This window comes from Shewanella sp. SM69, assembly GCF_025653985.1.
Classification (GTDB): Bacteria; Pseudomonadota; Gammaproteobacteria; order Enterobacterales; family Shewanellaceae; genus Shewanella; species Shewanella oncorhynchi.
The window spans coordinates 1-56884 of record NZ_JAKKRV010000015.1 but is presented as its reverse complement, the minus strand read 5'-3'; the positions used below and the strand labels follow the sequence as shown (position 1 = coordinate 56884).

Below are 56884 nucleotides of genomic sequence, written 5' to 3'. Positions count from 1 at the left end.
TCACGATTGATATGAAATATTAATCGTACTGCCACTCAATCGAGATGATTAGAGGTAGCTACAGCAATATTCGGCAATGGCAGTATTGCGGATTTTAAAGCTAACATTCGCAGCCAGCTCAAATTGAGTGCCTTCGCTAAATTCTTGCCAAGTCGTTGTTTCTGGAAGTAACACCTCAAAACGGCCGCTAGTCACTTCCATTATTTCGCCTTGGGAGGTTGAGAACTCATATTCCCCTGGTAATACAACACCTAAGGTTTGCTTGCTGCCATCGGCAAAAAATACGCTACGGCTAGCCACTTTGCCATCAAAGTAGATGTTGGCTTTTTTAGATACTGACATTTGCTCGAGTAAACTCATTATTAATCCTCTATAAATTGGCTTGAGATGAATTTATATGCATATTTAATAAATTTCAATGCATCATTTGTCGCATGGATGTGCGCATTCAATATAAGTTGATGCTAACGTTCGGTTTATTGCTTATTTCCCACTATATCATTTTGTTTGAAATGGTCGGCATGGCGTGGTTGTCATTTAAAGTTATTAATCATTTTTCTACTTAAAAATAATGAGTTGTTGGAATTTTAGTGAACTTTTGATGAAAATAGTCGGCACCGCTTTGTTTAGCTGAGATTCTTCTCCTATAGTTTTAAGGCAGGTTTAATTCTGCAAAGATTGAAGGAATGGAATTCGACGCGCGACAAGGAGTCTCACCATGGGTTTTACTCGTAAAATTCAGCTTATCAGTTTATTGATTGTCCTATTACCCCTCATATTTGCCACCGCAATAGTGACTTACATTGCTCGCGATGAATTGTTTGCCGAGGCTCAGTCTCGTTTAGTGGCTGTGCGTGAGATCAAGCAACGGCAGATTGTTGGCATGTTTCAGGACTTTTCCGATAACCTGCAGGCCGTCAGCGCCGTAATTGCCAGCCAAAAAAGCCTCGATACTCTTACTGACATAGATCAAACCTTGCAGTCATTAAATAAATCCCTCGGTTTTTATGACCTATTTATTATTAGTGACGACGGCACCGTTTTATATACAGTGGCGAAGGAGTCTGATTTCGGCACCAATTTGCGTACTGGACCCTTCCATGATTCGGGATTAGCACAGTTATTCAATAAGGCATTGGGATCGGCGGGCACAGTATTACTACAAGATTTCTCCGCATACGCGCCTTCAAACGGTCAACCGGCGGCATTTATTGGCCAGTCGATTCAGTTTAATCAACAAAGATTGGTGGTGGCGGCTCAAGTATCAATCGATCGCATCAACAGAGTTATGCAAATTCGTGAGGGTATGGGGCAAAGTGGTGAAACTTATCTTATTGGCCCAAATAATCGTATGCGTTCTGATTCCTTTCTCGACCCCATTAATCGCACTGTTACGGCTTCATTTGCGGGAACGGTAGCTCAGAATGGTGTTGATACGCTGGCGGTAAAGGAGGCGCTGGCTGGTAAATCGGGTGTGATGCAAGTGAATGATTATAACAATAATCCCGTTTTATCCGCTTATTCTCCTGTCGTTGAGCTCGGTTTACGTTGGGGTTTGATGGCTGAAATTGATGTGAGTGAAATAGCAGCTCCCGCCTACCGTATGATGTTTATCGGCTTATCTGTTTGTGCAGCAGCCTTAGTGTTGGCGTTCGCTGCCGCTAAGTTAGTTACAGGGTTTGTATTAAAGCCGCTCGGCGGTGAGCCTGAGGACATGTGTAACTTGACCAGTATGATCGCCTCTGGCGATTTAACTCATAATTTACCGCATGTTCAAACGGATAATCACCTGATGAGTTGGTTGGCGCGGATGCAAACTAAGCTCAAAGAAATCATCAGTCAGCTGGTGGGCGTTGGGCATGAACTTGAATCAGCCGCCGAACAAAATTCTGCCGCCATGACACAAGCCGATTGCAGTATTCAGATGCAGGCCAAAGAAACCGATATGTTGGCTACTGCAGTTGAAGAAATGAGTTATGCCGCAGCTGAAATCAGCACGAATACGATGAGATCCTCCGATGAAGTGTCCGCCTGTACCCATTCGAGTGAAATTCTTTCGCAAAACTTGGCCAGTACTCGTAAAAGCTTAAAAGTGACCTTGAGTAGTTTTGCAACTATTCATCAACAGGTGGGCAGTCTTGAGGCGGATAGTCAGAAAATCGGCTCAGTATTGGCTGTGATAAATGCGATTGCGGAACAAACTAATCTCTTGTCTCTTAATGCGGCGATTGAAGCAGCGAGAGCTGGCGAGCATGGTCGTGGATTTGCTGTGGTTGCCGATGAGGTGCGTCAGTTAGCAGTGAAGGTTCAATTAGCAACTCAGGATATTGGGCAAGTGTTAAAAGGTATTCAGCAACAGTCAGGTGTGCTGGCGTTGCATAGTGTGACTTGTTCCACTGAAGCCTCTAAAACCGCAGAAGATGCGGATGGAATGCAGACCGCGGTGGATGATATTGCTTTGCGCTTAGAAACCTTAAAGGCATTAATGATTCAAACTGCAACCGCTGCGGAAGAACAAACAACGGTTTCGGCGACGATTGCGCAGGGGATTGCTGGCTTAAGCGTGGCGGCGGAGGAAAATAGTGCGGCTATCAGCCAAGTGGCAGCGAGTACGCGGAGTCTGTTGGGGTTAGCAAATCAGCTTGGTTTAACAACGGCACAGTTTAAGGTGTAGATATTTTTCGCTGCATTTACAGTGTTCTCACCTTAGTTGGTGCTGTAAATGTGACTGAGCTGGATGTTACACATCCGCCAGAAATGGATTTCTGGCGGATATTTTTATCAGGACTTCAGTTGGTTATCCCATGAGTGAGCATTAACGTTTACGCCAAATTGTCATTTCTGAGATGGAATGTTGGAATTTACGTTTAGTCTCGCGGATCACGAAGGGAATTTCCTTCACTGCGACCAGCTCAAATTGGCCGATCAAGGTTTCGGTCAAACCATCTAAGGTGGTGAAGTTCTCTCCTTTGACTTTAACGCCACCTAACCATTTATCCTTGGGCGTATAATCTTCAAGCCAAGTGTATGGCGAGGCAATCACAAGGTATCCACCTTGATTAATCCGCTGGGCAATACTGGTTAAAAAGTGCTTAGGCTCGTTTAACCTGTCGATAAGATTTGAGGCATAAACCAAATCATAATCTGTGTAGATGGGCTTTAAATTACAGGCATCACCTTGCATAAAGTTGACCTTTTTAGCCTCAAGTTCATATCCCAGTTTCGCGAGACTCGCGCTCTTAAATTCCTGTAAGTCGCCTTCGGTACGTATGGTGTAACGTTTTTCACCTTGTTCTGTCAGCGCATAGGCCTGTTGAATAAAGCGCGCCGAGAAGTCGATACCATCAACATGATCAAACACTTTTGCCAGTTCGAAACTCGCGCGACCAACGGAGCAGCCGATATCAAGGGCTTTAGCTGTATGAGTCAATTGAATTTCACTCAGCGCTTGCTGCACACCATTGACGCAGAAGTTAGCAACTCCGAAATATTCGGCGCCATAGTGGAATTCAAGGTATTGGGAAATCAGTTCATCCGTTTCGTACACATTGACCTCGGCCATTTGAGCTGGATTTTGGGTGGATTCCACATAGCGAAAGCCCGCGTGTTGATAAAAATGTCGACGAAACGCATAGCGTGATGAAGCTATTGCCTCATTACCCGTAGAGATCCACGAGCCGCCTTTGATGAGATTATGTTTGCCATCGAAGGTTGGGGTGGAGAAATCATCGTAAAGTGGGTGTACGGCGAAGCCGTCAAAACCGTCGATTGCGGTTTCTGTCCATTGCCAAACATTACCGACAATATCGAAAAAGCCATTATGTTCGAAGCGATTCACTGGGCAAGAAGAGGCGTAATAAGCCAAAGCAATATTGCCCGGCACTTCATGCCAATCGGGCGCATCGGCGGGCACATTCTCGCGTAAGATGTACCACTCAGCTTCAGTTAATAGACGTATATTGCTTTGCTTTTGTTCGGCTTTCCAATTACAGAAGGCCTTAGCTTCGAGCTGATTCACTTCAACAGGCCAGTTTAATGGCAGCGGGATTTCTTCCGCTAAGTTACGTTGCCACCATTTATCTTGTCTTAAGCGCCAAAAACGCGGCATTTGTGCTTGGGTATAGGCAAGCCAAGCTTGGCCTTCTTCATTCCAAAATTGGGGTGAGCGATAGCCGCCAGCTTCGACGAATGCTAGATACTCTTGATTCGAGACTAAGAATTTAGCAGCCTTAAAGTCGTTAACGTTAAATATTTTATGGCCGTATTCATTGTCCCAGCCGTAGGTTTGGTCTTGTTCTGTTTTGCCTAAGGTCACTTTTTGCCCTTTTACAGCCAATAAACTGTTGGCCTCGGCAGGGGCGGTGTCTTGGCACGCAGGCCAGAGGTGGTTGGGCGCGACATATTCCAGCGGCAGTTGGCGGATGATCACCGATGAGGTTTCTAAATGAATACGCTCATGTTCAATGCCCATCAAAATGATCCAAGCTGGACTATTTTGAGTGATAGGTAACGCTAGAGGCATTTCATCGATAACACGATTGATGACAGCATTAACTTGTTGGCGATAGCTTCGCACCTCTGCCACATCCGGCCACGGATAATGTTGTTCGTTCAAATCATCCCAAGACATCTCATCGACACCAATGGCGAACATGGATTCGAAGTTGTCGTTTACCCGTTCATCGAGAAATTTACCGAGTTTGAGTTTGTTGATATAGAAAGTGGCCGTATGGCCAAAGTAAAAGATTAACGGATGGCGTAGCGGCTCGGCTTTGAGGTAATAGGCGCTATCTTCTTGGATCAAATCATACAGAGACTCGTATAAAGCCCATGTCTGATTAAAGTATTGCTTAAGCTCTTGACGCTTTCCGGCCTCAGTTTCACCGATGAGCTTAAGGGTTTGAGGGGGTTGCGTTATGGGCTTATCCATAGACAAGTAAACTCCGTATTTATCGGCCTGCGGTGCAAGCATGGGAAGATTAATCTATCGTGTGTGACTCTATACGCGATTACTGAGCTCAGGATCACTTTGTCAGCTTAATGTGTCGGTTTGAGGCAAAGTGTTTTACAAACTAACAGAAAGACCAATTGAGTCCAACATCAGTGCTGGAGCTTAAAGCATCTCAGGTATGACCCTTTGGTTTGGGATTATCTTACAAAGAAAGTGATGCGCTCAATTTAGTGATGCTACTCCTTACAGGAATTAAAATTATTTTATCCCTGAAGAGTATTTTCTCTGTCGGGGTTAAGGCAGAATGATCCCGTCCGTAAAATTATTATGCAGGATATAACGGGATGACAATTAACGCATTATGGATACCCGCCTGGTATGAGCTTGATCCGTCGATCGTAGTGGGTGTGACTGAGGAGTTTGTTTTTCACAAGACTGCCGCAAACGAGGCGTTAAAGTTTTACAGCGGTGCAAAGGAAAACGATGCCGTTAAGGCAACCGGAACTATTTCGGCCATTAAGCACAATGTCTTGGGGGACATTGAAAGTGTCGATGCGCAGGGGCTCGATTATACGCTTGTGTTGCAAGATGGACGGCGTTTGTTAGTCAACGCAGAAGAAAACCCTGGCTTGGTTTATGAGTGGGTTGATGACAGTTGGCAGCCTTCAGATATGGTCATTACAGATTGGACATTAGCAGTACAATTTGCGTCTTTATCACCATTGACGCCAATAAAGTAATTGAAGGTTTATCGTGAGTAACTAGATGGCAAAGTGCAGTTAGCGCTCGGGATCCGAGGTTGACTGCACTTTTACTTGTTCAGCAAGTTGTTGGTATTCTTGTTTGATTTCTGCAATATAAACATCGTGAAAATTCAATTCATTAAATTCATCTATACAGAGCTGATAACGGCGTAGCTGCTCAGATTTTTCTTCGGCGGTATCCCATATTTCCATTAGCATAGCGTTTGATTCCATTCATAAATTTAATATATGTATCCAGCATGCATTTTAACTATGTCTACTGATAATTAATCGAGTCGGCTTCAAAATGGTTACGCTTCATTTTGTCCTGAGACGTTATCTTTTCTATAAATCTATTTTAAACAAAGTGTTAGAGTTAACATCTATGTTATACCGTATGAGTGTATAACTGTTTTCCTCGTCTTCTTCGGGACAAATGCTTACATCAAGGCGCTGCCATATCCTTATAGTGTTTCTATCTCGATGATTGGATTGTGCCTGTGAGCATTTTGCTCTAGATTGATATTTCTTTGTTTTTATCTTCTGGCCTTGATGCTTTTTTGCCCTTTGGAGCCGTGTAATGGCTAATATTCTGTTAGTTGCCAATCTCAACTGTGATCGAATCTTACTGCTTGATAAACCTTTAAAAACGGGTGGACGTTTCCATTATCAAGATGGCGGCCAAAGGCTCGGCGGCGGTGGGGCAAATACCGGATTAGGTTTAGTCTGGGCAGGGCATAGCGTCGCGTTGGTGAGTCAAGTGGGCCGTGATGACATGGGGGATTGGCTCATTGCAGAAGCCAGTACGCAAGGTCTCGATTGTCGTTTAGTGCAGCGCCGCGCCGGCAATACATGCGAAATGCTGCTTGTAATGACGCCAGATGGCGAGCGCACCATTATTCGGCCACAAAGACCCATATTTGAATTATCTGTACCGCCGAAATGGCAGTCATGGGATGCGTTGTATTTTAATACTTCCGCTGAAGGCTCTGTCAGCTGGGCAAAAACAGCTTTAGAACATTGTCTTGTGGTCGCGCAATTAGCCAAGGACGACAGACAGAGACCTTGTCATATTTTATTGGCCTCCATGAGTGATATTCAGGGGCGTTGTGATGGCGCATCTTGGGAATATGGCAAAAGTATTGGCGGCGATTGTCTGCGTTACTTTATTGTCACCGATGGTATCAATGGGGCTAAGGTTTACACGCACGATCAAGTGCAGCATGTTGCCGCTATCCCTGCCACAGTTGTTGATACCACTGGCGCGGGTGATGCCTATGCGTCAGGGTTGATCCACAGTCTCTGCATCGGCCAGTCGATTACTGAGGCCATGGCAGAAGGGGCGATTTGGGCGGCATTTGCGGTGGCAACTGATAGTTCTATTCCGGGTGAGGCACTAAAACAGTATTTAGAGGCGAAGCAAATCGCATGAAAATCTGCGGGCGAGCAGTTTGAGTCATCTTTTTGTCATACGTCCTTGCTAGAGTATGTCTTGTGGCGCATAGCTTGTCCCTTAACGTTTTCTTGTACTTTTCTCCCATTTATTGGTTAGTATGTTTTTGCCTCGTTTCCCCAACGAGGCATTTTTTTTGCTCAAAATAAAGTTATTCCATCGTAGAACGCCAATACGACAGAAATCTTGTGCGGCCATGGCACAATTGCGTTAACATTTATTCAACTAAAATAGTTATCGTTAAATTAAAATAATAAGCCACTCAAGGTGTTCTGTAGTCTTTGGAGTTGAGAATGGGCAATAACGCTTGGAATGATAAAAATAAATTTATTTGGCTTCTGTCTGTTTTGCTTTTGGTCGCCTTTTTAGTGACCAGCGGTATCAGTTACAAAGTGGCCCATGATTCACTGAGCCAGCAAATAGAGAGCAATACCTTACCGCTCACAAGTGACAATATTTATTCAGAAATTCAACAGGATTTGTTACGACCCATCTTTATTTCATCCTTGATGGCGCAGGATACCTTTGTTCGGGATTGGACCTTAAGTCATGAGCAAGAGCCCGAAAAACTCATTCGTTACCTTAAGGAAATCCAAGAAAAATACGGTACAGTCACTAGCTTTTTTGTGTCTGAGAAAAGTCGAAATTATTACCATTCCACGGGCATTTTAAAACAAATCCAAGATGTAGAGCCTGATGATGCTTGGTATTTTCGAGTGCGCTCTTTACCCGAATCTGAACATTATGAGGTCAATATTGATGCCGATACGGCAGATCGCAGTAAGACAACCGTATTTGTGAATTATAAGGTTTTTGATTTTGAAGGAAAATTTATTGGTGTTACCGGTGTGGGGTTGGCGGTTGAAAAGGTTAAAGCCTTAATTGAGTTATATCAAAAGCGTTATAACCGCCGAGTGTTCTTTACCGACCGGCAAGGTAATGTCACTTTGCATGGCGATCAATATGACGGTACGGATTCGCTGCAAACGAACGTAGGGCTTGATAATTTGGCTACACGTATTTTAACCAGCCCAAGTGCCGCCTTCAGCTATCAGAAAAACGGGAAAACGGTTTATCTCAATAGTCGCTTAGTTCCTGAGTTTAAGTGGTATTTGATTGTTGAGCAGGAGGATGCGCCACAAGAGCGGGAGCTGTTAAATACGTTTTGGGGTAATTTGGCGTTAAGTCTAATGGTGACTCTAGGTATTTTATTCATCTCAAACATGACCTTAGGTCGTTATCAGCGCAAACTAGAAATTATGGCGTCTACCGATAAGCTCACTGGCGCCGCTAACCGTCAGGTGTTTGATGAGTACTTTAGGCAGGCGTTAGATAAAGCTAAGCTGACACAATCGCCTATTTCAATACTCTTGTTGGATATCGACCACTTTAAAAAAGTGAACGACAGTTATGGGCATGGGATTGGTGACTTAGTATTAAAAACTATGACTAATATGCTGCGTGGTTTACTACAACAACAGGATATTTTATGTCGCTGGGGCGGTGAGGAGTTTTTAATTTTACTCCCTGAGATGGATTTATCCCGAGCGGCAGAACTGGCAGAACAGATCCGTGACCTCATTTCCCAGCGGGAAATTAAAGTGAATGGATTGCACATTTCTATTACTGCAAGTATTGGTGTTGCTGAGCATCAAGTGCAAGAGCCTGCGGAGGACCTTATCAAACGTGCCGATCTGGCCTTGTATCAGGCAAAAGAAGCGGGCCGAAATCAAGTGGTGTTAAATCATTCATAGACTCTACTCGGTTCTTCTTGGCAGCAATGTTTAGCCTACCTTTGTGGGTTATGGCGCGGGTTGATTGTGTTATTGGCGTATCGCGGTTTACACTCTGACAGTAATGCGCGATAGGTCATTGATTTGGAGTTGCAGATGTCAAAGTTGTTGATTAATAAGTTGTCTGGATTGTACTTAGGAACCCATCTTCAAGAGATGCCCGGAGTTGCTACGGGGATTGATGGTAAGCAAGCGGCTCAACAACTGTTAGTGCATATCGACCATGTTGAAGGGGACGTGCAGGCCGATCCAAAACACCATGGCGGCCTTGATCGCGTGCTACATCATTTCCCCCGCGAGCACTACGGCCAATATCGTCGTTGGGACTTAATCACCCAGCTCGAAGATGCGCCCAGCATGGGAGAGAACATTAGCACAGTTGGACTGAACGAAACTCAAGTCAATATTGGCGATATCTTGCAAATTGGCGCAGTAAAAGTGCAAGTGACTCAGCCGCGTTCACCTTGTTTTAAATTGAATCTGCAATTTGGTCACAGAGAATTCGCCCTCGCCATGCAGCAAAGCCAATTATGTGGTTGGTTTTATAGAATCTTAACCCCAGGGATTATTCAGTTAAACGATAAGATTGAATTAGTTGAGCGTCGTACTGATATCAGTGTTGCCGAGGCCATGTCACTCTATTTCTCGCCAACGTTTAATGCCAGTGCCTATGATCGTTTAGCTTCCTGCGAGGGATTAGCGCTGAGTTGGGTTAATAGCCTACAACGCCGCTTAGCATTACAGACAGTAGAAGATTGGCAAATGCGTTTATATGGGCCGAGTGGAAAATAAGGCTTTATATTCAAAATGATAAAACAGGGATGACCTATGATTGAACCCGTTACAAAAAGTGATAAAGATTTTGGCTTACTGGTATACGCCTCAAGTTTTATTGGATACTTAGTGCCGTTGGGCTCTATTCTTGGTCCTTTGATTATTTGGCTGATGAAGCGTGAAGAGTCCGCATTTGTCGATCAATGTGGCCGTAGTTGTTTGAACTTTAAATTGAGCCTGTTGATTTATGTGATCATCAGTGGCGTATTAGCTTTGGTCGGAATAGGTTTCATCTTTTTAGCCATACTCGGCATATTCGATCTGGTGTGTACTGTGCTGGCGATTATTAAGGCCAGCGAAGGTAAAGTGTATCGCTATCCATTAACGATTAAATTTATTGCTATGGATTAATTGTCTCTGCGAGTTAAAGAAAAACGCCTTAGATGGAAACATCTAAGGCGTTTTTTATGGCGTAAGTTTTAAGGTCTTACACCTTAAACTTGGCCACTAAGGTATCTAAGCGGTGTGACAGTTGATTCAAGGCTAAACTCGCCTGTGCCGCCGCTTGTGCAGTATTGGCAGTACGTTGAGTAATGTCATTGATTTCAGTGACGTTACGGTTGATGTCCTCCACCACTGTGGATTGTTCTTCCGTTGCCGCAGCAACTTGGATATTCATGTCGCTGATAAGACCAATGCGATCGCTAATGCCAATTAACGATTTGCTGGCTTCATCGACGGCCACAACGCCTTCGTGGGAGCGGGTACGACTCTGGGCCATCGCATTAACCGCGCGGCTGGCTTCCGATTGCAGCTTGTCGATCATGCCTTGCACTTCATTGGTCGATGCTGCTGTGCGTGAGGCTAAGTTACGCACTTCATCGGCTACGACAGCAAATCCGCGTCCAGCTTCGCCGGCACGTGCAGCTTCAATGGCCGCGTTAAGTGCTAACAAGTTAGTCTGCTCAGAGATTGCGCGGATCACATCTAAAATACCACCGATGGATTTAGTGTGGGTCGCGAGGGACTCAATCACTTCACCCACTTGGCCAACGTCTTTTGACAATTGGTTAATGGTATCGCGGGCACGGGTTACCACAACTTGGCCGCTGCTGGCTTCAGTATCTGCATCTCTGGCGGCAACCGCAGCTTGGGCGGCATTACTGGCAATTTCGTTAACCGTCGCGCCCATTTCATTAATGGCCGTTACCACCATCATAGTGCGATCTTTCTGCTCGTGGCTGTCTTCTAAGGTTTGCTGTGCCTGATTCGACACATCCTTAGCCGAGAAACCAAGCTGTTCGCTGGTTTGTGCCACTTCGATGACAGATTCCTGTATCTTGCTGATAAAGCTGTTAAATCCCTTGGCGAGTTGCGCAATTTCATCTTCACCATTGACAGGTAGACGTTGGCGTAAGTCACCTTCACCTTCGCCTATGTCGTGGAACATGGCGGCAACTTGTGCAATAGGACGACTCACAGAACCTGCCACCACGATGGCGAGTACAATAAAGCCCGCTGCAATGATTAGCGTCCAGATTAAGATCTGATAAGCCGCTTCGGTTAATAGTGCGAATACTTCGGCCTCTGGCACCTGTGCGACTAAGTACCAATCCATAGATGCGATATAACTACTGGCAACCAGCATGTTTTCGCCATTGATTTTGGTATTGATCAGATTGAAATCACTGCGGTTTAATAATGAGCTTGAACTCGCATCCTTGTATAAGTTGCTTAGGCTGCTCTTACCAATTTGGCTCGTATCTGGGTGGAGTTTTACCTCACCTTTAGCATCCACTAAGTAGACTAAACCAGTTTCTTCAATCTTAAACGAGCTCAGCAAACGCACCATGTCATCGAGTGATTTAGCGAGCCCGACTAAGCCGCGACCATTGGGTTGTTGGTAGTTGATGAAGAGTTTGACTTCGCCGTTGGCCTCAGTAAATACGTTCAACATACGTTCTTGGCCACTGTCTCGGTAACCAAAAAACCAGCCGTCCTGCGCAGGAGTGAGCACGCGCAAAAACCCATCCTGAGTGTAGTAGGCGGCAGTTTGTCTGTCGGCGTAGGAAGCTTGCGCTAGCTTATACTGACGAGTGATGTCTTTGAGTTGTGCTACGACTTGGGTTTCTTGGGCCTGTGGTCTACCGTCTTCGAGCCATTGCAGTAACATGCGGCTACTGGCCAATTGTTCTGCAGCATTCATTAAAGTGGAAATGTCGAGATCGATCTTATTGCGAATTTGCATCATTAAGCTCGGTAATTCCGAACCTAACATCCTTTGTTGTACGACATTTTTCGCGCTACGTTGGCTTAATACGCCGACGAGTATGGTCGACAACAGTACTGCAAATGTCACTGTTAACAGAATTTTCTGCTTAATGGTGAGGTTATTAAATATCATAAATATCAATATGCCTGTGTTGGACTATTTTGAGTTATCGGTCAACGCACTCTTGTACGGTAAAAGATTATCGGACAGAAATGTTAAAAGTTAACCTTAGTCTAGGCCGATTGCCGAATAAAACAGCGTATAGAACACTTATTTGGCCTAACCTGTTGGTCTTGCTGTAGATCTAATTATGTAGAGTATAGATGGAAATGAGATGGTGATTGAAAACGAACTCTTTTTTGTGTGGCAATTGTGGCCAATGTCGCGAGTAAGGGCAAGCAAAAAAAGTGAACTATTCGTGTAAAAGGTGAAAAAAAGGCGCTCCACTGAGCGCCATTATTTACATTTATCATCCAAATGTTACATGTTGGGGTAGTTTGGACCACCACCGCCTTCCGGTGTAACCCAAGTGATGTTTTGGCTCGGATCTTTAATGTCGCAGGTTTTGCAATGAATGCAGTTTTGCGCATTGATTACAAACTTGGGTTGACCCGCCTCTTCGACGATTTCATACACGCCGGCTGGGCAGTAACGCTGTGCTGGCTCATTAAACTGAGTCAAGTTAATGCCCAGTGGAATACTGCTGTCCTTGAGACGTAAATGGCAGGGCTGATCTTCCTCATGATAAGTGCTCGACAGATACACTGAGGACAGTTTATCGAAGCTAAGCTTGCCATCGGGTTTTGGATAATCAATCTTGCTGTAAGCGCTCACAGGTGCCATTTGCGCATAGTCTGGGTGCTCATCACGCAGTGTGATAGGGAACTTTCCGCCAAACCAGTTTTGATCTATATAGTTGAATGCGCCGCCTAGATAGGTACCAAATTTGTGCATTGCTGGACCAAAGTTGCGGGATTTATGCAATTCTTCGTATAGCCAGCTTTCTTCAAGGTGGGTTTGGTAACAGTCGAGATCTTTACCGCCTTCAACCCCAGCCATCATGGCTTTACCTAAGGTTTCTGCTGCAACAATCCCGCTCTTCATCGCAGTGTGAGTGCCTTTGATTTTAGCAAAATTTAAAGTCCCTGCATTACAACCTATGATCAGTCCGCCGGGGAAGCTCATTTTAGGAAGCGAGTTCAAGCCGCCTTTAGTGATAGCACGGGCGCCGTAACTGAGACGTTCGCCGCCGGTTAAATACTTTGCAATCACAGGATGGGTTTTATAGCGCTGGAATTCGTCAAATGGGCTCAGATGCGGATTTTTGTAGTTCAAATCAATAATAAGGCCGACCGCAATCTGGTTATCTTCCATGTGATAAAGGAAGCCGCCACCCGATGCGCCCTCGGTTAATGGCCAGCCACCTGTGTGAACGACTTTGCCTTGTTCGTGTTGCTCGGCGGGGACTTTCCAAATTTCTTTGAAGCCTAAACCGTAATGCTGTGGTGTTTTACCATTATCTAAATGGTATTTTTCGATAAGTTGCTTGCCTAAGTGGCCGCGGCAACCCTCGGAGAAAACGGTATATTTAGCATGCAACTCCATGCCTGGCATAAAGCTGTCTTTGGGTTCGCCATCGGCACCCACTCCCATATCGCCAATCAAAATACCTTTAACGCTGTTATCGGCGTTAAATAGCAGTTCACTGGCGGCAAAGCCGGGGAATATTTCGACACCGAGTTCTTCTGCGCGATTGGCAAGCCAGCGGGACAGATTACCGACGCTGATAATAAAATTGCCGTCGTTGTGCATGGTTTTTGGCACAAAGGCATTGGGCATCACTCGGCCGTCGGTGGCGGAGCTGAGTAGGTAGATTTCGTCGTGGGTGACAGCGGTTTTTATTGGAGCATCTTTTTCGCGCCAGTCGCTGAATAGCTCGTCTAGCACTTTTGTCTCGAACACTGCGCCTGACAGAATATGCGCGCCCACTTCTGAGCCTTTTTCTACCACACAGACGGTAATTTCTTTACCTGAATCCTGTGATATTTGCATTAATCGACATGCCGTGGCCAAGCCAGCTGGACCAGCACCGACGATAACAACATCGAATTCCATTGATTCGCGTTCCATCAGTTCACCTCTTCCTTCACGTTTCCCCGATTTTTATCGAGTGTTGTAGTTTGTAAACGGGCGTTTTATTGCTTGCACCACCTTACCTGAAAATAAGATAAGGTCACAGTGGATTAAGCTGCTGTTTAGTCTAATTCAATACAAATCTTTAGGTGAGGACTGTCACAGATTATTCACGCTAGCGTGATCTAGGTTAATAAATACCTGTTTAGGGGTATAGCTAGTGAGTACTTTCGGCCTATAATCACCGACGACGGTTCTCCGAGCTTGCCTGCCTAAGTCGAAAGATATGGAGGTGTAGCCGTGGTAATAATGCCACCGGGGTGGGATAAGAAATGCTCTCACCTCCCACACTTGGAAAGGTGATCATGTCTCAATTACAAGACAGCTTTGGTCGAAAATTTCACTATTTACGGATGTCAGTCACTGACGTTTGTAACTTCAAATGCAGTTACTGCCTCCCTGATGGTTATCATCCAGAAGGTAAACCAAAATTCTTATCTCTCAATGAGATAGAAAACTTGGTCTCCGCATTTAGCCAAGTCGGCACCCAAAAAATCCGCATTACAGGCGGTGAACCTACCCTGCGTAAAGACTTTACCGACATCATTCGTGTCGTCGCTGATAACCCGCGCATTCATACTATTGCGACGACGACTAATGGATATCGACTCGAAAAGCATGCCAAAGAATGGTTCGATGCTGGCTTGCGTCGTATCAATGTGTCCGTGGATAGTTTAGATCCCAAAATGTTTTACCAGATCACCGGCGAAAATAAGTTTGATGAAGTGATGCGGGGGATTGATGCCGCCTTGTCGGCAGGTTTCGAGCGAGTAAAAATCAACGCCGTACTGCTTAAAGGTTTAAACGATAAAGATTTGCCACGTTTTTTACACTGGATTAAACACACGCCAATCGACCTGCGTTTTATTGAGCTGATGGAAACGGGTCTTGGTCGTGAGTATTTTGAAGCACATCATCTAGCGGGCGCTGACATCAAAGCGCAGTTACTGGCAGATGGCTGGCAATTAGATACGCCAAGCGCCTCCGATGGTCCAGCCCAAAATTTCAGCCGCAGCGATTATCAGGGCCGTATCGGCTTGATCATGCCCTATGCCAATAATTTTTGTGCTACCTGTAACCGTTTACGGGTATCTGCTAAGGGTAAATTGCACTTGTGCCTCTTTACGGAATCCGGTGTCGATTTACGTGATCTGCTACAGCATTCTAACCAGCAAGCGGAATTAATTGAGCGTCTGCACGGTCAATTAGCCCAGAAGAAAGAAACCCATTACTTGCATCAAGGCATCACAGGTGTCACTCAGCATCTTGCCTCTATTGGCGGCTAGACCTGATTTTAGGTCAGTTGCCATAGCCAATTTAGCGCGAGTATAAGCTCAATTTCCCTTGTACCCTGTTTTGACCTCAATTAAAGGATCGCTCCGATGAGCAATGTATTTACCCATATTAATGCCGATGGCAATGCCCATATGGTCGATGTAACTGAAAAAGCCGTTACCGAGCGCGAAGCCCGTGCAGAAGCTTTTATCGAGATGGCGAGCACGACACTCGAGATGATCATGAGTGGTAGCCACCACAAGGGTGATGTGTTTGCGACCGCGCGTATTGCGGGCATTCAAGCTGCGAAAAAAACCTCAGACCTTATCCCTCTCTGCCATCCGCTAATGCTAACGAAAGTTGAAGTTGATTTAGAGGCACAACCTGAACATAACCGCGTGCGTATTACTAGCCTGTGCAAGTTATCCGGCAAAACGGGCGTAGAGATGGAAGCGTTAACTGCGGCTTCAGTGGCGGCGTTAACTATCTATGACATGTGCAAGGCCGTGCAAAAAGATATGGTGATCTCCCAAGTCCGTCTGTTGGAAAAGCGTGGCGGCAAGTCGGGACATTTTAAGGTTTAGCGGATCAAAAACGAGAGAAGACTATGATTAACGTGTTGTTTTTTGCTCAAGTTCGAGAATTGTTGGGCACAGCTAAATTAAGTCTAGAGGCGAGCGAGCAGACACAAACTGCCGAAGCATTACGGGCAACGCTGGCGGCAACCGACGACAAATGGGCTAAAGTATTAACCTCTGACAAATTGCTGGTGGCGGTAAATCAGACCATTAGCCAATGGGATACACCTGTAAACGATGGTGATGAAGTCGCCTTTTTCCCACCGGTTACAGGAGGTTAATATGCGTTTATTAGCCGCAGTTCGAGTGCAAGAGGTCGATTTTAGTGTTTCTGACGAATATCGCCTGCTAGCTCAAGATGATAGCGATGGTGCCGTAGTCACTTTTGTCGGCAAAGTGCGTGATTTTAACGATGGTGCCGCGGTGACAGACCTAACCTTAGAGCACTATCCTGGCATGACCGAAGCCGTGCTAGAACAAATCGTTGCCGAGGCGCGTAGCCGTTGGCCGCTCAATAAAGTGACGGTTATTCACCGTGTCGGTACTATGGCTCTGGGTGAGCAGATTGTGTTTATCGGCGTAACCAGCGCCCATCGCAAGGCCGCTTTTGCTGCTTGTGAATTCTTAATCGACTTTTTAAAAACCAAAGCGCCATTCTGGAAATTAGAAGCGGGCGAGCAAGGTAAAAGTTGGGTTGAAGCGAAAGATGCCGATGAACAAGCGGCTAAGCTATGGCAACACAAAGACTAGTCGCGTGGCAGAGATACTCGTAGTCGCAACGCAGCTTGCCAGTTTAAGTCCCGCGCGAATATTGCACTAAGGTGACCCAATGCAGAGTTTGACCCGTTTCTTCCATACCTGTGTTTTTGCATTACTCTGGTGCTTGGCGGTCGCGCCATCTAGCAGTCGAGCGGCGGATAATACAGCGATTCCCGCAATTGCCGCTGCCTCAGATTTACGTTTTGCCCTCGATGATATTAGCCAAAAATTTACCAATGAAACTGGGCTAAAAGTAAAAATATCCTATGGGTCATCGGGCAATTTTGCTACTCAAATCCAAAACGGTGCGCCCTATGAATTATTTTTATCTGCGGATGAAAAATATATTCAGCAATTGCATAGTGCTGGCGTTGCCCGCGATGCCGGCGTTCTTTATGCCCAAGGGCAACTCGCTATTGTTGTACCTAAAACAGGTCGTTTGTCCGTTGATCCTGAACTTAAGGGGTTAGCCGACGCACTCGCTGCAGGAAAAATTACCCGTTTTGCTATTGCTAATCCTGATCACGCTCCCTATGGCGAAAAGGCCAAAGAAGCATTGCAGTTTGTGCAGTTGTGGGATGCGATTCAACCTAAATTGATCCTCGGGGAAAATGTGTCCCAAGCAGGGCAGTTTGCGATTAGTGGTTCAACCCAGGGCGGGATTATTGCGCTCTCTTTAGCTATGTCTCCTACTTTTGCCAAACATAGCGATTACGCCATAGTGCCAGCAAAAATGCATAGTCCACTGTTTCAGCGTATGGCATTAATGGCCAAGGCGGGTGAAACAGCTCAGCATTTTTACGATTATTTAAGAGCCGATAGTGCTCGTCGTGTTTTGGCCGATTATGGTTTTTCATTGCCAGAGCAACCATGATGGATTGGCAGGCACTTTGGTTATCGGTCAAGCTGAGTGGCATCACAGTTTTAGTGTTGATTCCTTTAGCTATTTTGGCTGGACGGGCATTAGCCTATCGTCAATTTGTCGGCAAATCTTGGGTCGAGGCGCTGATCATGGTGCCCTTAGTATTGCCGCCAACTGTGATTGGTTATTACTTGCTGGTGGGGCTTGGCAGTCAAAGTTGGCTCGGACAATGGATTGAGCAAGTCATGGGTCAGCAACTCGTGTTTCACTTTTCAGGTCTGGTTATCGCCTCCGTTTTAGTCAATATTCCCTTCGCTGTGCAGCCGATACAACGCGCCTTTGAAACTGTACCTAATGATGTTCGCGACGCAGCCGCTTGTTGCGGCATGAGTCGACTTAAAATTCTACTTAAAATTGAATTGCCTATGGTGTGGCCGGGTGTGCTAACGGCATTAGTTCTGTGCTTCTCCCATGTGCTTGGGGAGTTTGGCGTTGTGCTGATGATGGGCGGCAATATTGCTGGCGAGACCAAGACGATTTCGATTGCAATTTATGACAGTGTGCAATCATTCGATTTTAATGCCGCTGGCACTATGTCATTAGTCTTATTGCTGTTTGCCGTGACGGCGTTAGCACTAACAACCAGTCTATCGCGGCGTTTAGGAGGTCAGCGTGGCGCAAATCATCGCTGATCTGCAGTGTCAGATCCAAAATCATAAACACATTAAACTCAACGCCGATTTTCGCTGTAAAGCGGGTGAAGTACTTGCTGTGGTCGGGCCGTCTGGCGGTGGAAAAACCACGCTGCTACGGATGATCGCTGGGTTAAATCATCCCGATACGGGACAAATCCACTTTGGCGATCGGCCTTGGTTTGATGATAAAGCGCGTATCGCCTTAAGCCCGCAGCAACGCCATATCGGTTATATGCCGCAGCATTTTGGCTTATTTCCGAATCTCACTGCCTTAGAAAACGTAGTCGCTGGACTTGACCATATCCCCAAATCGGAGCGCATACCGCGCGCGAAAGATTGGCTCGAACGGGTCAATCTACAGGGATTACCCGATAGATTACCGGCGCATTTATCGGGCGGCCAACGCCAGCGCGTTGCGCTTGCCAGAGCGCTTGCCCGTGAACCGTCGGTTTTGTTGCTGGATGAGCCTTTTTCTGCGGTGGACAGGGAAACTCGCGAGCGTTTATACCTTGAGCTTGCGCGCCTCAAAGAGCAGTTACTCTGCCCAGTGATTATGGTCACCCATGACTTAAATGAAGCCTTGCTGCTGGCTGATTCGATGATTTTGATCAGCCAAGGCAAGATGCTGCAGCAAGGTGCACCTTTCGAGGTATTGTCGCGGCCACGAAATGAAGCTGTGGCTAGGCAGATGGGGCTAAGAAATATTTTTGATGGTGAAGTGGTATTTCAAGACTGCACTAAAAATCTCACTTGGCTTAAATTTGGCGAGCAGCTTATTGCCTGCGACTATGGCAAAGATCGCCCTGTGGGAAGTCGAGTCCGTTGGGTTATCCCCAATCAAGGTATTCGTTTTAATTCGATTTCCAAAGGGCGTTTATGCCGCAGTTTTAATAAATTAGATGTCACGATCGACGCTATGCTGGTGATGGGCGAATCTGTTCGGCTTATCTGCTACGTCACTGGCACCCCATTACAACTTAACACTGAAGTCTCGCTGCATTTTGCCCAAAAGCTTGCTCTTACTAAGGGGATGCAAACTACGGTGGCACTCAAATCCGAACAAATTCATATTTTGGAATAGCGTGATATCGTAATTTAATAACGTTTTATACCGAGTAATCCAATCCAAAATGTCCCTTCCAATAGCATGCCTAAGATGATGAACACCAATGCACTGGTGGCGCTGCCATAGGCATAAGTGCTTAATGCTGCTATTAATAACAAGCTTAAGCTTATCCATCGTATGACTGGTTTCATTTTCGCTCCGATTTAAAAATACCGTTACCTGACGCTAAGTTATCTGACTTTAGTCGAGGGAGATTTATTTGCCAATTCCACTTTGTAATGACACAGATAGACTAAAATACCCGCTAAAATTCAATCCTCTTGATTCTAAATGGCGAAATTGAGGGTTATCACTGAAAATGTCATGTTTAAAAATCCTCAGATGATCAAAGCTTAATCTTGTTTCCATCGGTGTTTAAGCTGGTATTAGGTAGACTTAACACATTAGCCACAAAATGATTTAGTGTTTGGCTTATCAACGATGTAGGTGCTGTTGACGTTGGATTTCAGATCAATTGATGGCCGAACCAGAGTTAACGCTGACACAGTGTGATTCGATATCCAGTGGTAAATTGTGAGGGATTAGCTTGGAATTGTATACAGGCGCAATAGGTCCATCGACTTCTAACTGATTGTCTCATAAGATACAAACTTAGCTGATTTAAATGGAGGGGCCATGAGACTATGGTTGCTAGGATTCATGTTGGTATCTGGTGTCGCAACGGCGGCTCAGAGCATGTATTCGATGTTTGCGGGTGGAGACTATGTACCGCCGTTGAGCGTTATGCAGCAGATTGAAAAAGGGTTCTCCGGTGTGATTGCCGAATTTCATATGGAAGAGCAAGAGGGTGAATTAGTCTATCAATTTGAGTTGATTAATCCTTTAGCAAACTCTATAACGCGGTTTGAATATCGTGCCCGTGATGGTAAGTTACTGAAACAAAAGGCGAGTAAAGTAAGCGCCGATGATCTGGGTGAGGTTGAGGCAACGCGTATGATCGCGGCAAAAGATCAAACCTTTTCAGGTCTAATCATTAAGGCCACTAAAGATCATAAAGCCTTCTTAACCGAAGCAAAATTAGACCACGACTTAGGTATCAGTTACTTAGAACTTAAGCTGCTAGACGATACGGGTAAGTTTAAGTTGGCCTTTGATGTCGAAAATTTACGACCGTTACCTTTACTCAAGTGGGATTGAAATATCTAAGTCAATCGAGTGCTCACACGAGTGCTTAAGATTGAGGAGCGCAACATACAGATGAAAATACTTTTAGTTGAAGATGATGCGACGACGATTGATTACATCGTCAAAGGATTTCTTGAGCAGGGCCACAATATCGAAACAGCGAGCGATGGCCATCAAGGCCTGTCACTTGCGACGAGTAGTCAGTACGATCTCGTGATCCTCGACCGCATGTTACCTCAGCTCGATGGCTTAAAATTGCTGGCTGCCTTAAGGGCAACGGGTAATCAAACACCAGTGCTGATTTTATCCGCTTTAGCGCACGTCGATGAGCGAGTAAAAGGCTTGCGGGCAGGTGGCGACGACTATATGACTAAGCCGTTTGCTTTCTCCGAGTTATTAGTCCGCGCTGAAAAACTGATGCACCGTGGCCAATCTGTGCCTGTGACAACTGATCTCGTTGTTGGTGGTTTGAAGATGGAGCTACTGACCCGTAATGTCACTTTAGACGGGCAGGAGTTGATGCTACAGCCGAAAGAGTTTCAGTTACTTAAGTATTTGATGGAACATGCTAATCAAGTTATTAGCCGCACCTTATTGTTCGAAGCAGTGTGGGATTATCACTTTGACCCGCGCACGAACGTCATCGATGTGCATATCGCAAAATTACGCCGTAAATTTGAAGAGTTAGGCCATGGCGAGCTTATCGAAACCGTGAGGGGAGCGGGTTATCGCTTACGACAAAGGCATTAAGCCTTACCAAAGCAGCGCCTGGCGCATCACAATCGTTTTTTCGACCTTAGTGATAGTGATCATCGGGGCGTTGCTATTTGCCCTCTATCGGCAGTTGATTATTGAGCAGCAGTATCAAGTGACTCAATATTTAGAGTCAGAGACCCAACGTTATCAGCAACTTGCCCTAACGGTTGATCGCCGTAGTTTTGCCGCTCAAATCCGCGCCGCCGATCCACAAACGGCCCTGATCGCTTGGCGTAACAGCTACGATATGGTCGGTGCCTTGAGCTTTATGCCCGAAGGCATGCCCATGCTGCCGCAAACGCGGGATTTTCCTATCTTAACCGGTGGTCCAGATAAGCTGCATATTCTTACCGGCGGTCTGGTGATGACCCGCTACGGCCCAGTGTTGATTGCGACCCGTACCGATAACTTAGCGACGTTAATAGATAAGTTTATCAGTGCCGCCGCGACGGCTGTCATGCTTACCGTAGTGTTGACTTTAGCGCTCGGCTATCTGTTTTCTAAGGCTATTTTGCGGAGGTTAGTGCAATACAACCGTTTGAGTGAACAGATTGAACGTGGTCACTATGACACCCGCTTACCCTTGAGTTGGCGTCAGGATGAGTTCGATATGTTGGCGCTGCAGTTTAATAATGTGCTGGATATTCTCGAAAATAACCTGATGGCAGTGCGTGGTGCGACCGATAATATCGCCCATGATTTACGTACTCCACTGTCACATATCCGTATTGGTATTGAAGAGTTGGCGAGTAAGCCGAGCAATGAGATTAGCGAAGGTTGCGCCATTTTGACCGAGGAACTCGATCATTGTTTAGCGACGTTTGATGCCATGTTGTCGCTCACGCGTATCGAAGAAGGTCAGCAGATACTCGATTTGCAGGAGTTAAGCCTAGCGCAACTGTGTACCGACTTATTGGATATGGCCGATGCTGTGGCTGAATCTAACGAGCAAACCTTGAGTTTATCGTTACTGACAGATCATAAGGTTTTTGGTGATAAATACTTATTATTCCAAGCCTTATATAATCTTGTCGATAATGCGATGAAGTATTCTGGCCAAGGTGCGCGGATTGAGATTATTCAGTCAGGCCCACAAATTCAGATCCGCGATAATGGCCCTGGTATTCCAGACGAGAGTAAAGAAAGAGTGTTCGAACGTTTAGTGCGCCTCGACCCTAGCCGGCATTTACAGGGTACTGGTTTAGGATTATCTATGGTCAAAGCGATTCTCTCACGGCACAATGCCAAAATTAATCTCACGGATAATCATCCTGGCTTAGTCGTCACTATTCAGTTTTAAGTCGATGATCCGCATTACAACGCCGAGTACTCCATGTATCGAATCATAGCCGATGAGGCTGATTTTATTGTTATTTCCAAATCAGCCAAAGTGCATTTCCACAGTCAGGATGGGACTGCAGGCGTGGTGGCGCAGGCTGAGCAAGATTTAGGGATTAAGCTTTTTGCCGTACATAGATTAGACACGCCCACCTCAGGTCTGTTGATTTTGGCTAAGAGCGCGGTCGCCGCCAAGCAATTTACTGAGCTGTTTACCGCCCATAAAGTGCAGAAATATTACCTCGCCCTCGCGAAAGGCAAGCCGAAGAAGAAGCAAGGCTGGGTGATTGGTGACATGGCAAAGTCGCGTCGTAGCATGTTTAAGTTACTGCGGACTAAAGAGAATCCAGCGATTACGCAGTTTTTCTCCTTGAGTGTTGGCGAGGGATTGCGTTTATATTTGCTTAAACCCCACTCAGGTAAAACCCATCAATTAAGAGTTGCCTTGGCGAGCTTAGGTGTACCCATTTTAGGGGATGATTTATACGGCGGAGAGGCCGCGGATCGGTGTTATCTGCATGCCTATTGTCTGCATTTTCGCTATGGTGATGACGTGACAGGTTGGCATGATTACGCTTATCGGGATTTGCCGACTCAAGGTGAGTATTTTGGCGCTGAAGGTGTCACTGAGGCGCTAGTTTTATGGCGTGAGCCCGATACTTTGGCTTGGCCAGCGAAAGGGGATTAATCTTTGCAGCGTTATGTTGCGAAAGCCTAGCAAGCTTGGCAAATACGGTCTCGGCCTTCAGATTTTGCGCGGTACATAGCTTGGTCTGCTTGAATGAGTAGTTTGTCAGGTTGGCATCCTTGATAAATCGTGGCGTAACCTAAACTGGCATGGATTTTAATCGTAACACCTTGCCAGATAAATGAATTGTCCTTAAGTACTTGATGTAATTTCTCGGCGACGACTCTGGCCGCGGGTGCATCAGTCGCGGGTAAAATCACCAGAAACTCCTCTCCACCGTGACGACATAGGGCGTCATTTTCTCGCAATACCGATCCAAATAGTCTCGCCGCCGTCAGCAGGGCGAGATCGCCCGCATCGTGCCCGTATTGATCGTTGATATCTTTAAAATGATCAAGATCCAATAAAATCATACTGTAAGGTACTTTATCCCGCAGCCAGCGTTGATGGATATTGTTTAAAAACTTATGCATAGCACGGCGATTCCACAGGCCTGTGAGTTGGTCCCGCTCCGCTAACATGCGGATTTTACTGACAAGCCGAGTCATGGCATTACCTATCATCACGATATTGATCAATAGGGCCAGAAAGACATAGAACCAAAGCACAGGTATGGCTTCTTGTGTGTGCATGGCGATAAACATCGGACTTTCTTCGGGAGAGAGTAAGGCGATAAAGATACGAATGATAAAAATACCCACCATGGCGACTAAAGGCATAACCATAGCGATGGCGACTCGATTACCCGTATCGCGTTTGATGGCAAGATAGTTATCTCGAGTTAACATGGCGAAAATGAGCGCGGCGCAGGCTGAGAATGCGATGGCCAAAATGCGTTCGGAGCTGAAATTAGGTGGAACCAAGAGCATCACACCAGCGGTGAGTGCTAAAAGAATAAGATCCGATTTTACGCTGGGCTTGAGTCTAAAAAGCGCCTTTGTTCCCCAACGCGCTAGAATGAATCCAAACAAAATCGCCATATCCGAGCAGAACCAAAAAAAGTAACTGGAGCCTTCGGTGCGTTGGCTGTTGAGTATGATGCCAAGGAGGACGAACAAGTTCGCCAGAGAAAAGCGCATACTGGCTTGAGTGGCAATTTTTAACGGTTGTGCAATGAGTCCCCATGCGACGGCAGCCGTGCTAGTCAGCAGGCAAATAAACTTGATGAGTAATAAGGCTTGGGGATCAAATATCATTCTTTTACTTCATATTTTTCTTTAACTATAGATGCTTTTAGGGATTTTCGGTTGGAGTTTACTGGATATCTTAGTCTACTCTGGACAGATAATGGGTTGAATATCCTTTTTCATTTTAGGGAATGGTAAGGGCCTTCATTTAGGCTGCGGCTGGGATTATTTACGCCTTGCAAACTAAAAGGTTTGCAAATTCTGAGTCTTCCTGCGAAGTTAGATCTTGTTGATTTGCCTACAATCTCCGTTTTGAGGATGTTCTGTTATGGATACAAATAAACTACTTTTAGTCATTATTGCGATTTTATTGCCGCCAGTTGCTGTATTTTTGAAGGCGGGAGCGGGTAAAGATCTGCTAATAAACATAGTGTTATGTTTACTGTTCTGGTTCCCTGGTTTATTACACGCACTCTGGGTCGTGACCAAGGCATAATTTGCTTACTTCCACACAATAAAAAAGCGCAATGTAATTGCGCTTTTTTATGTTTCAAAATGGGCCTTTCACTTAGAAAGGCAAGGTGTAGCCTATTGTTGCAGTACGTCCCATCCCTTTGAAATAACGATCATTTGTACCCATGGTTTGTGAGTAATAATTGAAATAATCCTTATTAAATAGATTTTGCAAACCTAGGCTCAGGGTGCCAGTGTAAAGCGGCATTGAGAAGGAAGCATCGACTGTCGTGTAGCCATCAAACTCTGCATACTTGTTGCCCGCCGCGTTTTTAAAATCGCGGTCCATGTAGTAATTGGCTTGAACGCGGGTCGATATTTCATTATCGAAGCTATGGGTCCAGAACAGGTTGATACGGTTTGGCGAAATATTTGCACCATCGAGATCGGTATCGACTTGGCTATCACCATTTGAATCGTATTCGCCCTGCTGGAAGGCGATATTCATGCCGAGATCATCATTGCTGGTAATGTAGGCGGTGACATTGGCTTCAATACCATCGATCACACTCTTTTCGCGCTTCACGTCGTAGAAACCATCACTATTTAAGGCCAAACGTGAGCCAAAATCAGTGGCGGAACGATAGTAAGCTAGCTTGGCGCTTAAGTATTTACCTTGGTAATCGGCGCCGACTTCAACGTTATCTGTGACTATCGGCGTGAGCGCCAGTGAGCCATCTATGCTGGGATTGTCGCCGGGGAAGCTTTTACCATCACGCAGAATTCGGCCGATATCCGGCATGCCAAAACCTTGGTTATAACTGGTATAAACGCGAATGTCAGGAGTGATTTTATAAGAGATACCGACGTTAAATAAGGTTTCATCGAAGGTGGCTGAACCGCCCGCAATTTGCTTATTGCCTGCACCCCATAGGGTTTTGTAGTCATCGACACTTAACTCGGCATGTTCGTAACGAACACCGGTCGATAAGGTTAAATTTTCAATTAAGTCATAATCTAACTGCAAGTATGGCGCAACGTTGTCATAGGTACTTTCGGGAACCCATGAAAAGCCAGTTTTTACTAAATCTTGCTCAGTGGTGTCGCGGAAAAGGTCGACACCGTAGGCCGCATCAATTCCTGAACCAGCAATATCCTTAGCGATTAAGGCGCTTTTTAAACCCCATTTAACCGAAGAGTTACGCGATTGCTCGTAGTACAAGCTTTCACCTTTACTGCCAACACCGCATTGGATGACTTGGTCGCTGCCTTCGAAGGATGGATCGTAGAAGCTATCGAAACAGCCACCGCCATAAACCGCTTTAAAATCTTGATTAAAGAGTTGCAGGCTAAGTTGCTGGCCACCAATATTGGCGTGGGTGTAAGTCAAACTTGTGGTAGTCACTTGGTTGTTGGCGGCTTCCCATGGCTGAGTTTCTTTAACTGCACCTGTGGGGACACCATTGGGCTTGTCACCTGCAACGGGCATCCAATCGCCATTGTTGTCTGCATTGTAATGGTTAACCATTAATTCAAGGCGAGACTCATCGAAGTTATGGCCAAGCTTGATGAAGAAGTCTTTGCTTTGACTGTCCATCGACTCGCCTTGAGTCGTGTCGACACCCACTACGTTATGGTTAGCATCGTAATAGACGCCATTATTGCGGTAGCTAACCGAACCTATCATGTCGATAAATTCTGACTCGCCAGAAAACGCATAGCTAGCACCAAAGCTTAAGCCATTGGATTTCATTGAATCAGGCACTGTGACATCGAAACTAGCAACTTGTTCGCTGTCGCCTGTTGGCTTTTTAGTGATGTAGTTGATGATGCCGCCTTGGGCACCGAGACCGTGCATTGCATTGGCGCCGTGAATGATTTCGATGCGCTCAATCATGGCAGGATCTATGGTTTGTCCTTCTCTACCACCACTGCGAAGTGGGTTCGATTGAGGCACGCCGTCGATCATAATCAATGGCGGACGACCTCGCAGGGTTTCACCTGTGTTACTCATCTTCTGGCGGCTCGGTGAAAAGCTAGGCGCTAAGTTACCGATAATAGTCGATAAATCTTTAGTGGTGCGGAACTGTTCTTCTAATTGGGCGCGGTCGATGATAGTGACAGTATTGGGGATCGAGCTGGGAGATTTATCCATTCGACTCGCGGTGACAGTGATTTTTTCTATGTCTTTATTTTTGTTGCTTGGACTGTTCTCTGTGGCATCTTGGGCCGTAGCGGATTGGGTTAACGCTGCTAATACGGCTAAAGCAACAAACGAGGTTTTGAATGTCATATAACTTCCTGCTAAGGGCGAATGAGTTTGTTACACCGGCTCCCTTGGCATAGGTTAATATTCCATTAAATTGTATTGCAAATGATAACGATTTTTATTATTCGCGATTTTAGGGGAGGAATTACAGCTTGTCTAGTCACGCCATACAGGAAATTGCATGATTTGACGACAGTATGAATAAATTGCGACACAGCACTCGGTATCGAGAGGTTTTACCGTAAAGGACATACATATAGTGCGAGTTTATGTCGGTAAGGCATTACCTTGTTTGGCATTTGTCTTTGATTTAGGATACCTATATTTTAGTCGCAGGTTTGATTATTTGATTGGGCTACGCGTTTGCCTTAGTGCTTTCGATTGTCTGGCGTGTTGATGGAAGGCTATAATCGCGCCCCTTTATACCGTATCTCGCATTGGTACTCTGATGAACCGTAAAAAGAAGATTAATCAAACCTTGAAGAGCAAGGCAAAAAAGGCCAATGCCAAACTGCAATCTAGCAATAAACCTAAATATATTGCGAAGGCAGAGAGAGAAGCATTAGCTGCGGCAGTTGAGCATGAAATCCCATCAAAAACCGCAGAACCTCAGCTTGATATTGGACTGCCAATAAGCTGATTAAAGTAAGTCGTTAAGCCTATAGTGCAGTTAAATACTCGATAGGGTTTTGATAAAAGGCCTTTTTATAACCTTGGGTTGAAGTATCCATCAGCCAAGGTTTAGGCAATAAGCTCAAAATGGAATAGTGCAAATGGGGCGGTTTACCTTGTGCATTGCCCGTATCGCCGACAGTGCCCAAAGTGTCACCTTGGTAGGCAATCAATCCTGTGGCTGATTCAATTTGTGCTAAATGGGCAAAGTAATGAATTTGCCATTTAGGACCTAAACCAACCACTACATTTCCTCCTTTGAAGAAGTCACCTCGATACAAGAGCAGCATAGGCGTTGGCGCAATCACTGCGGTGTTTTTGGCGGCGAAAATATCTATCCCCTTGTGAACGCCCGATGGACCCCAAGGTTCATACCAAAAGGTTTGGCTGTTCCAATCTTTACTGCTGGCACCTTTTACTGGGATCGCGGGTGACTCAGGGATCAGGTAACCACCAAGTAGCAGTAACGTCAGTGCTAATCCAACATATTTCAATTTCATTTTTTTATCCTGCATTAAGTGTTTGCGTACCTTAAGTTTTAATGAAACTCGCTAAATTCCCGCCAACTTTCAGGATATTGCAAGCGCTCGGCTTCTGAAAGCGATAGCCAATAGGAGCGCCAAAAATAGCTGCACCAAAAGTCGATATTACCTTGAAGACTGCCGAGGGTATCGGGATCGATATTAGGAAAGCTTTCCCATGGATTGGGCGGGGCAGATTTGAATCTGATTAATGCTTCTAGCAAGGGTTTGTCATTGGTCACTAAGGTTATGCACACACCCGCAAAATCGTCATATTGGTTCAGTAATACGCAGGTCGCTTGGGTTGGATGTTCGATAAAACCGTTAAAGTTGACCGTTTGCTCGGGCAATGTGTTAAAGCCTGCCTGGCTAAGTAAAGTGTTTAAGGCCTCTTTCCCTTGGTAAGTCAGCAAGCAATGCAATTGATAAGCAAAAATATCTTCTCTGTTCATAGGTACAACGAGTGGATAGGTTTGTATGATTGGTAAGCTGATATTGGGCATCTGGGCTTGATGAAAAACAGTGTGTAACTCAGTTTGTGGCCTAGATTGCTTGAGGCTATCGCTATTACGCGCAAGGCGTTGTTTAATCCAAGTTAATACTGACATTATTGTTATTTCTCAGTGAACCTTACTGGGGAATGGCGTATTTGCGGATTCTGCAATCGGGGATGCCGTGATTTCCGGGGCCTGCCATCTTAACCAACCTTTTACTCGAGGCGCATCAATATACCAGAGGCCGTTTTGTTGAATTAATGCCAACCGTTCGCGTGATGGGCCAAAGGGGCCGGGATTTTGCTGGGCAATTTCAATACTGCTATCGGTAATTGAGGCAATGATCGCAACGTGACCATAGGGGTTAAATATCCATGGAGAAAACACGAGTAGATCATCCTGCATAGGTTTGGTCTGACTCGCATTAGTGTATTGCTGCATAGCGCGTTTTTCATTCCACATGCCATCGCTTAACTTGTTATCAAAAAAGTCTCTAGCATGGCCTAAAGCGTCAGGCATTTTATGCTGGTAGTGTTGGTAAAAGTAGCGCTTAACAAATTCAACACATTGATATTGAATGCCTAAGTTATAACCATCTATAGATAGGTTACGTCCTGAATGGGTATTAACTCCTCCGTTATAATAGATATTAACCCCGTTTAGAGTGTCGATGACTTCTCCTACTTGATGGTGGGAATTAAAGTTAATCCGAGTTATCAGACTGTAGGCACAGTATACGAGCCCCATCAGTATCGCGAAAAAAGCTAATAGAATGGATAAGCGTCTAATCATCTTTAGTATGGCAAGCTAAAAAGAGTTGTTGAGTAAGATACTTATCTCACTTTCGGGCTGCGTATTTTATGTTCTGAAGAATATGGGCGTCTAGGGTATGGGTTTTATATTGGCACAGGTTAATACTTTTGTGTGATCTAAGGCTATCTAAAACAAAGGCCGCATTAGCGGCCTTTGTTATTTTGGCGGTTAGAGTAAAGCGGTTGCGAGTAGATAACCGACAGCCGATGCTGTCGCTACACCGATAAAGCCTGGAATGATAAAGCTGTGGTTAATTATGAGCTTACCTATTTTAGTCGTACCTGAACGGTCAAAGCCGATACAGGCCAGATCACTTGGATAGGTTGGTAGCACGAAATAACCGTAGCTTGCAGGGAGGAAGGCGATTAAGAGTTTTGGATCGACCCCTAAGGCGAGTCCCATAGGTGCGATTGCTGTGAGTGCTGCCGCTTGGCTATTAACAAGCTTAGAGATGAGAAACAGCACTAAGGCATAGGTCCAAGGCTGGCTTTGTACTACATGGGACAGGTTTTCCTGAAGTACATCCATATGGCTGATGAAGAAAGTATCACTCATCCAAGCCACACCAAATACTGAGAAAATTGCTACCATGCCCGCTTTAAAAACGGGACCGTTAGAGATGTTGGTCGGTTTGACTTTACAGGTCATCAGGATAAAAGCACCTGCAATTAACATCATCATCTGGATCACTAAGTTCATCGAGAGCAAGGTCGACTTACCTTTAACGTCAAAGGCGGGACGCAATTCACTAAATGAACCTAACAGTACCACAGCAGCGATAGCGGTGAAGAAAATCCCCGTTGCCCAGTAAGCTTCCTTCGGATATTTTTGATTTAACAGGGTTTCGCTTTTGTCATAGATAAAGGCTCTTTGGACTGGATCTTTAATGCGTTCTTGAAACTCTTCGTCTTTATCTAAATCTTTACCACGACGCAGACTCCAAAGTGCAGCAGCCATGACACCGCAAAGCGATGCTGGCACTGACACCATTAAAATTTCGAGCAGATTGTAAGCGCGGCCTACACCCTGTTGTGATGCCAGAATCGACACCATAGACACCACAGCTACCGACACGGGCGAAGCACAAATCGCCATTTGTGAAGCGACAGATGCCACCGCCATTGGGCGCTCTGGGCGAATATTTTTCTTCAGCGCGATATCGGAAATAATCGGGAACATGGTGTAAACCACATGGCCAGTACCGCAAAGGAAGGTCAGCGTCCACGTGGTCAGTGGTGCCAGAATCGTGATGTATTGTGGATGACGGCGCAGTAAGCGCTCGGCATACTGCATCATCACATCTAATCCACCCGCGGTTTGCAATACGGCTGCACAGCCAATGACTGCAAGTATGGTTAGCATAACTTGCACTGGCGGTTGTCCCGGCGCTAAACCGAAAACAAAAATCAGTAAAAATAAGCCAATACCGCTGATGAGGCCGAGTCCCATGCCGCCGTAGCGGGTACCTAGCAGTAGGCAGCTAAGCACTACTATAAATTCCATTAAAATCATCCGATTTACCTCTGCGGAACTACCGCTTAGCTATTAGTTGAGTGATGAGTGTCTTCAGGAACATTCTGCGGAGTAAAAGTGTTTGAAAAATTGCGCTGGCGCATGGTGTAAATAAAAAATGGCATTAGTTTTTTCGGAAATTTGACCTAACGCTAGAAACACGTGGCGATAAGTTGCATTCTGGTTACGAGTTTTACGGATTGGGCTAACGCTTTGAGCTCACTCCGTTTAAAAGAACGATAACAATACTCAAGGATAAGCCCGTGAAACCTGCCACCTTTAATACCGAAGCCTTTGATGATTGGATCCGCAGCCGCTTTGTGGAACTCAATTCCGAGCTAGAACAGCTTTACTACCAACAAACGGATCGGGCCAATGTGCTCGATATCGGCGCAGAAGCTAAGTTGGCGCTGGAGAGCGAAGGGCGAGAGTTGATTAAGACCTTGCTCGATGAGGGGAATACTGATGAAGGTTTCGACAGTGCCTTCGATTTACTCGGCAATGTGGGCTTGTATATGGCGGCCTGTCGGCGCCATGAAATTACCGAGCCCTCGCGGGAAACGACATCGCCATTAGCTGAGGCTTCTGCGCTCGCCATGCATATTGGCGCTTCAATAGGCGTCACGCCGCGCTTTGCCACCGCACATTTAACCACTCACAATCGTGCCCACAATGGCGTTTATAAGCGCTTTACCGATTTGCCCGCTGAAAAGTTGTTTGTGGATTACAACACTAAAGGCATTTTAGCCTATAAACGCGCCGCCGATGCGCTATTGAAGATCCAGCCTTTGGGCATTTCCCATCCCATCAGTCACGATTTACTGCGAGTCGCTAAACAGGCATTGCAAGATGTGATTGAGTCGAATACCCAATTATTTAATCGATTAGATACGGACCGTTTCTTTTACTGTGTTCGCCCTTACTACAAACCTTATCGGGTGGGCTCGGTCATTTATCGCGGCGCTAACGCCGGGGATTTTGCGGGGATTAATGTAACCGATTTAACGCTAGGTCTTTGTTTTGCAAACGAAGCCTCCTATTCACAAATGCTGGTGGACAAGTTTTTATACATGATGCCGGAGGATCAACAGATATTGCGCGAGTGCATGCGTCGGCCGAATTTGATGGATGATTTTCTACAGGCAAAAGACAGTGCAAACCAAACTTGGTATCAAGAAAATTTGCGACTCTTTATCGAAGTCTGCGAATTACATGGCGAGACTGCGATTCAGCATCATAATGAGTTAGTAACTAAATATATTGCAGAGCCTTCGACAAGTATGGAGCAGCAACATCTGGCTAAAGTTACCGCGAGTGGTCCGCCACTGCATGTGCTACTCGGCTCATTGGAGCGACTCAGAGACAGACGCGCCGCCGCTCAACGCAGCGATATTCGGACTCGTTATTGTGATATTAAAAAACTAAAAGAGAGTTTGAGATAACACTATGTTTGAAGATTTTAAAAAGGACTTTTACCTAGCAGGTCCAGGATATCTATTAAACCATTCCGTTGGCCGGCCATTAAAATCGACCGAGCAGGTCTTTAAAGAAGCCTTTTTTGCGCCTTGGCAGGAGTCGGGGCGTGAACCTTGGGGCCAGTGGTTGGGTGTGATTGATGATTTTACCTTTGCTTTATCTAAGTTATTTAACGGCCACCAAAAGGATTTTTGCCCTCAGGTCAATCTTTCCAGTGCGCTGACTAAAATTGTCATGTCCCTCGACAGATTGAACCGCGAACACGCCGTTGTGTTAATGAGTGAGATTGATTTTCCCAGCATGGGTTTTGCCCTTAAAAAAGCGCTGCCTGCCAGTTGCGAAGTACGCTTTATTCCTAAAGGGCTCGATATCACCGACCCTAATGTGTGGGATGCGCATATCAGCCGCGATGTGGATCTGGTGTTTGTCAGCCATGCTTACTCGAATACGGGGCAGCAGGCGCCATTAGCCAATATTTTCACTATAGCCCGTGAGCGAGGTTGTTTGAGCTTAGTGGATGTAGCGCAATCGGCGGGGATTATTCCGCTGGATCTCGCGCGCCTACAACCCGATTTTTTAATCGGTTCAAGTGTGAAATGGCTCTGCGGTGGCCCTGGTGCTGCCTATCTTTGGGTTAATCCCGCCATATTGGATAGTTGTCAGCCTAAGGATGTGGGTTGGTTTAGCCACGAGAATCCGTTCGAATTTGATATCCATGATTTTCGTTACCAGCATTCCGCACTGCGCTTTTGGGGAGGGACACCATCAATCGCGCCTTATGCCATTGCCACCCATAGCATTCATTATCTTGCTGGTTTAGGTACTCCGTTGCTGCGTAAATACAATCAGCAATTGATTGATGCCGTGGCACAAGAGCTCGACCATGAGTTTGTGTCGCCGCGGGATACTGAAAAGCGCAGCGGCACGCTTATTCTGCAGTTTGGTAAACAGCAACATCAAATGATGACGGCATTGGCGAACGCGAATATTAGTGTCGACGCCCGCAGTATGGGGATCCGGATTTCTCCGCATATTTATAACAATATGTCCGATATCAAGTTGTTACTTGATGTGATTAAAGCAAATCGCTAACTTAAATGATTTAAAATGGCTTACTAGGCTAGGTTGTACTACGTAATTACAACTAACAAGGCACAACACTCATGGAGGCAAACCGCGACATGGTCGTTCCCGTATGTCGGCGTTAATTCACCGCCACACAGGCAACTTGAGGTTATTTATTGGGTGCGATCATGCTTAAATCTTGTAGTCATAGCGGCAGACCATAGGTCGCGGGGTGTGGAGCTTGGGATCGCTGGGCGTGATCGCTAAATCTGCAGGTAGCATAACAGTATCGATGATCAACGCACTGCTCATATCAACGAGTGTCAGCGGGATGGTAAAGAGCAGCAAAGGCGGGGCCGCCAACGCGGAGATAATCATACACTCCTCGCCATTATCAACAGCCGTTTGCACACTTGAGAAAGAATGACCCCAAGTTGAATCTTCTCCCATCCTCGACGTTATCGTTGCACATCCCGTGAGAGAACAGCACACGACCAACCAAGTCAACCAACGCATAACCACTCCATTGTTTATATGTGAAAAACTGCATTGCTTCGGTATGATCTACTCACTTGATCAACTGAGAGCGTTAGTGATGTGGAACCAGATCTGGTTTCATTTGACGCCAACCTGTTCTGTTTCAACAGCTTGGCATTCTAACTATATGATTATATCTGTCAATTATTCATCAACAGAAACGAGATACAACCAACCTCAATAACCTAGTTGTTAACGGCGACTCTTGTTTTGGATTGGTATTATACCAATCACATTAAATATCTCATCAGTTCAGAGCCTCACAAGCATCTCAATCCAAGGCGCATTGACGCAGAAATGGTATTCCCTTTTAAGTCAATGCAACACCGGAGTGGGATGCTTGTGTGGCTCCCGAAGGGCGGCTGATGTTCACTACATGGCAACGCGCTTTATACTGCGTTTAAGGCTTTCGACAGAGCACCACTATGCCTTCAAGCCTTCGCCTTGTCTAAAGCGCGTTGAACTCCCGCTGAATGAACAGATATTTAATACGATTGGTATTAATCATGGAGGTTTGTATGCCGTGCCCTCGCAGAACTCAGATGAGTTTTGAACATACTCTTTAAAATCAGTCTCCACTTCCCTCACTGGCCATCTAGCTACTTTTATTACTTTCCTTAAAACTGTTTCAGTAAATATTCGCTTGAGGGTAGGCCGAGAGCATATTATGTTGCTGATTTAAAATGGATGACTGGATTTACGCTTGGCGATGGCCACGCTACAAGTAGAGTCTACCGAGAGGTAACAGGATGAACAATAAAGCAGCGGCGTCGACAGAGCAAGACACACAACCGTTGAACGACAGCCGGTATGAAGACCTGCCGCGCAGTGAGTTCCTGCAATTACCCCAAGAGGAGCAAGACCGGCTCAATAAGCTACGTCAGCAGCGGGTACGCGAGGCACCGACCCTCTATGAGTGGGATATTAAGGTAGCGACTGTGTATGGCATTGGGTGGATCATGGTCCTTATTCCGTGCGGGATTACGGCTCTAGTTGGGTTGGTGACATACTGGTATGGATTTGAGCAATGGTATTATTTTCTCATCATAGTGATGATTTTTGGGCCATTTATCCGCTACCTCTGGTTGGCCGACAAACAGTACCATTATCGGCTCACCACTGAGGGTTTAGTTACTACCTATCATGACGCGATTCCGGATGCAGCCTACGCGGTAGTGCGGGGGCTGGCTTGGTTTGGAGTGGTGGTTTGTATTGTCGGGGTGGCCTTTTTAGGTCCCGCAGCGCTGATTGGTGCAGGCGGAATGGCTCTGGGGGCATTTTTCTTTACTGGTTTTAAAAATGTAGAAACCACCTCAATAAGTGCTATCAAGCGTGGACATCCCCATATGATAAAAGTGACCCACAAGAGGCCATATATATCGTGTGATACAGACAGGTTTTATTTCGGATATTATTCAAATCTCGACTGTTATTGCCATCCCGAAGATATGCATAAAGTGTTGTCGCTACTGATGAAGCAATTACCGGGGTCGAAACTCTTTTTATTGAAAAATGAACGAATAGTTGGCCTCTCTAAAGTTGGCACCCGTGACGGCGAACCAGTCCAATTGTCAGATTTTGCCCCTGAGAATACCCAGCCCAGTTAACGTTTTTTCTCGCGCCTGTTATTGGCGCTAATTACGACCATTATCTGGATGCAGGCTAACAGACCTTTAGCGGCGAGGTCGTCAAGGGTGAGAAGACATTAAGTACGAGCTGTGTGGGTAGGTTAACGATGACCATGCAGTACTGTGGGCACAGCAAAGGAATAGCTATATGAATAAGAGAGCAGCGCCGCAGCAGTTGGCGTCGACAGAGCAAGAGACACAACCGTTGGACGACAGTCGGTATGAAGACCTGCCGCGCAGTGAGTACCTGCAATTACCCCAAGAGGAGCAAGACCGGCTCTATCAGTTGCGTCAGCAGCGGGTACGCGAGGCACCGACCCTCTATGAGTGGGATATTAAGGTAGCGACTGTGTATGGCATTGGGTGGATCATGGTCCTTATTCCGTGCGGGATTACGGCTCTAGTTGGGTTGGTGACATACTGGTATGGATTTGAGCAATGGTATTATTTTCTCATCATAGTGATGATTTTTGGGCCATTTATGCGCTACCTCTGGTTGGCCGACAAACAGTACCATTATCGGCTCACCACCGAGGGTTTAGTTACCACCTATCATGACGTTATTCCGGATGCCGCCTACGCGGTAGTGCGGGGGCTGGCTTGGTTTGGGGTGGTGGTTTGTATTGTCGGGGTGGCCTTTTTAGGCCCGGCCGTCTTAGTCGGCGCGGGTGGTTTTGCCGTGATGGCATTTTTCTTCACAGGTTTTAAAAATATAGAGACAACTTATGAGAGTCCTATAAAAAATGGGCATCGTCATTTGATTAAGGTAACGCGGAATCGTCCATTTATTGCCTGCCAATCGGATGTGCGAACAATGGGCTTACGCGCAAGTATTCGTCTTCATTGCCCATTGGATAAGATACACATTATCTTGTCATTGCTGATGACGCAGTTACCTGATTCTGAAATCCGTGTATTTAAAAATGAGCGCGTGTTAGATGGCGTACCATTTGCGTCATTTGAGTCAGGCGAACCTGCCCAACTGTCAGATTTCGCCCCTAAGAATCCCCAGCCCAGTTAACGTTTTTTCTCGCGCCTGTTATTGGCGTGAGATTCGGTGTCATCAGTGGCAGCTTTGCCACCAAGATGCTAACAGGCCTTATAGCGGCAAGATCGTCAAGAGTGAGAAGACATTAAGTACGAGCTGTGTGGATAGGTTAACGATGACCGTGCAGTCCGTGGGCACAGCAAAGGAATAGCTATATGAATAAGAGAGCAGCGCCGCAGCAGTTGGCGTCGACAGAGCAAGAGACAAAACTGTTGGACGACAGTCGGTATGAAGACCTGCCGCGCACTGAGTACCTGCAATTACCCCAAGAGGAGCAAAGCCGGCTCAATAAGCTACGTCAGCAGCGGGTGCGTGAGGCGCCCACGCTTTATGAGTGGGATATTCGGGTGGCGACTGTCTATGGTCTATTTTGGTTAACCTTCCTGATCCCGTGTGGTTGCTTAGCACTTATAGGGTGCTATTTGCTATCTGGCGATACTAGCTTGGGTATAGGGTTAATCATCATGGCTTTAATTATGTGCTTATCTGCTCGTTACCTCTGGTTTGCAGACAAACAGTACCATTATCGGCTCACCACCGAGGGTTTAGTTACTACCTATCATGACGCTATTCCGGATGCCGCCTACGCGGTAGTGCGGGGGCTGGCTTGGTTTGGGGTAGTTGTTTGCATCGTCGGAGTGGCCTTTTTAGGCCCAGCAGCGCTGATTGGTGCAGGCGGAATGGCTCTGGGGGCATTTTTCTTTACTGGTTTTAAAAATGTAGAGACAACTTATGAGAGCCCTATAAAAAATGGGCATCGTCATTTGATTAAGGTAACGCGGAATCGTCCATTTATAGCCTGCCAATCGGATGTACGAACAATGGGCTTACGCGCAAGCATTCGTCTTCATTCCCCATTGGATAAGATGCACACTATCTTGTCATTACTGATGACGCAGTTACCTGATTCTGAAATCCGTGTATTTAAAAATGAGCGCGTGTTAGATGGTGTACCATTTGCGTCATTTGAGTCAGGCGAACCTGCCCAACTGGTAGATTTTGCCCCTGACAATAACCAGCTTAGTTGAATAAAGCGTGGACACTTAACAATAATGGCGCGGTAGTTAACTTCCGACTATATAGGTGGTTTTTCTGCTGCATCCATGTTTAGTTTAGATCGGTTTTTAACCATCTATCTCTATTGTTGCTGTTGCCGCGGTGTCTGGCGTGCCTTCTCTGAATGATAAAAGAGTGGTTGGCGATGATGCCTATTTAGAGAACAACGCGATGATTGAATCAGAATAAAAGTTGTATATACCTTCAAAATACAAAAAGCCCCGATAGCGTTGCTATCGAGGCTTTTATATTTTCTGTATCAATTACATAAAGCGAGCCAGTTGTATAGCGATAGCCATTACAGGCTGTAGTACATTTCAAACTCAAGTGGGTGAGTTGTACGTGCTACGCGCTCAGCTTCTGCTGTTTTCAGTACGATATAAGATTGGATGAAATCTTCACTGAACACGCCGCCTTTAGTCAGGAACTCATGGTCAGCTTGCAGATTTTCAAGGGCGTTTTCTAATGACGTTGCCACTTGTGGGATTTCAGCCGCTTCTTCTGGAGGCAGATCGTACAGATCTTTGTCCATCGCTTCACCTGGGTGGATCTTGTTTTGGATACCGTCAAGACCCGCCATCAGCAGCGCTGCGAAACCTAAGTATGGGTTTGCATGTGGATCTGGGAAACGTGCTTCGATACGACGGCCTTTAGGGCTTGGTACCACTGGAATACGGATTGATGCAGAGCGGTTACGGGCAGAGTAGGCCAACATAACAGGTGCTTCAAAGTGTGGCACTAAACGCTTGTAAGAGTTAGTGCTTGGGTTAGTGAAAGCATTCAGCGCGCGAGCGTGCTTGATGATACCACCTATGTAGTACAGAGCCGTTTCACTTAAACCTGCGTATTTGTCGCCAGCGAACAAGTTAACACCGTCTTTCGCCAGAGATTGGTGAACGTGCATGCCGCTACCGTTGTCACCAACGATGGGTTTAGGCATGAAAGTCGCCGTCTTACCGTAAGCGTGTGCCATGTTGTGCACTACGTACTTCAGAATTTGGATTTCATCCGCTTTCTTAGTCAAGGTGTTGAAGCGAGTTGCGATTTCGTTTTGACCTGCTGTCGCCACTTCGTGGTGATGCGCTTCAACCACTTGGCCCATTTCTTCGAGCACTAAACACATAGCGCTACGTAGGTCTTGTGATGAGTCAACCGGTGCAACTGGGAAGTAACCGCCTTTAACAAATGGACGGTGACCTGTGTTGCCGCCTTCGTAGCTAGTGCCTGAGTTCCAAGCCGCTTCTTTAGCGTCGATCTTAACGAAACAACCTGACATGTCAGTACCGAAACGGACATCGTCAAATAGGAAGAATTCTGGTTCTGGTCCAATCAATACAGTATCAGCGATACCAGTAGAGATCAGGTAAGCTTCTGCTTTTTTAGCAATTGAGCGTGGGTCACGGTCGTAACCTGTCATAGTACCGGGTTCAAGAATGTCACAACGGATCAGCGCTGTAGTTTCTTCGGTGAAAGGATCCAGTACAAATGTCGTTGGATCTGGCATCAGTACCATGTCTGATTCGTTAATGCCTTTCCAACCTGCGATAGAAGAACCGTCAAACATTTTGCCGTCTTCGAAGAAATCAGCATCTACCTGATGAGAAGGAATAGATACGTGCTGCTCTTTACCTTTAGTGTCGGTAAAACGTAAATCAACGAACTTAACTTCTAATTCTTCAAGTTGCTTTAAAACTGATTCAACTGACATTCTCAAGCCTCCGGTAGGGTAAAGGGATGCCCCTTCTATAATCTTTTAACTCAAGTGATTTATCTTGAGCCAAACTTACGAGCTATAAAGCGATATCCATGCCAATAATTTAACTTACTGATTAACATGGTTTAAAATCTTTGTTGCACTTAATTGGATTCGCGTGCGCACCATAATGGTGCTTTTGTCTGTGGCATTTTGGTGCATTACTCCATTTTGGTGCGCACTGAATTGATTCATGCAAACCTTAAGCTGGGACGCACAGCGATAACATGCACCGCTTAATATGGCAATGAGATGGCAATGACACTTTGGCTTTCACTATCTCAGTAAGTACTGCCTCTGTGAAGCTCGCACATACTTTTAGCACAGAACGGGACTATTTATCACCGCATAACCTCCGCATAATTGTCATAAAACCATGCTAGTCTGTCCAACTATGCCATGCATTATCAATCCAATAGTGGTTTATTATCATATTATTAGGAAAGAGTTCGTTCTCATGTGCGAAATGTCTTTGCTGTTCACAGGCCAAGTGAAATCAGTGATGCGTAAGAAAGGTATCCCGTGACAATGAAGTGAGTCTTAATGTCATCGGGTGTAAACGCCAACATGAACGTTAGATTAAGTGTGCCGCAGAATTTATTGCAGTGTGTTCACGTGGTAATTTCTCTGTACCTAAGTCGATTTTGCTGATGCTTAAATCGACATTAGCAGGGCTAACATTGAATACGAAAAATAGCAAATTCAGCTGCTTAACTCAGATTTTTCCTATGAATATGGCAATTAAACAGAGCGTTAACTCTGGCTACAGAGGATTTCACTCAGTGGATGATTGACGGAAATTACCCAAGGATTGGCGGATTGTTTTATAAGTGTTCAAAAATAATCCTGTGCGCCAAGGCCGCTCTGGAGTAGAATGGCACGCTTTTTATTGTGGTAGATCGAGCTCGATCACCATAACGAATTACTGAAATATCCCTATTTTTGTTTGATGGTAAGAGGTTTATCCGTGCTAGAGAATTTACGTAACATCGCCATTATTGCACACGTTGACCATGGCAAAACGACCCTGGTAGACAAGTTGCTGTCACAGTCAGGCACCCTTGCAACCCGAGGAGAAGCCACTGAGCGGGTGATGGACTCCAACGATCTTGAAAAGGAACGTGGGATCACGATTCTGGCAAAGAATACTGCCATCAAGTGGAACGACTACCGTATTAACATCGTTGATACCCCAGGCCACGCCGATTTCGGTGGTGAGGTTGAGCGTGTTCTGTCTATGGTTGACTCAGTATTATTGCTAGTTGATGCCGTTGACGGTCCAATGCCACAAACTCGCTTCGTAACGAAGAAAGCGTTTGCTCAAGGCCTAAAGCCAATCGTTGTTATTAACAAAATTGACCGTCCAGGTGCACGCCCAGATTGGGTTATTGACCAAGTATTCGACCTGTTCGATAACTTAGGTGCAACTGACGAGCAGCTAGATTTCCCAATCGTTTACGCTTCTGCGTTAAACGGTTTTGCAACTTTAGATCCGGATGTAGCGAGCGATGATATGACGCCGCTGTTCCAAACTATCGTTGAAAAAGTATCTTTCCCAGATGCTGACGCCGAAGGCGCGTTCCAGATGCAAATTTCGCAAATCGACTACAACTCATACGTGGGTGTTATCGGTATCGGCCGCATCAAGCGTGGTAGCGTGAAAACGAACCAACAAGTGACTATTATTGGCGCTGATGGCAAAACTCGTAACGGTAAAATGGGCCAAGTATTAGGTTACATGGGTCTAGACCGTACTGAAGTTGAAATTGCTAACGCTGGCGACATCGTTGCTATCACTGGTTTAGGCGAGCTGAAAATTTCTGACACTATCTGTGCCGTTGGTGCAGTAGAAGCTATGCCACCTTTGACTGTTGATGAACCTACTCTGACCATGACTTTCCAAGTTAATACTTCACCTTTTGCAGGTAAAGAAGGTAAGTATGTGACTTCACGTAACATTCTGGAGCGTCTGCAAACAGAATTAGTCCACAACGTAGCACTGCGTGTTGAAGAAACAGAAAGTCCAGATCGCTTCCGTGTATCTGGCCGTGGTGAATTGCATTTATCAATCTTGATTGAAAACATGCGTCGTGAAGGTTACGAGTTAGCCGTATCACGTCCAGAAGTTATTCTGAAAACTATCGACGGTGAACTGTGTGAACCATTTGAAACCTTGACTGTTGACGTTGAAGAAGAAGATCAAGGCACAGTAATCGAGAAATTAGGTACCCGTAAAGCTGAAATGAAAGACATGCAGCTTGATGGTAAAGGTCGTGTACGTATTGACTTCATCATCCCAAGCCGTGGTTTAATCGGTTTCCAAACTGAGTTTATGACTGCGACTTCTGGTACAGGTCTAATTTATCACTCATTCGACCATTATGGTCCGCACAAAGGTGGCGATATCGGTCAACGCGCTAACGGCGTATTGATCTCTAACGCAACGGGTAAGGCTCTGACCTTCGCACTGTTCGGTCTGCAAGATCGCGGTCGTCTCTTTATCGGCCACGCCGCTGAAGTATACGAAGGCCAAGTGGTTGGTATTCACGCTCGCTCAAACGATCTGACAGTTAACTGTTTGAAAGGTAAGCAGCTGACCAACATGCGTGCTTCTGGTACTGACGAAGCCCAAGTGTTGACTACGCCAATCACAATGACACTTGAGCAAGCGCTTGAGTTCATCGATGATGATGAATTAGTTGAAGTAACGCCTAAGAACATTCGTGTTCGTAAGAGACACTTGACTGAAAACGATCGTAAGCGCTTTAACCGCGGTTAATGCCAGTCTGTTAATTCAGGTGACACGCCCTTAAGGTGAGTCAATCGGTTTAAAAAGCCCTGCATAGGAAACTGTGCAGGGCTTTTTGTTGGGATAAATTGAGTAATAGGTATTATACCAATCACATTAAATAGCTAATCAGTTCAGAGCCTTACAGGTATCTCAATCCAAGGCGCATTGACGCAGAAATGGTTATTCCCTTTTAAGTCAATGCAACACGGGAGTGGGATGCCTGTGTGGCTCCTGAAGGGCGGCTGTTCACAACATGGCAACGCGCTTTATACTGCGTTTAAGGCTTTCGACAGAGCACCACTATGCCTTCAAGCCTTCGCCTTGTCTAAAGCGCGTTGAACTCCCGCTGAATGAACAGATATTTAATACGATTGGTATTAGTAGTCCTCATCCATCACCCGTATGCAATTGCGCCCTGCGGATTTTGCGCGGTAGAGAGCGGCGTCCGCTTGGCGAACGAGTTCTAAAGCATTTTGTTTGTTAGAGGGTTGCAGATAGGCGACGCCTGCGCTCACTGTTACAATCCCAAGGTCGGTATTTGCATGCGGAATGGCAATGGCTTGGATCAGTTGATGGATGTGCTGTGCTGTCTCAAGTACGGTTTGATTATCGACATTTGGTAATAGAATGACAAATTCTTCGCCGCCGTAGCGAGCGACTAATTCGCCCGCTCTGCGACCGGACTGGGACAGTGTACTCGCTAATTGTTTAAGGCAATCATCTCCGGCGAGGTGGCCATAGTGATCGTTAAATTGTTTAAAGTGGTCAATATCGAGCATGATGAGGGCCAGTGATGAATTGCTCCTTTGTCCACGACTCCACTCCGTTTGTAACATCATGTCAAATAGGCGGCGATTGCCGATATTGGTTAAACCGTCGGTATTGCTGAGTATTTCAAGTTGCCTATTGGCTTCTGCCAGCTCACTAGTTCGAGCTGTGATCATGGATTCAAGTTCGACGTTACGTTCCTCTAATCGCGCGATCGGGTAAATTTCCCCTTTGTGGGCTAAGCCGTAGGGGATGGATATGCCACTGTGGACAATCATCCAGTCGTTGTTTTCTCGGTGAAATATCAACACTAGCCGTGCTGTTTCGCGGGAAAGCATAGGATTAGGGATAGGTAAGTGGATATGGAAAAAGGCAGTCACAACCACGAGGTTGTCGGCAAGGTCTTGTAAAGAAAGATCTAACATTTCGATGTGGATTCGCTCAGGCACTTGTGCAAAGTCCTGACGAGTGATTCGCACCCATTCTTCCCTGCTGGTGACAAGCTGGTCACTGCTCCCTGCATAGCCGCTAAAGTTATCACTAAAGCGACGAGTTAGCCTGTCATCACGGGAGGCATACATCTCAATATATTCGTCAAATAACGAATGGATCAATTGCTGTCGGTCGGGTCGCATAGGTTAGCTCCGTTGGGGAACATAAAACCATTTTTCTAATATCCGTATAGGAATATTATCTGCGATAAAGTCTAGCTGTTGCCTGATTGTAATCAATTTTATGACGTATATATTAAAAATACTGTAGAGAGTGATGTAAGCCATTATCTGCAGTATGTTTTGTGAGACAAAATTTTTGCATTCACCTAATGTATCATTTAGCCCAAGTATTATTTAACACAAGCCTGCTGGGATTATTCAAAATCAGGCAAAGCTCGTTGGTATTGCTTAGCAGGGGTTGCTGATGAGAGGTTACTGGATTGCGTTAGCTGAGTGTGTCACTAGGCGGCACGTGAGGTCTTTTCTGGATAGTATTTGGCAGTTGCTTTATTGCTAACGCCTATCTCGCTGTGGTGCGGCCGAGGACGTCGGGATACTCGATAGGACTTAGAGCCCTATCGAGTGAGCGTCAAGCTTATGACTTAGCTTTATCTGCCAATTTTACCGCATTGACACTTTCACCTTTGAAGCTGATAGTCACATTTTTCTGAGCGACTTCATTATCTTTGAGCAAAGTCTTAGTGGTTTCTGCCAGCATTGGAGAAGCTGCATTTAACGCACTAAGATCATAGGCCCAAACTTCTAGATCCGCTTCATTATAAGTGCTAGCAGGCGCACCTAATTTTTCAGTGATTGTTTGCTTGGTTGAGCCTTCTTTAATGCCGAATGTATTTTTAATCGCTTCATTCGTTGCGCTGTCTAACGCATTGGTTGCCGTATCATTCACTGTGTCAGTGACAGATTGAGTTGCTGATTTAACGATTGAATCGAATGGGCCAGCATAAGCAAATAATGGCAGAGCAGTAAGAGCGATCAATAATGATTTTTTCACACAATAATTCCTTTGGTTAATACATTCCTTTATTAAATGCGCGCGAATTAGACCAGTAATTAGATTTCGTGTCAATTAAGCATCTGTTCTATATGATTTTATTTTAATCCTTTCAGATTATTCCTACTAAGTGGGTCAACCTTTAGTTGTACCTAAAGGTTTCCATTTTGAGGTTTTCTAGTCTTATCTGCTGCTGTTTTTCAATTTCGTTAGTGTTTTATTCCATCGCAATTGGATCCCATCATATGTGTCATTTTAGGTGTTCTAGTGCCCAATTCTATTAATCACTTGGATCAATTCCATGCGGATGTTGTCTGGTGTTTGGCTATGCCAGAAACCTGCTAAGTAAGCGCCCAGCGGTAGGATAAATAATGCGATAAGCACTAATGCGAGCAATCCCTTATGACCGAGTCTGTGGCCGGATTTCAGTCCAAGGCCGAGGGCGGCGGATTTAGGGCAAGCTGCGACACAGCGCATGCAGGCTTGGCACTCGTCACTGCGAACCGTGGTTTTAGTGTGCACTATGATGTTTGCTGGGCAAGCGCGGGTGCACTTGTCGCATTTCATCCCTTTTGCTTCGATAAGGCAGTGCTGGGTATTGCGGCGAATTTTTAATGGGCTTGCAAAGCTTAAGATCCCAAGCATAGCACCATAGGGACACAAGTAACGGCAGAATCCCTGACGACGCCATGCAGCTAAAGCGAGGATCAGCGCAAATACCAGTAGCGTGATTAGGCTGGGTGTTAGGAAGAACAATGCCATCTTCAAGTCGGCAATCTTATGATAATTACCTTCAAGATAATGGGGGATGGATTGTGCTGGCATACCAATGACTATGTAGCAAAGTGCTAGGAGTAATAGATATTTCAATATTCGCAGTGGCCAATCTAGCCAAGCGGGTGGTGTAAGCTCTGATTTAATAAAGCGTTTTCTAAAGGAATACAGATATTCCCCTGCCAGACCTAATGGGCAAGCCCAACCGCAAAATGCCCGCTTGCAGAGTAAACCTGTGAGTAATACCGCCGCTAGCATGACTGCTGCCGCAGGATGGGTTTGATCCCACAAATTGAGGCTGATAATGGCTTTAAGCTCAATGCCACCCGCAATCGGTAAAAAGGCATCGACTACGTCTGGGCGCATTAGCCAAGGCGTGATTCCTTGCTTAAGCAGTACGGTATTGATTGTGTATTGTATGGCAACCAGCAAGAGCGATAGCGCTAAGACATGTTGAGTCCCTTCACGAAGGGTATTGATTTTAATTTCACCCTTGAGTGCATCAGGCGCAAATTTATGCCCAAGTAGCATCAGTGGTAGTGCAATAAGAAGCCCGAGAGCCAGTGGCCAATAAAGACTCATTGCCACCGCACCGATACTGAGCAACAGTGTGGCGACCGCGCCCCATTTCTGGCCGCTCCAATAGCTGAGGGAGGCGAGATACATGAGTGCCAACATCAGCGTGAGTGATTCGATAAAAGTCATAGTGATGAATACAGCTAATAAGTTACAAGTACAGGCTCTGAGTGGTGAACTGAGGATAAGTTTTTGAGTAATAAGTGAAATTGTGCGTCAGATCTAAGATTCGCGCTATCAATCAATTAAAGCGCGCCATAGCTCACAAAGCTAAGTGTTTTAGTCTTGCACAAATAAAGTATGGCTTGCAGGGACAGAGGGCCAGGTCACACAAAGAATAAAAAGCCCCAGCAATTTATTTTGCTAGGGCTTAGGAATTCAGTGGGGCATTTGGATTAATTTTTTGATTTTTCGAGTGCTTCGATAAATTTGCTCGATTCGTTAATCGAGGTGTTCATCTCTTTAATCAGGGCCGAAATATCGGTTTGCAGACTCGCAAATTCGCTTTTAATCGCACCAATGGCTTGGGCGTTCAAGTTATGCTTGAGATACAGCATATTGTCTTTCATGGCGGTGAGTATCGGCGGCATTTTTGACTCGGCACGGCGCATACTTTTGATCAATTGTTCATAGGCGCGGCGCGTTTCTTTGAGTTTAGCTTCACTGTTGCGGCGTAGATTAGCTTTACTGATCTCGCTAATTTCATTTTGCCACTCATCGAACAGTGCTTCGGCTACATCTTCGACTTTATTGATGCGGTTGCTGACGTTGTCGGCGGCACTTTGAGCCGATTCGTATTCATCTTTGGCTCTGCTATAGGCTTTTTCTAAGTTGCCATCACTGTAATTGAGCAGCGCTTGCATTTCTTCTAGGGCTGAGCTGAACTCTTTTTGAGCATCCTGTTGGGATTTTTTCGCATCTTTAACTCTGTCGACCATAATATCGCGTTTATGGTAACCGACCTTTTCCATTGCGCCGTAGTAGGCACTCTGGCAACCACTAAGCAGGAGACTTGTGGCAATCAGCCCTGAAGCTATCAGTCTTTTCATTGGGTGTTCCGTCGCTGAATGAAATTAATTAATCGGCTTTAAATCGCGCCGCATCGATAATACTCCACAGATGAAAGATAGCACCTATTACCGCGGGCACAATCAGCCACCAGAGGGCATAACCCACCACTGTGATAATGAAAAATAACAGTGCGGCCATTATTCTGCCTTGCAATAATTGGCCTAGCCCAGGAAAAAATAGGCTAGCAATAGCGGAAATAACGTTACCTGCAGATCCTTGTTGAGACATCAATGCACTCCTTAGACTTGTAAATTAAGTGTTTATTGTACGAAGATAACGAGTCTATACCAACAGAATCAAGAGAAACCCGTGACTAAGAAGATAGAACTGGCACAAATTCGCGCCTTATTCCTCGGGATCTGGCACTTCCTGCTGCATTTGAGACGGCGTTTAGTTGAAGATCAAATCAATATTCGCGCCGGACATTTAGCCTATGTCACACTGTTGTCACTCGTGCCTATGGTGGCGGTGACTATGTCTATGCTGTCAGCTTTTCCGGTATTTAAGGGGATACGTGGACAGATAGAAGGTTTCGTTTATCAGAATTTTTTACCCGCCGCTGGCGATACTGTGCAAGTGTATATCAATGAGTTTGTGGCCAATGCCTCTAAGGGGACTGCGGTTGGGATTGCGGCCTTAGTTGTGGTTGCCATTTTGCTAATTTCCGCCATTGATAAATCGCTCAATAACATTTGGCGTACTAAAGAGAAGCGTTCAGTGGTGGTGGCTTTTTCTATGTATTGGATGGTCATCACTTTGGGCCCGGTATTGGTGGGGGCCAGTTTGGTCGCCACTTCCTACGTGGTGTCACTGAAGGTCTTTGACGGTCAGTTGTCGGGTGTGGTGCCCGTGTTTCTTGAGCGTTTGCCCATGCTGTTCTCAGTTGCGGCATTCTTGCTGTTGTATATGGTGGTGCCTAATCAAAAAGTGAAGTTTCTACATGCACTATTAGGGGCGATTGTTGCCGCAATCTTGTTTGAGTTAGGCAAAAAAGCCTTTGCTTTGTATGTCACTCAGTTTCCGAGTTATGAAGCGATTTATGGTGCTTTAGCCGTGATCCCCATTATCTTTGTCTGGGTGTATTTATCGTGGATGATAGTATTACTCGGCGCGGAAATTACCGCCGCGATGCCTGAATATTTAGATTATGAGTCGAGCTCAGATGATGACGAAACCGCTCTGAATGCTAAGCCCCTAGAAAATGCCTCCCAAGATAATTCCGCTGCGGTGTTAACTTCGGCTGAGGTGACGGCACTCAAGGCGGTGGCTAAATCTGAATGACCCCATTAGAGGATTATTAATGGCGATGACACTGAATGCCTGAATCCTTCCCATCTTTTATCCGTCGCGACTGGTTTAACGTTGGCAATGGTCAGCAATTGCATCTGGCGCAATACGGTAATCCACAAGGTATCCCGCTGCTGTATTTGCACGGCGGTCCAGGAGCGGGTTGTGATATCGGTGATTTAGCTTTATTTAATGGCGATCAATATTGGATTTTGCTTTTAGATCAACGCGGGTCTGGGCAATCTTTACCCTTTGGCGATTTAGCAAATAACAATTTTACTGGTTTGATTAGCGATATTGAGGCGATTCGCCTTGCATTGGGTATTGAGCGTTGGTGTTTAGTCGGAGGCTCTTTTGGGGCCACATTAGGCTTAATTTACAGCGGATTATTCCCAGAGCGGGTGATTGCACAGGTACTGTGGGCGTTATTTATTCCATCCAAAGAAGGTCTCGACTGGCTCTATGGTGCTGACGGCGCGGCAAAATTGCAACCTGCTGCTTATCGACTCTTCAATGACATTTTTCCGGTTCAGTTATCGCTGACTGAACTGCTGGATTCGTACCATCAAGGTTTGGCATCGGCAGATGAAAATGTGCGATACCATTTTGCGCGGCGTTGGGTACAGTGGGAGTTGCAGCTTGCGGGGGCGAGGTTAGTGCTACCAAGGCTGTTACCCGAATCCGTATTAGCATTAGCCAATATCGAGTTACACTTTGCTCGACATAATTACTTCAATGCCATGAATGTGTTACAGCGCGTGACGCCTAGAGTGAAGGCGCGTAGTGTGTTATTGCAAGGAATGCAGGATGCGATTTGCCCAGCGACGCTATTACGCGATTTTTTGGCTGGGTTGGAGCATGCTATTACAATTCAATCTGTTGTCGATGGCGGACATATGCTCAATAGTGAGTCTTTGTTTTTGGCGGTTACAGCAGAAATCCATGCTATGTGGTCGTGGATACATCAAAGGGAAATACAATGAAAACATTGCTCATCAGTGCCAGTTTACTCGGATTAACCGCGTGTGCCGCTACGGCGCCCCCGCAAACCAGCGCGATTGACCCAGTGGCGACTCAGGAGGTCGTGAGTGCCCCTGTCGCGCCCAAAGTTGTTGAACTCGGTGGGTTGACCAATGAAACTGCCGCTGATCGCTTGTACCAAGCGCTGATTAACGCAAATTATCTGGCCACCCAAGTTGCGCCGACTAAAGTTGCTGTGCAGTTTGGCAATAACCAATTCTTGCTTGAGCCGAGTATCAATTCAGCGGGTATTGACCGTATTTTAATGAATCGCTTCTATGCTGTGCACCCGCAATTGCAGGCTAGTCAAGAGTTGCCTGCCGTGATTGGCACCTTGAATCAGAAGCTTAATTTTGCCAAGTTTGTGTTGTTGGACCAAGGCGCAGTGATTCAAGTGCAAGGTACAGTGACCTTTGCCGACCGTATTGAAATAGAAGAATTACGTCGCTTTATGCTGTGGACGAACGGCGGCTTAGCGCAGGTCGTACAATCTTTGCCTGATGGCGTAGAGCAATATATCCGCCCGCTACCGCTAATGCCGCAAATGGTTCCCGTTAAGCCTTAATCTAAAAGGAAAAGTTGTGATTGCTTTAATTCAAAGAGTGAGTCGCGCCAGTGTGGTGGTTGATAACCAAACCCTAGGTGAAATCAATAAAGGCTTGTTGGTTCTGCTCGGTGTCGAGCAAGAAGATACCCGCGAGAAGATGGAAAAGTTGGCGACTAAAGTCATGAGTTATCGCGTTTTTTCCGATGAAAATGGCAAGATGAATCTCAATCTAGAACAAGTCGGCGGGTCTTTATTAGTCGTGTCACAATTTACCTTGGCCGCTGATACAGGCCGAGGCTTGAGGCCGAGTTTTTCAGGGGCGGGTACGCCGGAACAAGCCTTAGGCTTGTATGAAGAGTTTGTCGCATTCTGCCGCGCTAAGGGCGTTCACACAGAAACAGGACAGTTCGGCGCCGATATGCAAGTGTCCTTAGTCAATGATGGCCCAGTGACCTTTAATCTGCAGGTGTAGCTTCCGTGATGTTTATCTAGGGGTCTAGGTGATGGGGGGCTAGGCATAATCAGTGTCGCTTGTACCAAGAGGGAGTATTAAGGGAATGCACATGGATCAATTACTCATTAAATTACGCCAGACTTGGCACAGTACGATCCCCGTTAGCGAGTTTATGCAGATAATGCCACTCGATTACAGCGAGGGAGAATTTCGAGTCACAGCGCCGATGATGCCCAATATTAATCTGCATCAGACCATGTTTGCGGGCAGTATTTATACCTTGATGACCTTAACGGGCTGGGGTGCCGTGTGGCTAAATCAACAGTTAGTGGGCGTGGCGGGTGATATTGTGCTCGCCGATGCCCATATTCGTTATCTTGCTCCTGTGACTTGTGACCCTGTGGTAAAAGTACAATGGCCAGATGTGGATCTCAGCCCGTTACAAAGGGGGCGCAGGGTTAAGGTGAAGCTGGAAGTGCAATTGTATTGTATGGATTCACTGTGTGCGGTTTTTGAAGGCCTGTATGTTAGTACGTCGAAAGTATGAATGCATCGAAAGTGGCTTAGTGTATCTGTACGTCGAAGATGACGTATAACCTTTCTAAAAAATCGAAGCTAATCTCAGATTTTATCCGCTTTATTTCTTTTTTATGGGCTAATACACTAGCGCCATAGAGTTGAGATATTCCATCTGACTCTGAGTCATTTACCTATTTTCGGAGCAGATTATGTCTAAAGTCTTAATTTTAAAATCAAGCATTCTTGGCGGTTATTCACAATCTGCCGTGTTAATTGACCACTTAGCGAGTCACTGGGAAACCCAAGGCGCCGTTATTACAGTGCGTGATTTAGGCGGTAAAGACGTACTGCCTATGGTAGACGGTGAAATCGCTTCTGGGTTACGCGGTGGTGCAGAATTATCGGCACGTCAGCAAGAAATGCTCGCCTTATCAGATACCTTAGTCGCTGAATTAAAAGCGAACGATACGATTGTTATCGCTGCACCTATGTACAACTTTACTATTCCGGTTCAACTTAAAAACTGGATCGATTTTGTCGCCCGTGCCGGTGTGACTTTTACTTATACTGAAACGGGTCCAAAAGGATTAGTGGAAGGTAAACGCGCTGTGTTAGTGACGACCCGTGGCGGCGCTCATAAAGATGGCCCAACAGATCACGTTGTACCTTACTTGAAAACGGTTTTAGGCTTTATGGGTATCACCAATGTTGAAGTGGTTTACGCCGAAGCACTGAATATGGGCCCTGAAGCACACGATAAAGGCATGGGCGAAGCGAAACACAGCATAGATCTGCTGCAGGCTTAATTGTTCCGTTGATTAGCTGAGTCATTTGATTTAGCTGAATAAAAAATGCCAGCCCTTAATAGGCTGGCATTTTTGTATGTCCATTTAAGCTAAGCACGCTTTGCTTAAGTGGCTAGGTTTGAGCAACTAGACTCGAGCGGCTAGGTTTAAGTGGCACGCTAAGCTGTTTATTCGCAAAGGCTGCAGCCTTTGGTGAGGGTGCTAGTCTCAACATAACGCACCTTAGTGCTGGCTTGGTCGCGATTACGACTGATGCTAAAGCGTGTATGGTGTTCAGTTTCAAGCGGCTTTTCAGCAGTGTTACCCTGTGTGGCTTCAAACTGTAACGCTTTGGCATGATTTGTTTTATGCATACACCACCTCGCAGATATTTAAGTCATCACAATGTACAGACTGGCCTGATTAGCGCCGCACAACCAAGGCTTAAATTAGCTCGGCTGGCAGCAGACTAAATCTTTAAGCGAACCGCCATTTACCACGCAGCTAAAGCCATTGGCCTTGAGAATGTCGCAGCCTTTTTGCGCTCGAATACCCGCGCCACAATAGAGCACGAAGGGATGCTGTTTATTGTCGACTTGGTGTAACCATTGGTCGAGTGTTGGCAGCGGCACATTAATGGCTTGGGGCAAATGACCGGAGGCAAATTCCTCTGGTGAACGCACATCAATCACCCGTGCGCCTTGCTCAATCAATTGCCAACATTTTTCGCCCGAGTGGCTGCCGGATAACTTAGCCAGTAAAGATTGAAACATAGCATTGCCCCTACCATTAGAGAATTTTCAATAAGTTTATTCTAATGGATCGGTGAGTGCAAGCACTGCAGATTATCGGCAGTGAATGGTTTTTGGCATTACTGGCACTAGACAAGTAGTTAGAGGCTAGACACATTAGCTCGTTGATAGTGAATGATGTCGTGGAATACCACGGCTTGGTCGTTTAGATTGCGATAGCCATGGGGTTTGTCGGCCGAAAATCGTACTGCTTCACCTTGCTTGAGTGTTTGCCATTCGCCATCAACTAGCACTTCCATAGTACCGCTCAAGACAATGACATGCTCAGTGACACCCGTTTCATGGGGCTCAGAAAGCCGCTCATAGTTTGGCAGCAGGGTGAGTTCAAACATCTCAAAACCGAAGCGCTCTTCAAAGGGGAAGAGTGAGGCGACTAGCATGCCGTCGGTGGCGGGTTGTTGGCGTAACTCGTCGGGCTTACGGAATACTGCGCCTTGGCTCTGGGGCGTGGGTTCGAGAAAGGTCGACAGCGAGATATTGAATCCACTGGCAATTTTCCACAGCGTCGCAATGGTTGGGCTTGATTCACCGCGCTCGATTTGTCCTATCATGGCCTTACTAACGCCCGTCTCTTGAGCGGCTTTATCTAAACTCCATCCCTTTTGGTTGCGAAGTGCTTTAAGCGTGCTGGCGAGATAGCTGTTTATCGTTTGCACAATGGCCCCATCATTTTTATGAAAATTTAGTTTGTACGTTATAACGCACAGGTGTTATCTTGTCCATCTCGTACGTTATAGCGCACAAAAAGCTATCTTGTTCATTTTATAAGTTATAGCGCACAAAGTAATGGCGACATCAATTGCAGAGAAAGGGAGTGGATATGTGGCGAGATGCAGGGAGTTTATCAAAAATATCAGCGGGATTTATTGCGGTATTAGTGGGTTATAGCAGCTCTGCTGTGATCATCTTTCAAGCGGCGGAGGCTGTGGGTGCGACACCGGCACAGATCAGTTCATGGCTGTGGGCTTTAGGTGTGGGCATGGGCGTGACCAGCATAGGGTTATCGCTTTACTACAAGAATCCTATTCTTACGGCTTGGTCGACACCGGGCGCAGCGCTGATGGTGACCAGCCTTGCAGGGTTGAGCGTAAACCAAGCCATAGGCGCGTTTCTGGTTAGTTCGATATTAATTACCCTTTGCGGGGTGGCGGGCTGGATGGATAAACTTATTCGTATCATGCCGCAGTCAGTCGCTTCAGCCATGTTAGCGGGGATCCTGCTGCAATTTGGGATAGGGCTATTTCAGGCGATGCAAACCCAGCTGAGCCTCATATTAATCATGCTGTTGGTGTTTGTCGTCGTTAAGCCTTTTGCGCCGCGCTACATCATCTTGCTGACCTTGTTGGTGGGCATAGGCATGAGTTTTCAATTAGATTTACTCAAGCTAGATGCTGTTCAGTTGCAACTGGCAATGCCGGTGTGGACGACACCTGAGTTTTCGTTGGCGAGTGTGATTGGCGTGGCGCTACCGCTGTTTGTGGTGACTATGGCCTCGCAAAATATGCCGGGCGTTGCTGCGCTGCACGGTAATGGCTACAGGCCGCCCATTTCACCTTTGATCACGAGCACAGGGTTAATCGGGGTCATTTTGGCGCCCTTTGGCGGTTTTGCCTTTAACTTATCCGCCATCACAGCGGCGATTTGTATGGGTAAAGAAGCAGACCCGAATCCCGCGACCCGTTACTGGGCGGCGGTGTGGGGCGGGGTATTTTACTTTATCACTGGGTTACTCGGTGCCACTGTGGTTGGCTTATTTTCCGCTTTCCCTAAGGAATTAGTACTGGCCATCGCCGGATTAGCACTGCTTGGCACTATCGCCAATAGCCTGACTGCCGCATTAGCTAAAACGGAAGATCGCGAAGTAGCGGTGATCACTTTCTTGGTCACTGCATCGGGTTTTAGTGTGCTGGGCATCGGCAGTGCATTTTGGGGGTTGTTACTTGGGTTTATTATCCATTGGTGGAACGGGCACAGAACTGCATCAGTAGTTAAGCGAGCGAATACTTAACTGCAGCAAAGCGCCTTAGAGATGAATTTCAAAGACTAAGGCGCATGTGTTTTAGATTCTCTTCGTCATAAACACGCTATTGGGGTCGAGTTGGTAGCCTTCGAAGGGGCCACAGATTTCAAAACCAAATTTGCAGTACAGTAGGCGAGCGGGGTTGAAGAAGTCCATCGAACCTGTCTCTAGACTCAGGCGTTTAATGCCAGCAGCTTTAGCGTCGTTGATCAGGTGCTGCAATATTTTAGAAGCTATGCCCTGTTGTTTATAGGGCGCCGCGGTGCGCATGGATTTGATCTCCGCGTGCTCGGCATCTAACCATTTTAGTGCACCGCAGCCCGCTAAATTATTGCCATCCCACAGGGTCCAAAAGCGAATATTGGGCTGACGCAGGCCGTCAAGATCTAATGCGTGAACACTTTCAGGCGGAGAGGTTGCCCGCATATCGTCGAGGTGTTCCTGCAGTAAAGCCGCAATCTCAGGCCCTTTAAGGTCATCTAAGGTGATTTTCATGGCTCTTGTGGTGGATTTCATGGCAGATCGGGTGCTCCCTATTATTGTGGCTTATCCATAATGGCGTCATCGCGCTTTGTCGTCTGTTTGCCAATGCGCCATGGTGGATAAGCAAATCCTAAGCCATTAGCTAAGTCATCTCTGAGGAGTTTTAGATTGCCTTATTTTGCTCGATACCTATCGTCAAATTTTTGCAGTAAAAAATGCTGTTATCTTCTCGGTTTCCTTGTGTAGTAAAATAGTTAAACCTGATTCGATGGCGGTGATAACTTACTGCCATGTTTAAATCATTTACCCATACAAGTTTGAATTCTAGTCTATTTGGACTTAACGGGAAGTTCGATTTTCTGCAAGGAAACGTATGCGAAATCTTCTAAAAACACAAATAGTTGCAGAGGACCTGAAGCGGCTGTACTACGAAATAAATAATTCTAGAAGGTACCCTTTTCGATTTCGACAGGCATTTGAACAGTACATATATAAAAGCCAGCAGCTAACAGAAACAATGCGTAAGGAGTTCCGCTCTCTAACAGGAAATAACTGGGCTGCAGGAGAATTTGAGGGCTGGAATGCATATACAAATATTTTAAAAGCACTGCGGAACGCCACTTATCATGGTTATCCTTTAGCCTTACACGGAACTGCTCTTGCCTTGTATCAGGGAGTTGAATTCGCTACCGATATTGAGCCCCCATCTGAGTTAGATTTTGTGCGTGGCTATCGAGTTATGGAGTCTACGTTATTCGTTGAACTACCTTTCGATGAAGAGTTATTTTCAATTAGCGCTGGCTTTCCGATAAAGAATATAACTCAAAGTGGTTCCACACATGCATTCCCACTTAAAGAATTCATAAGCTATAAGATAACATGGCGCCTTCTCGATGAAGGCGTGCGGAAAGCCACAGATAAAGCTGGAACTACAGATGCGGTCAAAATTACGTTACACAGCTATCCTGCTCTAGTTGCGTACAGCAAATATTACGCAAGTGTTCTAAATAAGAATAACATTAACGAAGACGTCCATAGCTAAAACCGTCAACTAATGCCTTTTACTCATATGCCGTAGTTCTATTTACGGCAAAGTGGCTTGTTGAGTATGTTGTTTTTAAATTGATGGACTGACTTCGTTCGAGGTTAACAAGATATCTATTGTGAATTTTTTTAAATATTTGGCTGAATATGCCATCGTTAAATGTTAGCTCTCGTCTTTTGAACTTAAAGGCTACGTTAATGCTCGAAAGGTAGGTCATAGTGATTGGCGAGACGACCGTCCGCCCATGGACGGGGCGGTCGAGCATCCAAGAATGGACTTGAACAACATCCGTGTTTAACTGCCAGTTCGCCATATATGGACCCATCCGGTTTGCAAGACATTCGATAGCGATTATGAGAAGAGTTCATTGCACCCATATATTCGGCCTGTTATTGAGGTATGCCTCTGGCCCTGATGGATATCTGCTTCTACTGTCCTTATCATCCTTGCGGCTTCATTATGAGCCTATGGCGAGCTAAGGTTTTCAGTAGATCAGTCTGACTGTCTCATCATCAAATCAATTGTCATAGCAACTTGCTGGTTGATTAATTATTAAGATCAGTCTGACTGTCTCATCATCAAATCAATTGTCATAGCAACTTGCTGGTTGATTAATTATTA

At 45.9% G+C, this 56884-nt stretch carries 57 protein-coding genes and 1 riboswitch; of the genes, 34 read left to right on the top strand and 23 right to left on the bottom strand.

Annotated elements, in window-relative coordinates:
- Positions 1 to 48: 48 nt before the first annotated feature.
- Positions 49 to 360, bottom strand: a complete 312-nt coding sequence (locus L5M37_RS18105; RefSeq protein WP_263201470.1) for a pyrimidine/purine nucleoside phosphorylase — start codon at positions 358 to 360, stop codon at positions 49 to 51.
- A 358-nt stretch (positions 361 to 718) separates the two neighbouring features.
- On the opposite strand from L5M37_RS18105, the gene L5M37_RS18100 reads away from it, so the two are divergent.
- On the top strand, positions 719 to 2674 hold the full coding sequence (locus L5M37_RS18100) for a methyl-accepting chemotaxis protein (RefSeq protein ID WP_105251072.1): 1956 nt from the start codon (positions 719 to 721) through the stop codon (positions 2672 to 2674).
- Positions 2675 to 2815: 141 nt separating this feature from the next.
- On the opposite strand, the gene ovoA is transcribed toward L5M37_RS18100, so the two are convergent.
- Positions 2816 to 4930 carry a 5-histidylcysteine sulfoxide synthase gene (ovoA, locus tag L5M37_RS18095; protein ID WP_263201469.1) on the bottom strand — a complete coding sequence of 705 codons (2115 nt, stop codon included), beginning with the start codon at positions 4928 to 4930 and terminating at the stop codon, positions 2816 to 2818.
- A 365-nt stretch (positions 4931 to 5295) separates the two neighbouring features.
- Here ovoA and L5M37_RS18090 point away from each other — a divergent pair, with 365 nt between their 5' ends.
- Positions 5296 to 5691 (top strand): hypothetical protein, encoded by a 396-nt coding sequence (locus tag L5M37_RS18090; protein ID WP_105251074.1) that lies wholly within the window; start codon positions 5296 to 5298, stop codon positions 5689 to 5691.
- 39 nt (positions 5692 to 5730) lie between these two features.
- Here L5M37_RS18090 and L5M37_RS18085 read toward each other — a convergent pair whose 3' ends face one another.
- On the bottom strand, positions 5731 to 5913 hold the full coding sequence (locus tag L5M37_RS18085) for a hypothetical protein (RefSeq protein WP_113941356.1): 183 nt from the start codon (positions 5911 to 5913) through the stop codon (positions 5731 to 5733).
- A 361-nt stretch (positions 5914 to 6274) separates the two neighbouring features.
- Between L5M37_RS18085 and L5M37_RS18080 the strand changes: the two genes are divergently transcribed.
- The 4 genes from L5M37_RS18080 (at position 6275) to L5M37_RS18065 (ending at position 10125) form a co-directional block, all read left to right on the top strand.
- On the top strand, positions 6275 to 7126 hold the full coding sequence (locus L5M37_RS18080) for a PfkB family carbohydrate kinase (protein WP_263201468.1): 852 nt from the start codon (positions 6275 to 6277) through the stop codon (positions 7124 to 7126).
- A gap of 314 nt (positions 7127 to 7440) precedes the next feature.
- Complete coding sequence (locus L5M37_RS18075; protein ID WP_105251077.1) at positions 7441 to 8901, top strand: diguanylate cyclase; 1461 nt, start codon at positions 7441 to 7443, stop codon at positions 8899 to 8901.
- Between the two features lie 135 nt (positions 8902 to 9036).
- Entirely contained in the window at positions 9037 to 9732 is a 696-nt protein-coding gene (locus tag L5M37_RS18070) for an MOSC domain-containing protein (protein ID WP_263201467.1), read from the top strand.
- 36 nt (positions 9733 to 9768) lie between these two features.
- Positions 9769 to 10125: a DUF4870 domain-containing protein gene (locus L5M37_RS18065; protein WP_105251079.1), complete on the top strand. Its 357-nt coding sequence runs from the start codon at positions 9769 to 9771 to the stop codon at positions 10123 to 10125.
- Positions 10126 to 10201: 76 nt separating this feature from the next.
- Here L5M37_RS18065 and L5M37_RS18060 read toward each other — a convergent pair whose 3' ends face one another.
- Together L5M37_RS18060 and L5M37_RS18055 are read right to left on the bottom strand one after the other, a co-directional pair.
- The gene (locus L5M37_RS18060; protein ID WP_105251080.1) at positions 10202 to 12118 is read right to left on the bottom strand and encodes a methyl-accepting chemotaxis protein; all 1917 of its coding nucleotides are present in this window, start codon (positions 12116 to 12118) and stop codon (positions 10202 to 10204) included.
- A gap of 348 nt (positions 12119 to 12466) precedes the next feature.
- Entirely contained in the window at positions 12467 to 14116 is a 1650-nt protein-coding gene (locus tag L5M37_RS18055) for an electron transfer flavoprotein-ubiquinone oxidoreductase (protein WP_105251081.1), read from the bottom strand.
- A 247-nt stretch (positions 14117 to 14363) separates the two neighbouring features.
- A riboswitch (molybdenum cofactor riboswitch) is annotated at positions 14364 to 14497 on the top strand.
- On the opposite strand from L5M37_RS18055, the gene moaA reads away from it, so the two are divergent.
- The 7 genes from moaA (at position 14485) to L5M37_RS18020 (ending at position 19429) form a co-directional block, all read left to right on the top strand.
- Entirely contained in the window at positions 14485 to 15465 is a 981-nt protein-coding gene (gene moaA, locus L5M37_RS18050; protein ID WP_105251082.1) for a GTP 3',8-cyclase MoaA, read from the top strand. It overlaps the preceding riboswitch by 13 nt.
- 96 nt (positions 15466 to 15561) lie before the next feature.
- Positions 15562 to 16038, top strand: a complete 477-nt coding sequence (gene moaC, locus L5M37_RS18045) for a cyclic pyranopterin monophosphate synthase MoaC (protein ID WP_006079755.1) — start codon at positions 15562 to 15564, stop codon at positions 16036 to 16038.
- A 23-nt stretch (positions 16039 to 16061) separates the two neighbouring features.
- Positions 16062 to 16313, top strand: a complete 252-nt coding sequence (gene moaD, locus L5M37_RS18040; protein WP_006079756.1) for a molybdopterin synthase sulfur carrier subunit — start codon at positions 16062 to 16064, stop codon at positions 16311 to 16313.
- Between the two features lies 1 nt (position 16314).
- Positions 16315 to 16782 carry a molybdopterin synthase catalytic subunit MoaE gene (gene moaE, locus L5M37_RS18035; RefSeq protein ID WP_263186295.1) on the top strand — a complete coding sequence of 156 codons (468 nt, stop codon included), beginning with the start codon at positions 16315 to 16317 and terminating at the stop codon, positions 16780 to 16782.
- Between the two features lie 79 nt (positions 16783 to 16861).
- Positions 16862 to 17665: a molybdate ABC transporter substrate-binding protein gene (gene modA, locus L5M37_RS18030; RefSeq protein WP_131525125.1), complete on the top strand. Its 804-nt coding sequence runs from the start codon at positions 16862 to 16864 to the stop codon at positions 17663 to 17665.
- The gene (modB, locus tag L5M37_RS18025; protein ID WP_105251087.1) at positions 17665 to 18345 is read left to right on the top strand and encodes a molybdate ABC transporter permease subunit; all 681 of its coding nucleotides are present in this window, start codon (positions 17665 to 17667) and stop codon (positions 18343 to 18345) included. The genes modA and modB overlap by 1 nt, the downstream gene beginning before the upstream one ends.
- Positions 18326 to 19429 carry an ABC transporter ATP-binding protein gene (locus L5M37_RS18020; protein ID WP_263201464.1) on the top strand — a complete coding sequence of 368 codons (1104 nt, stop codon included), beginning with the start codon at positions 18326 to 18328 and terminating at the stop codon, positions 19427 to 19429. Before modB ends, L5M37_RS18020 begins: the two co-directional genes overlap by 20 nt.
- 14 nt (positions 19430 to 19443) lie before the next feature.
- On the opposite strand, the gene L5M37_RS18015 is transcribed toward L5M37_RS18020, so the two are convergent.
- Positions 19444 to 19605 (bottom strand): hypothetical protein, encoded by a 162-nt coding sequence (locus L5M37_RS18015; protein WP_263169703.1) that lies wholly within the window; start codon positions 19603 to 19605, stop codon positions 19444 to 19446.
- A 484-nt stretch (positions 19606 to 20089) separates the two neighbouring features.
- Here L5M37_RS18015 and L5M37_RS18010 point away from each other — a divergent pair, with 484 nt between their 5' ends.
- Genes L5M37_RS18010 through L5M37_RS17995 form a run of 4 tightly spaced genes read left to right on the top strand, consistent with a single transcriptional unit; the run spans position 20090 to position 23381 of the window.
- Entirely contained in the window at positions 20090 to 20611 is a 522-nt protein-coding gene (locus L5M37_RS18010) for a hypothetical protein (RefSeq protein WP_131524044.1), read from the top strand.
- Positions 20612 to 20671: 60 nt separating this feature from the next.
- Positions 20672 to 21349, top strand: a complete 678-nt coding sequence (locus L5M37_RS18005; RefSeq protein WP_006079763.1) for a response regulator transcription factor — start codon at positions 20672 to 20674, stop codon at positions 21347 to 21349.
- A gap of 49 nt (positions 21350 to 21398) precedes the next feature.
- A complete protein-coding gene (locus tag L5M37_RS18000; RefSeq protein WP_263147843.1) occupies positions 21399 to 22655 on the top strand; it encodes a sensor histidine kinase in 1257 nt (418 codons plus the stop codon).
- Between the two features lie 33 nt (positions 22656 to 22688).
- Positions 22689 to 23381, top strand: coding sequence for a TIGR01621 family pseudouridine synthase (locus tag L5M37_RS17995; protein ID WP_263201463.1), 693 nt, complete (start codon positions 22689 to 22691; stop codon positions 23379 to 23381).
- Positions 23382 to 23407: 26 nt separating this feature from the next.
- Here the strand turns inward: L5M37_RS17995 and L5M37_RS17990 are convergent, their stop codons facing one another.
- Positions 23408 to 24577, bottom strand: coding sequence for a GGDEF domain-containing protein (locus L5M37_RS17990; RefSeq protein WP_263201461.1), 1170 nt, complete (start codon positions 24575 to 24577; stop codon positions 23408 to 23410).
- A gap of 259 nt (positions 24578 to 24836) precedes the next feature.
- On the opposite strand from L5M37_RS17990, the gene L5M37_RS17985 reads away from it, so the two are divergent.
- A complete protein-coding gene (locus L5M37_RS17985; RefSeq protein WP_006079767.1) occupies positions 24837 to 25004 on the top strand; it encodes a YqaE/Pmp3 family membrane protein in 168 nt (55 codons plus the stop codon).
- A gap of 72 nt (positions 25005 to 25076) precedes the next feature.
- On the opposite strand, the gene L5M37_RS17980 is transcribed toward L5M37_RS17985, so the two are convergent.
- Positions 25077 to 27254, bottom strand: a complete 2178-nt coding sequence (locus L5M37_RS17980; RefSeq protein WP_263201459.1) for a TonB-dependent receptor — start codon at positions 27252 to 27254, stop codon at positions 25077 to 25079.
- A 424-nt stretch (positions 27255 to 27678) separates the two neighbouring features.
- Between L5M37_RS17980 and L5M37_RS17975 the strand changes: the two genes are divergently transcribed.
- Positions 27679 to 27870, top strand: coding sequence for a DUF2986 domain-containing protein (locus L5M37_RS17975; RefSeq protein WP_219234725.1), 192 nt, complete (start codon positions 27679 to 27681; stop codon positions 27868 to 27870).
- A 19-nt stretch (positions 27871 to 27889) separates the two neighbouring features.
- On the opposite strand, the gene L5M37_RS17970 is transcribed toward L5M37_RS17975, so the two are convergent.
- From L5M37_RS17970 to L5M37_RS17955, 4 genes are all read right to left on the bottom strand, one after another.
- Complete coding sequence (locus L5M37_RS17970; RefSeq protein ID WP_263164354.1) at positions 27890 to 28402, bottom strand: M23 family metallopeptidase; 513 nt, start codon at positions 28400 to 28402, stop codon at positions 27890 to 27892.
- 38 nt (positions 28403 to 28440) lie between these two features.
- Positions 28441 to 29031 carry a hypothetical protein gene (locus L5M37_RS17965; RefSeq protein ID WP_263201458.1) on the bottom strand — a complete coding sequence of 197 codons (591 nt, stop codon included), beginning with the start codon at positions 29029 to 29031 and terminating at the stop codon, positions 28441 to 28443.
- Positions 29032 to 29043: 12 nt separating this feature from the next.
- Positions 29044 to 29664, bottom strand: coding sequence for a CHAP domain-containing protein (locus tag L5M37_RS17960; RefSeq protein WP_411569073.1), 621 nt, complete (start codon positions 29662 to 29664; stop codon positions 29044 to 29046).
- 234 nt (positions 29665 to 29898) lie between these two features.
- Positions 29899 to 31242, bottom strand: coding sequence for an anaerobic C4-dicarboxylate transporter (locus L5M37_RS17955; RefSeq protein ID WP_263201455.1), 1344 nt, complete (start codon positions 31240 to 31242; stop codon positions 29899 to 29901).
- Between the two features lie 263 nt (positions 31243 to 31505).
- On the opposite strand from L5M37_RS17955, the gene L5M37_RS17950 reads away from it, so the two are divergent.
- Together L5M37_RS17950 and L5M37_RS17945 are read left to right on the top strand one after the other, a co-directional pair.
- Entirely contained in the window at positions 31506 to 32684 is a 1179-nt protein-coding gene (locus tag L5M37_RS17950) for a PrnB family protein (RefSeq protein WP_263140808.1), read from the top strand.
- A 4-nt stretch (positions 32685 to 32688) separates the two neighbouring features.
- Positions 32689 to 33810: an aminotransferase class V-fold PLP-dependent enzyme gene (locus tag L5M37_RS17945; RefSeq protein ID WP_263147828.1), complete on the top strand. Its 1122-nt coding sequence runs from the start codon at positions 32689 to 32691 to the stop codon at positions 33808 to 33810.
- Positions 33811 to 33975: 165 nt separating this feature from the next.
- On the opposite strand, the gene L5M37_RS17940 is transcribed toward L5M37_RS17945, so the two are convergent.
- Positions 33976 to 34233, bottom strand: a complete 258-nt coding sequence (locus tag L5M37_RS17940) for a YceK/YidQ family lipoprotein (RefSeq protein WP_251068942.1) — start codon at positions 34231 to 34233, stop codon at positions 33976 to 33978.
- Between the two features lie 836 nt (positions 34234 to 35069).
- On the opposite strand from L5M37_RS17940, the gene L5M37_RS17935 reads away from it, so the two are divergent.
- From L5M37_RS17935 to L5M37_RS17925, 3 genes are all read left to right on the top strand, one after another.
- Positions 35070 to 35927 (top strand): hypothetical protein, encoded by an 858-nt coding sequence (locus L5M37_RS17935; RefSeq protein WP_263201453.1) that lies wholly within the window; start codon positions 35070 to 35072, stop codon positions 35925 to 35927.
- A gap of 169 nt (positions 35928 to 36096) precedes the next feature.
- Positions 36097 to 36969: a hypothetical protein gene (locus L5M37_RS17930; protein WP_263201451.1), complete on the top strand. Its 873-nt coding sequence runs from the start codon at positions 36097 to 36099 to the stop codon at positions 36967 to 36969.
- A gap of 182 nt (positions 36970 to 37151) precedes the next feature.
- A complete protein-coding gene (locus tag L5M37_RS17925; protein ID WP_263201450.1) occupies positions 37152 to 38024 on the top strand; it encodes a hypothetical protein in 873 nt (290 codons plus the stop codon).
- A gap of 326 nt (positions 38025 to 38350) precedes the next feature.
- Here L5M37_RS17925 and glnA read toward each other — a convergent pair whose 3' ends face one another.
- Entirely contained in the window at positions 38351 to 39760 is a 1410-nt protein-coding gene (gene glnA, locus L5M37_RS17920) for a glutamate--ammonia ligase (RefSeq protein ID WP_113941334.1), read from the bottom strand.
- A 1012-nt stretch (positions 39761 to 40772) separates the two neighbouring features.
- Between glnA and typA the strand changes: the two genes are divergently transcribed.
- Both typA and L5M37_RS17910 read left to right on the top strand, forming a co-directional pair.
- Complete coding sequence (gene typA / locus L5M37_RS17915; RefSeq protein ID WP_105251119.1) at positions 40773 to 42584, top strand: translational GTPase TypA; 1812 nt, start codon at positions 40773 to 40775, stop codon at positions 42582 to 42584.
- Between the two features lie 265 nt (positions 42585 to 42849).
- Complete coding sequence (locus tag L5M37_RS17910; protein ID WP_263201449.1) at positions 42850 to 43080, top strand: hypothetical protein; 231 nt, start codon at positions 42850 to 42852, stop codon at positions 43078 to 43080.
- Here L5M37_RS17910 and L5M37_RS17905 read toward each other — a convergent pair.
- The 5 genes from L5M37_RS17905 to L5M37_RS17885 all read right to left on the bottom strand — a co-directional run bounded on the left by L5M37_RS17905 (position 42974) and on the right by L5M37_RS17885 (position 47519).
- A complete protein-coding gene (locus L5M37_RS17905; RefSeq protein WP_198572511.1) occupies positions 42974 to 43999 on the bottom strand; it encodes a GGDEF domain-containing protein in 1026 nt (341 codons plus the stop codon). The two genes, L5M37_RS17910 and L5M37_RS17905, sit on opposite strands and share 107 nt — an antisense overlap.
- Positions 44000 to 44453: 454 nt before the next feature.
- Positions 44454 to 44870, bottom strand: a complete 417-nt coding sequence (locus L5M37_RS17900) for a hypothetical protein (protein ID WP_105251122.1) — start codon at positions 44868 to 44870, stop codon at positions 44454 to 44456.
- A 264-nt stretch (positions 44871 to 45134) separates the two neighbouring features.
- Positions 45135 to 46349, bottom strand: a complete 1215-nt coding sequence (locus tag L5M37_RS17895; protein WP_263201448.1) for a 4Fe-4S binding protein — start codon at positions 46347 to 46349, stop codon at positions 45135 to 45137.
- 266 nt (positions 46350 to 46615) lie between these two features.
- A complete protein-coding gene (locus L5M37_RS17890) occupies positions 46616 to 47269 on the bottom strand; it encodes a DUF2959 domain-containing protein (protein ID WP_105251124.1) in 654 nt (217 codons plus the stop codon).
- Positions 47270 to 47297: 28 nt separating this feature from the next.
- The gene (locus tag L5M37_RS17885) at positions 47298 to 47519 is read right to left on the bottom strand and encodes a hypothetical protein (RefSeq protein ID WP_006079786.1); all 222 of its coding nucleotides are present in this window, start codon (positions 47517 to 47519) and stop codon (positions 47298 to 47300) included.
- Between the two features lie 81 nt (positions 47520 to 47600).
- On the opposite strand from L5M37_RS17885, the gene L5M37_RS17880 reads away from it, so the two are divergent.
- The 6 genes from L5M37_RS17880 (at position 47601) to azoR (ending at position 51924) form a co-directional block, all read left to right on the top strand.
- The gene (locus L5M37_RS17880; protein ID WP_212600263.1) at positions 47601 to 48572 is read left to right on the top strand and encodes a virulence factor BrkB family protein; all 972 of its coding nucleotides are present in this window, start codon (positions 47601 to 47603) and stop codon (positions 48570 to 48572) included.
- A 35-nt stretch (positions 48573 to 48607) separates the two neighbouring features.
- Positions 48608 to 49561 carry an alpha/beta fold hydrolase gene (locus L5M37_RS17875; protein WP_263201446.1) on the top strand — a complete coding sequence of 318 codons (954 nt, stop codon included), beginning with the start codon at positions 48608 to 48610 and terminating at the stop codon, positions 49559 to 49561.
- Complete coding sequence (locus tag L5M37_RS17870; RefSeq protein ID WP_263201445.1) at positions 49558 to 50163, top strand: hypothetical protein; 606 nt, start codon at positions 49558 to 49560, stop codon at positions 50161 to 50163. Before L5M37_RS17875 ends, L5M37_RS17870 begins: the two co-directional genes overlap by 4 nt.
- A gap of 16 nt (positions 50164 to 50179) precedes the next feature.
- Complete coding sequence (dtd, locus tag L5M37_RS17865; protein ID WP_131524019.1) at positions 50180 to 50617, top strand: D-aminoacyl-tRNA deacylase; 438 nt, start codon at positions 50180 to 50182, stop codon at positions 50615 to 50617.
- A gap of 91 nt (positions 50618 to 50708) precedes the next feature.
- The gene (locus L5M37_RS17860; RefSeq protein ID WP_212600267.1) at positions 50709 to 51146 is read left to right on the top strand and encodes a thioesterase domain-containing protein; all 438 of its coding nucleotides are present in this window, start codon (positions 50709 to 50711) and stop codon (positions 51144 to 51146) included.
- A 181-nt stretch (positions 51147 to 51327) separates the two neighbouring features.
- Positions 51328 to 51924: an FMN-dependent NADH-azoreductase gene (gene azoR / locus L5M37_RS17855; protein ID WP_263201443.1), complete on the top strand. Its 597-nt coding sequence runs from the start codon at positions 51328 to 51330 to the stop codon at positions 51922 to 51924.
- Between the two features lie 167 nt (positions 51925 to 52091).
- On the opposite strand, the gene L5M37_RS17850 is transcribed toward azoR, so the two are convergent.
- From L5M37_RS17850 to L5M37_RS17840, 3 genes are all read right to left on the bottom strand, one after another.
- On the bottom strand, positions 52092 to 52277 hold the full coding sequence (locus L5M37_RS17850) for a hypothetical protein (RefSeq protein WP_263201441.1): 186 nt from the start codon (positions 52275 to 52277) through the stop codon (positions 52092 to 52094).
- A 75-nt stretch (positions 52278 to 52352) separates the two neighbouring features.
- On the bottom strand, positions 52353 to 52676 hold the full coding sequence (locus tag L5M37_RS17845) for a rhodanese-like domain-containing protein (protein WP_105251132.1): 324 nt from the start codon (positions 52674 to 52676) through the stop codon (positions 52353 to 52355).
- A 119-nt stretch (positions 52677 to 52795) separates the two neighbouring features.
- Positions 52796 to 53371 carry a helix-turn-helix domain-containing protein gene (locus L5M37_RS17840; RefSeq protein WP_263140774.1) on the bottom strand — a complete coding sequence of 192 codons (576 nt, stop codon included), beginning with the start codon at positions 53369 to 53371 and terminating at the stop codon, positions 52796 to 52798.
- Positions 53372 to 53535: 164 nt separating this feature from the next.
- On the opposite strand from L5M37_RS17840, the gene L5M37_RS17835 reads away from it, so the two are divergent.
- The gene (locus L5M37_RS17835; protein ID WP_263201440.1) at positions 53536 to 54723 is read left to right on the top strand and encodes a benzoate/H(+) symporter BenE family transporter; all 1188 of its coding nucleotides are present in this window, start codon (positions 53536 to 53538) and stop codon (positions 54721 to 54723) included.
- 51 nt (positions 54724 to 54774) lie between these two features.
- On the opposite strand, the gene L5M37_RS17830 is transcribed toward L5M37_RS17835, so the two are convergent.
- Positions 54775 to 55251: a GNAT family N-acetyltransferase gene (locus tag L5M37_RS17830; protein WP_263201438.1), complete on the bottom strand. Its 477-nt coding sequence runs from the start codon at positions 55249 to 55251 to the stop codon at positions 54775 to 54777.
- 340 nt (positions 55252 to 55591) lie between these two features.
- Here L5M37_RS17830 and L5M37_RS17825 point away from each other — a divergent pair, with 340 nt between their 5' ends.
- Positions 55592 to 56260 (top strand): hypothetical protein, encoded by a 669-nt coding sequence (locus tag L5M37_RS17825; protein WP_263201435.1) that lies wholly within the window; start codon positions 55592 to 55594, stop codon positions 56258 to 56260.
- The last annotated feature ends 624 nt before the right edge of the window (positions 56261 to 56884 follow it).

What these genes read in the sequence shown, in the direction of transcription:
- L5M37_RS18105 (WP_263201470.1), bottom strand. Translation starts at nt 360, where the DNA reads ATGAGTTTACTCGAGCAAATGTCAGTATCTAAAAAAGCCAACATCTAC.
- L5M37_RS18100 (WP_105251072.1), top strand. Translation starts at nt 719, where the DNA reads ATGGGTTTTACTCGTAAAATTCAGCTTATCAGTTTATTGATTGTCCTA.
- ovoA (WP_263201469.1), bottom strand. Translation starts at nt 4,930, where the DNA reads ATGGATAAGCCCATAACGCAACCCCCTCAAACCCTTAAGCTCATCGGT.
- L5M37_RS18090 (WP_105251074.1), top strand. Translation starts at nt 5,296, where the DNA reads ATGACAATTAACGCATTATGGATACCCGCCTGGTATGAGCTTGATCCG.
- L5M37_RS18085 (WP_113941356.1), bottom strand. Translation starts at nt 5,913, where the DNA reads ATGCTAATGGAAATATGGGATACCGCCGAAGAAAAATCTGAGCAGCTA.
- L5M37_RS18080 (WP_263201468.1), top strand. Translation starts at nt 6,275, where the DNA reads ATGGCTAATATTCTGTTAGTTGCCAATCTCAACTGTGATCGAATCTTA.
- L5M37_RS18075 (WP_105251077.1), top strand. Translation starts at nt 7,441, where the DNA reads ATGGGCAATAACGCTTGGAATGATAAAAATAAATTTATTTGGCTTCTG.
- L5M37_RS18070 (WP_263201467.1), top strand. Translation starts at nt 9,037, where the DNA reads ATGTCAAAGTTGTTGATTAATAAGTTGTCTGGATTGTACTTAGGAACC.
- L5M37_RS18065 (WP_105251079.1), top strand. Translation starts at nt 9,769, where the DNA reads ATGATTGAACCCGTTACAAAAAGTGATAAAGATTTTGGCTTACTGGTA.
- L5M37_RS18060 (WP_105251080.1), bottom strand. Translation starts at nt 12,118, where the DNA reads ATGATATTTAATAACCTCACCATTAAGCAGAAAATTCTGTTAACAGTG.
- L5M37_RS18055 (WP_105251081.1), bottom strand. Translation starts at nt 14,116, where the DNA reads ATGGAACGCGAATCAATGGAATTCGATGTTGTTATCGTCGGTGCTGGT.
- moaA (WP_105251082.1), top strand. Translation starts at nt 14,485, where the DNA reads ATGTCTCAATTACAAGACAGCTTTGGTCGAAAATTTCACTATTTACGG.
- moaC (WP_006079755.1), top strand. Translation starts at nt 15,562, where the DNA reads ATGAGCAATGTATTTACCCATATTAATGCCGATGGCAATGCCCATATG.
- moaD (WP_006079756.1), top strand. Translation starts at nt 16,062, where the DNA reads ATGATTAACGTGTTGTTTTTTGCTCAAGTTCGAGAATTGTTGGGCACA.
- moaE (WP_263186295.1), top strand. Translation starts at nt 16,315, where the DNA reads ATGCGTTTATTAGCCGCAGTTCGAGTGCAAGAGGTCGATTTTAGTGTT.
- modA (WP_131525125.1), top strand. Translation starts at nt 16,862, where the DNA reads ATGCAGAGTTTGACCCGTTTCTTCCATACCTGTGTTTTTGCATTACTC.
- modB (WP_105251087.1), top strand. Translation starts at nt 17,665, where the DNA reads ATGGATTGGCAGGCACTTTGGTTATCGGTCAAGCTGAGTGGCATCACA.
- L5M37_RS18015 (WP_263169703.1), bottom strand. Translation starts at nt 19,605, where the DNA reads ATGAAACCAGTCATACGATGGATAAGCTTAAGCTTGTTATTAATAGCA.
- L5M37_RS18010 (WP_131524044.1), top strand. Translation starts at nt 20,090, where the DNA reads ATGAGACTATGGTTGCTAGGATTCATGTTGGTATCTGGTGTCGCAACG.
- L5M37_RS18005 (WP_006079763.1), top strand. Translation starts at nt 20,672, where the DNA reads ATGAAAATACTTTTAGTTGAAGATGATGCGACGACGATTGATTACATC.
- L5M37_RS17995 (WP_263201463.1), top strand. Translation starts at nt 22,689, where the DNA reads ATGTATCGAATCATAGCCGATGAGGCTGATTTTATTGTTATTTCCAAA.
- L5M37_RS17990 (WP_263201461.1), bottom strand. Translation starts at nt 24,577, where the DNA reads ATGATATTTGATCCCCAAGCCTTATTACTCATCAAGTTTATTTGCCTG.
- L5M37_RS17985 (WP_006079767.1), top strand. Translation starts at nt 24,837, where the DNA reads ATGGATACAAATAAACTACTTTTAGTCATTATTGCGATTTTATTGCCG.
- L5M37_RS17980 (WP_263201459.1), bottom strand. Translation starts at nt 27,254, where the DNA reads ATGACATTCAAAACCTCGTTTGTTGCTTTAGCCGTATTAGCAGCGTTA.
- L5M37_RS17975 (WP_219234725.1), top strand. Translation starts at nt 27,679, where the DNA reads ATGAACCGTAAAAAGAAGATTAATCAAACCTTGAAGAGCAAGGCAAAA.
- L5M37_RS17970 (WP_263164354.1), bottom strand. Translation starts at nt 28,402, where the DNA reads ATGAAATTGAAATATGTTGGATTAGCACTGACGTTACTGCTACTTGGT.
- L5M37_RS17965 (WP_263201458.1), bottom strand. Translation starts at nt 29,031, where the DNA reads ATGTCAGTATTAACTTGGATTAAACAACGCCTTGCGCGTAATAGCGAT.
- L5M37_RS17960 (WP_411569073.1), bottom strand. Translation starts at nt 29,664, where the DNA reads ATGGGGCTCGTATACTGTGCCTACAGTCTGATAACTCGGATTAACTTT.
- L5M37_RS17955 (WP_263201455.1), bottom strand. Translation starts at nt 31,242, where the DNA reads ATGATTTTAATGGAATTTATAGTAGTGCTTAGCTGCCTACTGCTAGGT.
- L5M37_RS17945 (WP_263147828.1), top strand. Translation starts at nt 32,689, where the DNA reads ATGTTTGAAGATTTTAAAAAGGACTTTTACCTAGCAGGTCCAGGATAT.
- L5M37_RS17940 (WP_251068942.1), bottom strand. Translation starts at nt 34,233, where the DNA reads ATGGGAGAAGATTCAACTTGGGGTCATTCTTTCTCAAGTGTGCAAACG.
- L5M37_RS17935 (WP_263201453.1), top strand. Translation starts at nt 35,070, where the DNA reads ATGAACAATAAAGCAGCGGCGTCGACAGAGCAAGACACACAACCGTTG.
- L5M37_RS17930 (WP_263201451.1), top strand. Translation starts at nt 36,097, where the DNA reads ATGAATAAGAGAGCAGCGCCGCAGCAGTTGGCGTCGACAGAGCAAGAG.
- L5M37_RS17925 (WP_263201450.1), top strand. Translation starts at nt 37,152, where the DNA reads ATGAATAAGAGAGCAGCGCCGCAGCAGTTGGCGTCGACAGAGCAAGAG.
- glnA (WP_113941334.1), bottom strand. Translation starts at nt 39,760, where the DNA reads ATGTCAGTTGAATCAGTTTTAAAGCAACTTGAAGAATTAGAAGTTAAG.
- L5M37_RS17910 (WP_263201449.1), top strand. Translation starts at nt 42,850, where the DNA reads ATGGCAACGCGCTTTATACTGCGTTTAAGGCTTTCGACAGAGCACCAC.
- L5M37_RS17905 (WP_198572511.1), bottom strand. Translation starts at nt 43,999, where the DNA reads ATGCGACCCGACCGACAGCAATTGATCCATTCGTTATTTGACGAATAT.
- L5M37_RS17895 (WP_263201448.1), bottom strand. Translation starts at nt 46,349, where the DNA reads ATGACTTTTATCGAATCACTCACGCTGATGTTGGCACTCATGTATCTC.
- L5M37_RS17890 (WP_105251124.1), bottom strand. Translation starts at nt 47,269, where the DNA reads ATGAAAAGACTGATAGCTTCAGGGCTGATTGCCACAAGTCTCCTGCTT.
- L5M37_RS17885 (WP_006079786.1), bottom strand. Translation starts at nt 47,519, where the DNA reads ATGTCTCAACAAGGATCTGCAGGTAACGTTATTTCCGCTATTGCTAGC.
- L5M37_RS17875 (WP_263201446.1), top strand. Translation starts at nt 48,608, where the DNA reads ATGCCTGAATCCTTCCCATCTTTTATCCGTCGCGACTGGTTTAACGTT.
- L5M37_RS17870 (WP_263201445.1), top strand. Translation starts at nt 49,558, where the DNA reads ATGAAAACATTGCTCATCAGTGCCAGTTTACTCGGATTAACCGCGTGT.
- L5M37_RS17860 (WP_212600267.1), top strand. Translation starts at nt 50,709, where the DNA reads ATGGATCAATTACTCATTAAATTACGCCAGACTTGGCACAGTACGATC.
- azoR (WP_263201443.1), top strand. Translation starts at nt 51,328, where the DNA reads ATGTCTAAAGTCTTAATTTTAAAATCAAGCATTCTTGGCGGTTATTCA.
- L5M37_RS17850 (WP_263201441.1), bottom strand. Translation starts at nt 52,277, where the DNA reads ATGCATAAAACAAATCATGCCAAAGCGTTACAGTTTGAAGCCACACAG.
- L5M37_RS17845 (WP_105251132.1), bottom strand. Translation starts at nt 52,676, where the DNA reads ATGTTTCAATCTTTACTGGCTAAGTTATCCGGCAGCCACTCGGGCGAA.
- L5M37_RS17835 (WP_263201440.1), top strand. Translation starts at nt 53,536, where the DNA reads ATGTGGCGAGATGCAGGGAGTTTATCAAAAATATCAGCGGGATTTATT.
- L5M37_RS17830 (WP_263201438.1), bottom strand. Translation starts at nt 55,251, where the DNA reads ATGAAATCCACCACAAGAGCCATGAAAATCACCTTAGATGACCTTAAA.
- L5M37_RS17825 (WP_263201435.1), top strand. Translation starts at nt 55,592, where the DNA reads ATGCGAAATCTTCTAAAAACACAAATAGTTGCAGAGGACCTGAAGCGG.